At 60.7% G+C, this 56466-nt stretch carries 54 protein-coding genes and 1 pseudogene (1 of these 55 only partly in view); 23 read left to right on the top strand and 32 right to left on the bottom strand.

The features are described from left to right. Positions 1 to 396, top strand: partial view of a type I methionyl aminopeptidase gene (gene map, locus CAF63_RS10435; protein WP_085690303.1) — the final stretch only. 396 nt of this gene lie to the left of the window's left edge; 396 of the gene's 792 nt are visible here — the last part of the coding sequence; the start codon falls outside the window, past its left edge; the stop codon is at positions 394 to 396. Positions 397 to 537: 141 nt separating this feature from the next. On the opposite strand, the gene CAF63_RS10430 is transcribed toward map, so the two are convergent. From CAF63_RS10430 to ribBA, 5 genes are all read right to left on the bottom strand, one after another. Further along, complete coding sequence (locus CAF63_RS10430) at positions 538 to 1692, bottom strand: ABC transporter ATP-binding protein (RefSeq protein ID WP_085690304.1); 1155 nt, start codon at positions 1690 to 1692, stop codon at positions 538 to 540. Positions 1693 to 1709: 17 nt separating this feature from the next. Beyond that, the gene (locus tag CAF63_RS10425) at positions 1710 to 2519 is read right to left on the bottom strand and encodes an ABC transporter permease (RefSeq protein WP_085690305.1); all 810 of its coding nucleotides are present in this window, start codon (positions 2517 to 2519) and stop codon (positions 1710 to 1712) included. Between the two features lie 6 nt (positions 2520 to 2525). Then, a complete protein-coding gene (locus tag CAF63_RS10420; RefSeq protein WP_085690306.1) occupies positions 2526 to 3470 on the bottom strand; it encodes an ABC transporter permease in 945 nt (314 codons plus the stop codon). Next, positions 3467 to 4492 carry an ABC transporter substrate-binding protein gene (locus CAF63_RS10415; protein ID WP_085690307.1) on the bottom strand — a complete coding sequence of 342 codons (1026 nt, stop codon included), beginning with the start codon at positions 4490 to 4492 and terminating at the stop codon, positions 3467 to 3469. Before CAF63_RS10415 ends, CAF63_RS10420 begins: the two co-directional genes overlap by 4 nt. A gap of 166 nt (positions 4493 to 4658) precedes the next feature. Continuing rightward, on the bottom strand, positions 4659 to 5768 hold the full coding sequence (gene ribBA, locus CAF63_RS10410) for a bifunctional 3,4-dihydroxy-2-butanone-4-phosphate synthase/GTP cyclohydrolase II (protein WP_085690308.1): 1110 nt from the start codon (positions 5766 to 5768) through the stop codon (positions 4659 to 4661). A 65-nt stretch (positions 5769 to 5833) separates the two neighbouring features. Here ribBA and CAF63_RS10405 point away from each other — a divergent pair, with 65 nt between their 5' ends. Further along, positions 5834 to 6130, top strand: coding sequence for a DUF1330 domain-containing protein (locus CAF63_RS10405; protein ID WP_085690309.1), 297 nt, complete (start codon positions 5834 to 5836; stop codon positions 6128 to 6130). Positions 6131 to 6263: 133 nt separating this feature from the next. On the opposite strand, the gene CAF63_RS10400 is transcribed toward CAF63_RS10405, so the two are convergent. From CAF63_RS10400 to CAF63_RS10370, 7 genes are all read right to left on the bottom strand, one after another. Next, positions 6264 to 6827 (bottom strand): NUDIX hydrolase, encoded by a 564-nt coding sequence (locus tag CAF63_RS10400; protein ID WP_085690310.1) that lies wholly within the window; start codon positions 6825 to 6827, stop codon positions 6264 to 6266. A gap of 1 nt (position 6828) precedes the next feature. Then, positions 6829 to 7581, bottom strand: coding sequence for a GntR family transcriptional regulator (locus CAF63_RS10395; protein ID WP_085690311.1), 753 nt, complete (start codon positions 7579 to 7581; stop codon positions 6829 to 6831). Positions 7582 to 7639: 58 nt separating this feature from the next. Then, complete coding sequence (locus CAF63_RS10390) at positions 7640 to 8029, bottom strand: carboxymuconolactone decarboxylase family protein (protein WP_085690312.1); 390 nt, start codon at positions 8027 to 8029, stop codon at positions 7640 to 7642. A 136-nt stretch (positions 8030 to 8165) separates the two neighbouring features. Next, complete coding sequence (locus CAF63_RS10385; protein ID WP_085690313.1) at positions 8166 to 8651, bottom strand: flavin reductase family protein; 486 nt, start codon at positions 8649 to 8651, stop codon at positions 8166 to 8168. Between the two features lie 12 nt (positions 8652 to 8663). Continuing rightward, positions 8664 to 10145, bottom strand: coding sequence for an aldehyde dehydrogenase (locus CAF63_RS10380; protein ID WP_085603065.1), 1482 nt, complete (start codon positions 10143 to 10145; stop codon positions 8664 to 8666). Continuing rightward, positions 10142 to 10975 (bottom strand): alpha/beta fold hydrolase, encoded by an 834-nt coding sequence (locus CAF63_RS10375; protein ID WP_085690314.1) that lies wholly within the window; start codon positions 10973 to 10975, stop codon positions 10142 to 10144. The genes CAF63_RS10380 and CAF63_RS10375 overlap by 4 nt, the downstream gene beginning before the upstream one ends. Before the next feature lie 32 nt (positions 10976 to 11007). Beyond that, on the bottom strand, positions 11008 to 11598 hold the full coding sequence (locus CAF63_RS10370) for an amino acid synthesis family protein (RefSeq protein WP_007957412.1): 591 nt from the start codon (positions 11596 to 11598) through the stop codon (positions 11008 to 11010). A 324-nt stretch (positions 11599 to 11922) separates the two neighbouring features. Here CAF63_RS10370 and CAF63_RS10365 point away from each other — a divergent pair, with 324 nt between their 5' ends. Together CAF63_RS10365 and CAF63_RS10360 are read left to right on the top strand one after the other, a co-directional pair. Further along, complete coding sequence (locus tag CAF63_RS10365; RefSeq protein WP_085690315.1) at positions 11923 to 12951, top strand: YCF48-related protein; 1029 nt, start codon at positions 11923 to 11925, stop codon at positions 12949 to 12951. Positions 12952 to 12979: 28 nt separating this feature from the next. After that, positions 12980 to 15364: an RND family transporter gene (locus CAF63_RS10360; protein WP_085690316.1), complete on the top strand. Its 2385-nt coding sequence runs from the start codon at positions 12980 to 12982 to the stop codon at positions 15362 to 15364. Positions 15365 to 15543: 179 nt separating this feature from the next. Here the strand turns inward: CAF63_RS10360 and CAF63_RS10355 are convergent, their stop codons facing one another. Together CAF63_RS10355 and CAF63_RS10350 are read right to left on the bottom strand one after the other, a co-directional pair. Beyond that, on the bottom strand, positions 15544 to 16263 hold the full coding sequence (locus CAF63_RS10355; protein WP_007957415.1) for a FadR/GntR family transcriptional regulator: 720 nt from the start codon (positions 16261 to 16263) through the stop codon (positions 15544 to 15546). A 184-nt stretch (positions 16264 to 16447) separates the two neighbouring features. Next, complete coding sequence (locus CAF63_RS10350; RefSeq protein WP_085690317.1) at positions 16448 to 18184, bottom strand: IlvD/Edd family dehydratase; 1737 nt, start codon at positions 18182 to 18184, stop codon at positions 16448 to 16450. 193 nt (positions 18185 to 18377) lie between these two features. Between CAF63_RS10350 and CAF63_RS10345 the strand changes: the two genes are divergently transcribed. The 8 genes from CAF63_RS10345 to CAF63_RS10310 all read left to right on the top strand — a co-directional run bounded on the left by CAF63_RS10345 (position 18378) and on the right by CAF63_RS10310 (position 25146). After that, positions 18378 to 19700, top strand: coding sequence for an MFS transporter (locus tag CAF63_RS10345; protein WP_085690318.1), 1323 nt, complete (start codon positions 18378 to 18380; stop codon positions 19698 to 19700). A gap of 158 nt (positions 19701 to 19858) precedes the next feature. Beyond that, positions 19859 to 20851 carry an AraD1 family protein gene (gene araD1, locus CAF63_RS10340; protein ID WP_085690319.1) on the top strand — a complete coding sequence of 331 codons (993 nt, stop codon included), beginning with the start codon at positions 19859 to 19861 and terminating at the stop codon, positions 20849 to 20851. A gap of 9 nt (positions 20852 to 20860) precedes the next feature. After that, complete coding sequence (locus CAF63_RS10335; protein ID WP_085690320.1) at positions 20861 to 22441, top strand: aldehyde dehydrogenase (NADP(+)); 1581 nt, start codon at positions 20861 to 20863, stop codon at positions 22439 to 22441. A gap of 166 nt (positions 22442 to 22607) precedes the next feature. Next, positions 22608 to 22916, top strand: a complete 309-nt coding sequence (locus CAF63_RS10330) for a DUF5629 family protein (RefSeq protein ID WP_085605117.1) — start codon at positions 22608 to 22610, stop codon at positions 22914 to 22916. Continuing rightward, positions 22913 to 24088, top strand: coding sequence for a lactonase family protein (locus CAF63_RS10325; RefSeq protein WP_085690321.1), 1176 nt, complete (start codon positions 22913 to 22915; stop codon positions 24086 to 24088). Before CAF63_RS10330 ends, CAF63_RS10325 begins: the two co-directional genes overlap by 4 nt. A 156-nt stretch (positions 24089 to 24244) precedes the next feature. Beyond that, on the top strand, positions 24245 to 24424 hold the full coding sequence (locus tag CAF63_RS10320) for a hypothetical protein (protein ID WP_007941320.1): 180 nt from the start codon (positions 24245 to 24247) through the stop codon (positions 24422 to 24424). A 255-nt stretch (positions 24425 to 24679) separates the two neighbouring features. Next, positions 24680 to 24892 (top strand): hypothetical protein, encoded by a 213-nt coding sequence (locus CAF63_RS10315; protein ID WP_085690322.1) that lies wholly within the window; start codon positions 24680 to 24682, stop codon positions 24890 to 24892. After that, positions 24889 to 25146, top strand: a complete 258-nt coding sequence (locus tag CAF63_RS10310) for a hypothetical protein (protein WP_085690323.1) — start codon at positions 24889 to 24891, stop codon at positions 25144 to 25146. Before CAF63_RS10315 ends, CAF63_RS10310 begins: the two co-directional genes overlap by 4 nt. 5 nt (positions 25147 to 25151) lie before the next feature. On the opposite strand, the gene CAF63_RS10305 is transcribed toward CAF63_RS10310, so the two are convergent. Genes CAF63_RS10305 through CAF63_RS10295 form a run of 3 tightly spaced genes read right to left on the bottom strand, consistent with a single transcriptional unit; the run spans position 25152 to position 30615 of the window. Beyond that, the gene (locus tag CAF63_RS10305) at positions 25152 to 25736 is read right to left on the bottom strand and encodes a glutathione S-transferase (RefSeq protein WP_085690324.1); all 585 of its coding nucleotides are present in this window, start codon (positions 25734 to 25736) and stop codon (positions 25152 to 25154) included. Further along, the gene (locus CAF63_RS10300) at positions 25733 to 29374 is read right to left on the bottom strand and encodes an AAA family ATPase (protein ID WP_085690325.1); all 3642 of its coding nucleotides are present in this window, start codon (positions 29372 to 29374) and stop codon (positions 25733 to 25735) included. Before CAF63_RS10300 ends, CAF63_RS10305 begins: the two co-directional genes overlap by 4 nt. After that, positions 29371 to 30615: an exonuclease SbcCD subunit D C-terminal domain-containing protein gene (locus tag CAF63_RS10295; RefSeq protein WP_085690326.1), complete on the bottom strand. Its 1245-nt coding sequence runs from the start codon at positions 30613 to 30615 to the stop codon at positions 29371 to 29373. The genes CAF63_RS10300 and CAF63_RS10295 overlap by 4 nt, the downstream gene beginning before the upstream one ends. Before the next feature lie 264 nt (positions 30616 to 30879). On the opposite strand from CAF63_RS10295, the gene CAF63_RS10290 reads away from it, so the two are divergent. Further along, positions 30880 to 31383 (top strand): hypothetical protein, encoded by a 504-nt coding sequence (locus CAF63_RS10290; RefSeq protein WP_085690327.1) that lies wholly within the window; start codon positions 30880 to 30882, stop codon positions 31381 to 31383. A gap of 41 nt (positions 31384 to 31424) precedes the next feature. Next, a complete protein-coding gene (locus CAF63_RS10285) occupies positions 31425 to 31763 on the top strand; it encodes a hypothetical protein (RefSeq protein ID WP_256574503.1) in 339 nt (112 codons plus the stop codon). Between the two features lie 407 nt (positions 31764 to 32170). On the opposite strand, the pseudogene CAF63_RS29225 reads toward CAF63_RS10285, so the two are convergent. Continuing rightward, positions 32171 to 32293 (bottom strand): annotated as a pseudogene (locus tag CAF63_RS29225) (hypothetical protein); the annotation flags it as partial. 291 nt (positions 32294 to 32584) lie between these two features. Here CAF63_RS29225 and cdiI point away from each other — a divergent pair. From cdiI to CAF63_RS10260, 3 genes are all read left to right on the top strand, one after another. Then, entirely contained in the window at positions 32585 to 32947 is a 363-nt protein-coding gene (gene cdiI / locus CAF63_RS10270; protein WP_085690330.1) for a ribonuclease toxin immunity protein CdiI, read from the top strand. A 163-nt stretch (positions 32948 to 33110) separates the two neighbouring features. Further along, positions 33111 to 33521 carry a hypothetical protein gene (locus CAF63_RS10265; protein ID WP_085690331.1) on the top strand — a complete coding sequence of 137 codons (411 nt, stop codon included), beginning with the start codon at positions 33111 to 33113 and terminating at the stop codon, positions 33519 to 33521. A 472-nt stretch (positions 33522 to 33993) separates the two neighbouring features. Then, the gene (locus CAF63_RS10260; protein ID WP_218191762.1) at positions 33994 to 34305 is read left to right on the top strand and encodes a hypothetical protein; all 312 of its coding nucleotides are present in this window, start codon (positions 33994 to 33996) and stop codon (positions 34303 to 34305) included. 180 nt (positions 34306 to 34485) lie between these two features. Here CAF63_RS10260 and CAF63_RS10255 read toward each other — a convergent pair whose 3' ends face one another. The 7 genes from CAF63_RS10255 to CAF63_RS10225 form a co-directional block, all read right to left on the bottom strand. Next, entirely contained in the window at positions 34486 to 36126 is a 1641-nt protein-coding gene (locus CAF63_RS10255) for a BatD family protein (RefSeq protein ID WP_085690332.1), read from the bottom strand. Next, entirely contained in the window at positions 36123 to 37859 is a 1737-nt protein-coding gene (locus CAF63_RS10250) for a VWA domain-containing protein (protein WP_085690333.1), read from the bottom strand. The genes CAF63_RS10255 and CAF63_RS10250 overlap by 4 nt, the downstream gene beginning before the upstream one ends. After that, on the bottom strand, positions 37856 to 38935 hold the full coding sequence (locus CAF63_RS10245; protein ID WP_085690334.1) for a VWA domain-containing protein: 1080 nt from the start codon (positions 38933 to 38935) through the stop codon (positions 37856 to 37858). The genes CAF63_RS10250 and CAF63_RS10245 overlap by 4 nt, the downstream gene beginning before the upstream one ends. Beyond that, positions 38928 to 39425, bottom strand: coding sequence for a DUF4381 domain-containing protein (locus CAF63_RS10240; protein WP_085690335.1), 498 nt, complete (start codon positions 39423 to 39425; stop codon positions 38928 to 38930). Before CAF63_RS10240 ends, CAF63_RS10245 begins: the two co-directional genes overlap by 8 nt. Further along, positions 39422 to 40366, bottom strand: coding sequence for a DUF58 domain-containing protein (locus CAF63_RS10235; protein ID WP_085690336.1), 945 nt, complete (start codon positions 40364 to 40366; stop codon positions 39422 to 39424). The genes CAF63_RS10240 and CAF63_RS10235 overlap by 4 nt, the downstream gene beginning before the upstream one ends. Before the next feature lie 5 nt (positions 40367 to 40371). Beyond that, positions 40372 to 41331 (bottom strand): MoxR family ATPase, encoded by a 960-nt coding sequence (locus CAF63_RS10230; protein ID WP_085690337.1) that lies wholly within the window; start codon positions 41329 to 41331, stop codon positions 40372 to 40374. 280 nt (positions 41332 to 41611) lie between these two features. Next, on the bottom strand, positions 41612 to 41965 hold the full coding sequence (locus CAF63_RS10225) for a hypothetical protein (protein ID WP_085690338.1): 354 nt from the start codon (positions 41963 to 41965) through the stop codon (positions 41612 to 41614). Positions 41966 to 42482: 517 nt separating this feature from the next. Here CAF63_RS10225 and CAF63_RS10220 point away from each other — a divergent pair. Next, complete coding sequence (locus CAF63_RS10220) at positions 42483 to 47369, top strand: NAD-glutamate dehydrogenase (protein ID WP_085690339.1); 4887 nt, start codon at positions 42483 to 42485, stop codon at positions 47367 to 47369. Positions 47370 to 47533: 164 nt separating this feature from the next. On the opposite strand, the gene CAF63_RS10215 is transcribed toward CAF63_RS10220, so the two are convergent. The 4 genes from CAF63_RS10215 to CAF63_RS10200 all read right to left on the bottom strand — a co-directional run bounded on the left by CAF63_RS10215 (position 47534) and on the right by CAF63_RS10200 (position 50975). After that, the gene (locus tag CAF63_RS10215) at positions 47534 to 48247 is read right to left on the bottom strand and encodes an ATPase (protein WP_085690340.1); all 714 of its coding nucleotides are present in this window, start codon (positions 48245 to 48247) and stop codon (positions 47534 to 47536) included. Between the two features lie 241 nt (positions 48248 to 48488). After that, complete coding sequence (locus CAF63_RS10210) at positions 48489 to 48908, bottom strand: cupin domain-containing protein (RefSeq protein WP_085690355.1); 420 nt, start codon at positions 48906 to 48908, stop codon at positions 48489 to 48491. Between the two features lie 212 nt (positions 48909 to 49120). Further along, positions 49121 to 49414, bottom strand: coding sequence for a putative quinol monooxygenase (locus CAF63_RS10205; protein ID WP_085690341.1), 294 nt, complete (start codon positions 49412 to 49414; stop codon positions 49121 to 49123). 127 nt (positions 49415 to 49541) lie between these two features. Beyond that, the gene (locus CAF63_RS10200; RefSeq protein ID WP_085690342.1) at positions 49542 to 50975 is read right to left on the bottom strand and encodes a PLP-dependent aminotransferase family protein; all 1434 of its coding nucleotides are present in this window, start codon (positions 50973 to 50975) and stop codon (positions 49542 to 49544) included. A gap of 310 nt (positions 50976 to 51285) precedes the next feature. Between CAF63_RS10200 and CAF63_RS10190 the strand changes: the two genes are divergently transcribed. Then, the gene (locus tag CAF63_RS10190; protein ID WP_007959341.1) at positions 51286 to 51726 is read left to right on the top strand and encodes a carboxymuconolactone decarboxylase family protein; all 441 of its coding nucleotides are present in this window, start codon (positions 51286 to 51288) and stop codon (positions 51724 to 51726) included. Between the two features lie 305 nt (positions 51727 to 52031). On the opposite strand, the gene CAF63_RS10185 is transcribed toward CAF63_RS10190, so the two are convergent. Beyond that, a complete protein-coding gene (locus CAF63_RS10185; protein WP_085690344.1) occupies positions 52032 to 52346 on the bottom strand; it encodes a hypothetical protein in 315 nt (104 codons plus the stop codon). A gap of 195 nt (positions 52347 to 52541) precedes the next feature. Between CAF63_RS10185 and CAF63_RS10180 the strand changes: the two genes are divergently transcribed. Genes CAF63_RS10180 through CAF63_RS10170 form a run of 3 tightly spaced genes read left to right on the top strand, consistent with a single transcriptional unit; the run spans position 52542 to position 54736 of the window. Further along, positions 52542 to 53216 carry an STN domain-containing protein gene (locus tag CAF63_RS10180; RefSeq protein WP_085690345.1) on the top strand — a complete coding sequence of 225 codons (675 nt, stop codon included), beginning with the start codon at positions 52542 to 52544 and terminating at the stop codon, positions 53214 to 53216. Then, positions 53213 to 53764 carry an RNA polymerase sigma factor gene (locus CAF63_RS10175; protein WP_085690346.1) on the top strand — a complete coding sequence of 184 codons (552 nt, stop codon included), beginning with the start codon at positions 53213 to 53215 and terminating at the stop codon, positions 53762 to 53764. The genes CAF63_RS10180 and CAF63_RS10175 overlap by 4 nt, the downstream gene beginning before the upstream one ends. Before the next feature lie 33 nt (positions 53765 to 53797). After that, positions 53798 to 54736: a DUF4880 domain-containing protein gene (locus CAF63_RS10170; protein WP_085690356.1), complete on the top strand. Its 939-nt coding sequence runs from the start codon at positions 53798 to 53800 to the stop codon at positions 54734 to 54736. Positions 54737 to 54877: 141 nt separating this feature from the next. Here CAF63_RS10170 and CAF63_RS10165 read toward each other — a convergent pair whose 3' ends face one another. Together CAF63_RS10165 and gspH are read right to left on the bottom strand one after the other, a co-directional pair. Beyond that, positions 54878 to 55486 (bottom strand): prepilin-type N-terminal cleavage/methylation domain-containing protein, encoded by a 609-nt coding sequence (locus CAF63_RS10165; protein WP_085690347.1) that lies wholly within the window; start codon positions 55484 to 55486, stop codon positions 54878 to 54880. Next, positions 55483 to 55935, bottom strand: coding sequence for a type II secretion system minor pseudopilin GspH (gspH, locus tag CAF63_RS10160; RefSeq protein ID WP_085690348.1), 453 nt, complete (start codon positions 55933 to 55935; stop codon positions 55483 to 55485). The genes CAF63_RS10165 and gspH overlap by 4 nt, the downstream gene beginning before the upstream one ends. 132 nt (positions 55936 to 56067) lie before the next feature. Here gspH and CAF63_RS10155 point away from each other — a divergent pair. Further along, positions 56068 to 56466: hypothetical protein (locus tag CAF63_RS10155; protein ID WP_218191764.1), on the top strand; the 399-nt coding region annotated here is incomplete at its 3' end.

Here is a 56466-nt window from a genome sequence, read left to right as displayed (position 1 = left end):
GCCATGTGCGCGGGCATCCGCGTCGTGCGGCCGGGCGCTACGTTGGGTGACATCGGTCATGCGATCCAGACGCTGGCGGAGAAAGAAGGGTTCAGCGTGGTGCGTGAGTACTGTGGGCACGGGATCGGCAAGGTTTATCACGATGAGCCGCAGGTGCTGCATTACGGTTACCCGGAGCAGGGGCTGAAATTGAAGGCGGGAATGATTTTCACCATCGAGCCGATGCTCAATGCCGGCAAGCGGCATGTGAAGAGCCTGGCGGATGGCTGGACGGTCGTGACCAAGGATCAGTCATTGTCGGCGCAGTGGGAGCACATGATTGCGGTGACGGAAGACGGGTTTGAGGTGTTGACAGCCTGGCCGGATGAGATCGAAGGGTATCCGCCAATTAACTGACTGTTGCAAGACTTGTGGGAGCGAGCTTGCTCGCGAAGGCGTCAGCATATTCAGTATTGATGTTGAATGTGCCAACCTCTTCGCAGGCAAGTCGAATCGTCGCACCGCCGCTCCCACAGGGTTCCGTTGTTTTCTGAAGAACTAGTGTGATCCGGCAGCTTTGTTCAAGTCGCTTTCGGACCACTCGGTATAGACGCATGCATCCGCCGTAGCCCAGCGTACTTGCACGGGATCCCCAGCCTTCAACGGCATCCCGGCCGCCGATAGCGCCTTCACCGTCATGGAGGTGCCACCTGACGTGACGACACTGCACGTCTGACTCTCTCCCAGAAACAACACCTCAACCACCTTCGCCGAAACCTCATTCCAGCCCGCCGCCAACGGCTCGTCATTCGCTTGCTGCGCACTCAACGCCAACGCCTTTTCCGGGCGCACCATCAGCAAAACATCCTGCCCGGTCTGCAATCCAGCGGTGAGACGGATCGACAGCGGCTGCCCCTCAAAACTCGCCGCCGCATTACCCTGTGCCTTGAGCTTGAGAAAGTTCGAGTTACCCAGAAACGACGCCACAAACGCATTCGGCGGATTCTGATAAAGGTCATAGCCGCTGCCGAGCCCGACAATCTTGCCGTGACTGAAAATCGCGATGCGCTGGGACAGGCGCATGGCTTCTTCCTGGTCGTGGGTCACGTAGACGATGGTGATGCCGAGGCGCCGGTGCAGCTGGCGCAATTCGTCCTGAAGGTCTTCGCGCAGTTTCTTGTCCAGCGCACCGAGCGGTTCGTCCATCAGCAGAATGCGTGGTTCGTAAACCAGAGCGCGAGCGATGGCGACCCGTTGTTGCTGGCCGCCAGAGAGTTGCGAAGGGCGGCGATGGGCGAATTGCTCCAACTGCACCAGTTTCAACATCGCATCGACGCGCTTGTCCCGCTCGGCCGCAGCGAGTTTGCGGATCGCCAGCGGGAACGCGATGTTGTCGCGTACCGACAGGTGCGGGAACAGCGAATAACGCTGGAACACCATGCCGATGTCGCGCTTGTGCGGCGGCACGTTCACCAGCGACTGTCCGTTGACCAGGATCTCGCCGCTGCTCGGGGTTTCGAATCCGGCGAGCATCGACAGCGTGGTGCTTTTGCCCGAGCCGCTGGAACCGAGGAAGGTCAGGAATTCGCCGTCCTTGATGTCCAGCGAGATGTTGTCCACGGCCGCGAAATCGCCGTAGTGCTTGTTCAGGTTGCGCAGGCTGACCAGGGGGTTGTCGTTCTGCTGGGATGCGTCTTTGATCACGGCACTCATGTCGTACTCCTGGGCGCTCAGGCGCTGATTTCGTTGCGCCGGCGCAGGGCGGCGGCGATCACCATGACCAATACCGACAGGCCGATCAGCAGCGTCGAAGCGACGGCGATCACGGGCGTCAGATCCTGGCGCAGGGTGGTCCACATTTTCACGGGAAGGGTTTGCAGGGTCGGGCTGGCCATCATCACGCTGAGCACTACTTCGTCCCAGGAAACCAGGAAAGCGAAGAGGGCGCCGGCCACCATTCCCGGACGAATCGCCGGGAAGGTCACCTTGAACACCGCTTGCAGGCGTGAGGCCCCGCAGATCACCGCCGCGTCTTCAATCGACTGATCGAACAGCTTCAGCGAGTTGATGATCGAGATGATGGTGAACGGCAGCGCGACGATTACATGGCTGACGACGAAGGCGAACAACGTACCGGTGTAGCCGAGCTTGAGGAACAGCGCGTACACCGCCACCGCGATGATCACCAGCGGCACGATCATCGGCAGGGTGAACAGACCGTAGAGCATTTCCCGGCCTGGGAAACGTCCGCGCACCAGCGCAAAGGCCGTCGGCAAACCGAGGGCGACGGCGCAGATCGTGGTCAGCACCGCAACCTTGAGACTGGCCAACGCTGCGCTCATCCAGTCGGCATTGGAGAAGAACTGTACGTACCATTTCAGCGTCCAGCCCGGTGGCGGGAACACCAGCCACTGGGACGAACCGAACGACAGCAGGACGATGAACACGATCGGCAACAGCAGGAACAGGCCGATCAGCCCGGTGGTGAAATACAGGCCGAAGCGCATCCGGCGACTCATGGCATTGGGCGTCAGGAGCATCTCGGCTTACCTCGCGTGACTGGCGCCAACCGGGGATTCCGGTTGCAGCTTCAGGTAGACGTAGAACAGCACCAGCGTGATGACGATCAGCAACGCGGCGCCGGCGCTGGCCAGACCCCAGTTGAGGAACGATTGCACCTGCTGAATGATGAATTCCGGCAGCATCATGTTCTGCGCCCCGCCCAGCAGCGCCGGGGTGACGTAGTAACCGAGCGACATCACGAACACCATCAACCCGCCGGACGCCAGACCCGGCCGGCACAGCGGCAGGAACACCCGGAAGAAGTTGGTCCAGGGACTCGCGCCACAGATCGAACCGGCCTGCAGGATCATCGGGTCGATGGCCTGCATGGTCGCCTGCAACGGCAGCACGATGAACGGAATCATGATGTAGCTCATGCCGATCACCACGCCGGTCAGGTTGTGCACCATTTCCAGCGGCTGATCGATGATGCCCATGGCCATCAAGGCTTTATTGATGACACCCGAAGCCTGCAACAGCACCAGCCACGAATAGGTGCGGGCGAGGAGGCTGGTCCACATCGACAACAGCACGATGTTGAGAATCCAGCGGCCCCAGCCCCGTGGCACCAGGGTGATTGCCCAGGCCAGCGGGAAGCCCAGCAGCAGGCTGAATACTGTCACCAGTCCCGCCACCGAAAAGGTATTGAACAGCACCCGGGCGTACGCCGAGTTGGCGAACAGTTGTTCATAGTTGCCAAGGCCCGGCACCGGTTCCAGCACGCCGCGCAGCAACAAGCCAATCAGCGGGGCGAGAAAGAACAGACCGAGGAACAACAGCGCCGGCGCTAGGTTGCCGGCGCCGCGCCAGCGTTGCTTGAGAGACGGGGCTTGCGCCATGGCACTCGCCTTGCCGGATGCCGGGCCGGCAGCGCTTGCGGCGCTCCCGGTGGCAGTGGAGGGACGGGACGCGGTGGCCGCCATTTTCATTTGACCAGCCATTCGTTCCACCGTGTCGCGATGGCCGGACCGTTTTTGGCCCAGTACGCGAAATCAAGAGTGATCTGATCCTTAGCGTAGGCAGTCGGCAGGTTCGGGGCCAGCGTCGAGTCCAGACGCTGCACGCTGTCGACGTTGACCGGGGCGTAGGCGGTCAGGTTGGAGAAGTCCGCCTGGCCTTTGGCACTGCTGGCGCTGGCCAGGAACTTCATCGCCGCGTCCTTGTTTTTCGAACCCTTTGGCACGACCAGAATGTCGGCCATGACCAGGTTCTGTTTCCAGCTCACGCCGACCGGTGCGCCGTCTTCTTGCAGGGCATGAATCCGGCCATTCCAGAACTGACCCATGCTCGCTTCACCGGAGGCCAGCAGTTGTTGCGACTGCGCGCCGCCGCCCCACCAGACGATGTCTTTCTTGATGGTGTCGAGTTTCTTGAAGGCGCGATCCAGATCCAGCGGGTAGAGCTTGTCGGCCGCTACGCCATCGGCGAGCAGGGCCAGTTCAAGCACGCCGGGGCTCGGCCATTTGTACAGGGCGCGTTTGCCGGGGAAGGTCTTGGTGTCGAACAGCGCGCTCCAGTCCTGCGGCTTGTTGGCACCGAGCTTGCCCTCGTTATAGCCAAGGACGAAGGAGAAGAAGAACGAGCCGACGCCGTAGTCGCTGACGAAGCGCGGGTCGATCTTGTCGCGCTGGATCTGTTTGAAATCGAGGGGTTCGAGCAGGCCTTCTGAGGCGGCGCGCAGGGCGAAGTCGGCTTCGACGTCGACCACGTCCCATTGCACGTTGCCGCTTTCGACCATGGCCTTGAGTTTGCCGTAGTCGGTCGGGCCGTCCTGCACGACGGTGATGCCGCTGGCCTTGCTGAACGGATCAGCCCAGGCCTGTTTCTGCGCATCCTGGGTGCTACCGCCCCAGCTGACAAAGTTCACACTCTCGGCGGCCATCGCGGCCTGACCGGTCACGCTCAGCAGTCCCGCAAGAAAGATCGCGGTTGCAGCTTTGTTCAACACCATTTTTACGCCCTCATTGTTGTGTTTTTGAGCGGGCTTGCGTTGTTGCCCGCCTGTCGGGAGCAGTAGCAGGACGGTTTTTCAGTTCGTCCGGTCTATGGAATATCATATTATGGTATTCCAAACTTTGTGCAAGCACTTTGCCGTACCGGCTATCTGGCAAACAGGGTTATTCGGTGAACGGAATGCTCTCGACCACCTCAAGATCGTAGCCGGTCAAACCGGCATATTTCAGCGGCGGGCCCAGGTGGCGCAGCTTGCCGACGCCCAGGTTCTGCAGAATCTGCGCCCCGGTGCCCACCTCGGAATAGATTCGCGATTGCGAACGACTGAACTGCCGTGGCGGTTGAGTCAATTGCGGCACACGCTCCAGCAACGCTTGCGACGATTCATGATTGGCCAGCACCACGACCACGCCATGGCCCTCGGCCGCGACCCGTTGCAGCGCCGCCCACAACGTCCAGTTCGTCGGCCCGCTGTACTCGGCGCCGACCAGATCGCGCAGCGGATCGATCACATGCACACGCACCAGCGTCGGTTCCTCACGGCGCAATTCGCCCATGACCATCGCCATGTGCACGCCGCCCTCGATGCGATCTTCGAAAGTGATCAAACGGAAGGTGCCATGCACCGTCGGCAGTTCCCGCTCGCCGATGCGCTCGATGGTGTGTTCGGTGCTCAGGCGATAGTGGATCAGGTCGGCAATGGTGCCGATCTTGATCCCGTGCTTGCGCGCGAAGATTTCCAGATCCGGGCGGCGGGCCATGGTGCCGTCGTCGTTCATCACTTCGACAATCACCGAGGCGGGCGTGAAGCCGGCCAGACGCGCCAAGTCGCAACCTGCCTCGGTGTGACCGGCACGGGTCAGCACGCCACCTTCCTTCGCACGCAGCGGGAAGATATGGCCGGGCTGCACCAGGTCTTCTGCGCGAGCATTGGGCGCCACCGCAGCAGCCACCGTGCATGCGCGGTCGGCAGCAGAAATGCCGGTAGTAACGCCGACCGCCGCTTCGATGGAGACCGTGAACGCGGTGCTGAATACGCTGCCATTGCTCGGCACCATTTGCTCCAGTCCCAGGCGCTGGCAATGATCGTCAGTCAACGTCAGGCATATCAGCCCGCGTGCCTCACGAGCCATGAAACTGATCGCCTCGGGCGTGCAACGGTCGGCGGCCAGCAGCAGGTCGCCTTCGTTTTCCCGATCCTCGTCATCGACCAGCAACACCATTTTGCCGAGGCGATAATCTTCGATGATTTCTTCGATGCTGTTGAAGGCCATGCTGGACTCTCGATGTGGATGAAATTCGTGGTATACCATAATACAAAATCAACCAAGAGGTCACTATGAAGGCGTACTGGATTGCTCACGTGGACATCACCGATCCCGATCACTACAGCCAATACACCCAGCGCGCTCCGAAGGCGTTCGCCGAGTTCGGCGCAAAGTTTCTGGCCAGAGGCGGGCGCAGCGAAGCGATGGAAGGGCGGGCGACGCCACAGCGCAGCGTGGTGATCGAGTTCGACAGTTACGAGCAGGCGGTGGCTTGCTACCGCTCGGCGGCGTATCAGGAAGCGAAGAGCTATCGGGAGGAGTGGGCGAGGGCGGAGATCATTATTGTGGAAGGCATCGCCTACCTCTGATCGTTCCCACGCTCTGCGTGGGAATGCAGCCCGGGACGCTCCGCGTCCCTTTCAGAGCCGAACGCGGAGCGTCCGAAGAGGCATTCCCACGCGGAGCGTAGGAACGATCAGGAACAGAAGGACAGGTAATATTTCAACGCATGAAATGAATCTTGCCGCTGTCGTCATTGCCCATGTACATGCCATACACCCCGGCCTGGCGTTCCTCGATGTAGCGTTCGAGAATCTGCCGGATCGCCGGGTAGTAGATCTGGTCCCACGGAATGTCTTCGGGGGCGAAGAATTTGCAGTCCAGGGTTTCCGGGCCGTACTCGCCAGTGATCTCCAGTGCGAGGGCGCGGAAGATGATGTAGACCTCGCTGATCTTCGGCACGCTGAAGATCGAGTAAGGCGAGACGATTTCCGCGCGTACGCCGCTTTCTTCCCAGACTTCGCGCAGGGCGGCCTGTTCGGTGGTTTCGCCGCTTTCCATGAAACCGGCGGGCAGGGTCCAGGTGCCGGGGCGCGGTGGGATCGCCCGTTGGCACAAGAGGTATTTGCCGTCCTGCTCGATGATGCAGCCGGCAATGATTTTCGGGTTTACGTAGTGGATGTAGCCGCAGCCGCGGCACATCAGGCGCTCGTGCGTATCGCCCGGCGGCACTTGCTGACCGAGGTCGGCGCCACCGCATTTCGGGCAAAAGCTCGGGCTGAACATGTCAGTGACCTATGCGCGGTTCTTTCAGCGCGATGGGCAGGGTGATCGCCGGTGTGGCGCCGGTTTCTTCCTGTTTGCGCTTCAGATAATCGAGGGCCACTGCCGCCGCCGCACGAACGTGATCGACGCAGGCCTGATGCGCTGCGAGTGCGTCACCGCTCTTGATCGCCTCGACCATTTTTTCCATTTCGTGATTACTGGCGCCGCGACGGTTCTCCTGGGACACCGACGTCGCGCGCAGGTAGCTGATCCGCGCCTGCAATTGACGCAGCTGAGTGGCCGCGACATGGTTGCCCGAGCCTTCGAGCAGCACGTCGTAGAAACCCTGCACCGAGTCGATCACCTGTTGCAGCTCGCCGTCCTTGAGCGCCTTGCGGTTCTCGTCGAGGGCTTTTTCCAGGGCCTTGATGTCCTTGGCCTTGGCGCGCAGGGTGAACAGCTGGACGATCAGGCCTTCGAGTACGCAACGCAGCTCATAGATGTCGACCGCATCGGCGAGAGTGATGATCGCCACTCGCGGGCCCTTGGCGTCGGCGAACTCCACCAGGCCTTCGGATTCCAGGTGACGCAAGGCTTCACGCACCGACGTACGGCTCACGCCCAGGCGATCGCACAGATCGCGCTCCACCAGGCGATCGCCCGGCAGCAGCTGGAAGTTCATGATGGCGCTTCGCAGTTTATCCAGCACGATTTCGCGCAGGGTGACGGGGTTGCGATTGACCTTGAAGCTGTCGTCGAGTGGCAGGCGTTTCATGGGGTCCGCTCTTTAAGGTGGCTGTCCATGCCAGACGGGCATTCAAACAGCCGAGGGGTTAACTGGAGGCCTCGGCGTCGGCTTCGGCGAAGGCTTCACGGGCAAGCCGGAAACTGTCCACGGCTGCCGGGACGCCGCAATAAATACCGACCTGAAGCAGAATTTCGCGTATTTGCTCACGACTCAGGCCGTTACGCAAGGCGCCGCGCACATGCAGTTTCAGTTCGTGCGGGCGGTTGAGCGCCGAGATCATCGCCAGGTTGATCATGCTGCGCTCCTTGAGCGACAGGCCATCGCGTCCCCAGACGTGGCCCCAGCAGTATTCGGTGACCATTTCCTGCAGCGGGCGGGTGAAGTCGTCGGCGCTCTCGATCGAGCGTTGCACGTAGGCTTCGCCGAGCACCTGGGTGCGGATCTTCAGGCCCTTTTCATACCTCTCGTTACTCATAAATCCTCCAGTCACCACATTTCCCTCGTGGGAGCGGGCTTGCTCGCGAATGCGGTAGCTCACTCAGCATAGATGTCGACTGACACGACGCCTTCGCGAGCAAGCCCGCTCCCACAGTGGGATTTGTGTGAATCTTTCAGGCCAAGGTAGGCAACGCGCCGAGCTTGCCCTTGTGATAAATCATCGGCGTCACCGGTTGCTCCGGCAGGATCAGATTCTTCACCGCGCCGACGATAATCGCGTGGTCACCGCCGTCGTACTCGCGCCACAGTTCGCACTCGATGATCGCCGTGGCTTTGGCGAGGATCGGGTTACCCAGTTCGCTCAAATGCCACTCGATGCCGTTGGCCTTGTCCTTGCCTTTGCCGGCGAAGGCGTAGGCCTCGGCGGTCTGGTCGGCGGACAGCAAATGGATCGCGAAACGCTTGCTGTCGCGCAGCACCGGGTAGGTGTCGGAGGCGTAGTTGGGGCAAAACAGCACCAGCGCCGGATCAATCGACAGCGCACTGAAAGCGCTGGCGGTGATCCCGACGATGGCGCCATCCGGGTCGAGGGTGGTGACCACCGTGACCCCGGACGGGAACGAGCTCATGACGTCTTTGTAAATGCCGGGTTCGATCATGGCGCAGGACTCCTAACGCATCACAAACGGATCAGGCATCGGCGCCTGAGAGAGGTTGATCCACACCGTTTTCAGTTCGGTGTAGGCCAGCACCGAATCGATGCCGCTTTCGCGTCCATAGCCACTGTTCTTGAAGCCGCCAATCGGTGCCATCGCCGACACCGCGCGGTAGGTGTTGACCCAGATGATTCCCGAACGCACGTCCCGGGCCAGGCGATGGGCGCGGCCCAGATCGCGGGTCCAGATGCCGGCGGCGAGGCCGAACTGCGAGTCGTTGGCAATCGCCAGTGCTTCGGCTTCGTCCTTGAAACGGATGACCGATGCCACCGGACCGAAGACTTCTTCCTGCATGATCTTCATCGAATTGCGGTCGCATTCGAACAGCGTCGGTTCGTAGAACCAGCCATCACCCACGCCGCTCGGGCGCTTGCCGCCCAGACGCAGGCGCGCACCTTCGGCAATCGCATCAGCCACCAGACCTTCAACCACCGCCAATTGTTGCGCGGTGGCCATCGGGCCCATTTCGCTGCTGTCGTCCTGCGGGTTGCCGATGCGGATGCGCTGGGCGCGCTCCACCAGTCGGCTGACGAATTCGTCGTAGATTTCGTCCTGCACCAGCAGTCGTGAACCGGAGACGCAACTCTGCCCGGACGCCGCATAGATCCCGGCAATGGCGCCATTGATTGCGCTGTCGAGATCGGCGTCGGCGAAGATGATGTTCGGCGACTTGCCGCCCAGTTCCAGCGACAGCTTGGCGAAGTTCTCGGCGCTGCTGCGCACCACATGCCGGGCCGTGGCCGCGCCGCCGGTGAAGGCGATCTTGCGGATCAGCGGATGGCGGGTGAGGGCGGCGCCCGTGCTCGGGCCGTAACCAGTGACGACGTTGACCACGCCCGGCGGAATCCCGGCTTCAAGGGCCAGACGCGCCAGTTCGAGAATGGTCGCCGAGGCGTGCTCCGATGGCTTGATCACGATGGTGTTGCCCGCTGCCAATGCCGGCGCCAGTTTGATCGCGGTCAGGTAAAGCGGACTGTTCCACGGAATGATTGCGGCAACCACACCCATGGCTTCGTGCACGGTGTAGGCGAACAGATCGGGTTTATCCAGCGGCAGAGTGCCGCCTTCGAGCTTGTCGGCGAGGCCGGCGGTGTAATGGAAAAACTCCGGCAGATAACCGACCTGACCCCGTGTTTCGCGGATCAGTTTGCCGTTGTCGCGGCTTTCCAGCTGCGCCAGTTGTTCCTTGTTCTCGGCGATCAGGTCACCGAGACGACGCAACAGTTTGCCGCGCGCGGTGGCGGTCAAACCACGCCATGCCGGGCTGTCGAAAGCGGTCTGTGCCGCTTGCACGGCGCGTTCGACATCGGCTTCATCCGCGTCGGGCAGTTCGGCCCAAGGCTCGGCCAACGCCGGGTTGAGGCTTTCGAAAGTCTTGCCGGAGAGGGCGTCGACCCATTCTCCGCCGATGCACATCTGGAAGCGTGCGAGCGTCATGCAACGATCCCCTTTATATGGTTTTGTCGGGCGTGTGCGGTGTCGAGAAATTCCAGCAGCGTCTGGTTGACCAGCCGTGGCGACTCTACCGGCATCATATGCCGTTGCTCGGGCAGCACGGCAACCTTCGCACCGGGAATGCGCGCGGCCAGTTGCTCGGCCATTTCCGGGGTCGATCCGGGGTCCAGCTCGCCGGTGGCGATCAGCGTCGGCGCCTGGATGCTGCCCAGGTCGTCGGCGCGGTACATGTCCTGGGTGGCGAACAATTCGTAGGTGGTCAGGTAACCCTGCGGATCATTGCCGGCCAGGGTCTGGCGGATCGCAGCGATCTGCGCCGGGTTGGCCGCCTGATATTCGCGGCTGAACCAGCGCGACAGTGCCGCTTCGGCATTCGCGTCCGGCCCGTGTTCGGCGGCCTGCGCGGTACGGGCGATGACGCCGGCGCGCTGCTCTTCGCTGCGGTTGAACACGCTGTTGAGCACCACCAGGCTTTTCAGGCGTTCCGGGTAATGCAGGGCAAACGCCCGCGCCACCAGACCGCCCATGGAAAAGCCGATCACCGACGCCTCGGGCAATTGCAGGTGATCGAGCAGCTCCAGCAACTGATCGGCATAACCGAGCAACGAGGTGCCGCTGGCCGGTCGCGGGCTGGCGCCATGGCCGAGCATGTCGTAGGCGATCACCCGGTATTGCGTGGCCAGGCCGACGATCTGGCCGCCCCACATTTCTTTGTTCAGGCCCACACCGTGGATCAACACCACGGGTTGGCCTTGGCCGGTCGCCAGATAACTGGTGCCGGCCGGGGTGAGTTCAGCGGTGAGCCGAATCATGGAGCGCTCCTGCAATGCCTTTTTTATTGTGATTACTGGGCTTTTTCGGCGGCCAGTTCTTCCAGATCGATGTAACGGTTGCCGATGCGCGGGTGCAGGCGACCACCGTCGGCGCAACCGAGCACCACGACAATTTCGTCGGCGCGCGGGGCGTCTTCGATCTGCATTTCCAGAGTGATGTAGTGCGAGCGCAGGCCTTCGTCGTCCTTGTGCATCATCGGGATCTGGATCGAAGTGCCCGGGCCGCCACGCTTGTTGGTGAAGCTCAGATAACTCTTGGCCTTGACCGCTTCGCGGTAGTGGTTGCCGAAGCGCAGGGTGTGGATCACCGCCGACGCGTGCTCGATTTCACCATCGGCGCCGACCACGGCCGCTTTGCCGTAAGCCTCGATCTTCTCGGCACCGCCGATGATGCCCACCAGACGCTCGACCATCATCGCGCCGAGGTCGGAGCAATTGGCGCGGATCTGCGGCTTGAGGTCTTCGACAAAGCCATTGCCGACCCACGGGTTCTTCATCACGACAGCCAGGCCGACCATGGTCACCGGGGTGTCGGATGCCTTGCCGCCTTCAATGAAGGTCTCTTCGACATAGCTGACGATCTTGCGAATTTCGAAACTCATGAGCTGCTCCGTAGGGGATAAAGAGTGTCTGTGCGTCTGATGGTATACCATAATACCGATCGTGCAAGTCCCCCTCGCAAGATTCCCTGCCATCAGTCGGACGAATGCCCGCGCATTCAGCCGCCGCTGTAGTCCCTTTCGGTTAACAAAAGATAACGTTGCGCCGATTGTCAGACGTTTCGAATGCCCGATAGGATGAGCCAGCTTCCGAAGGGGCTCTGGATGGCGGGTTTCAGGACTATGCTGTGACCAGGCAGTCACCGTGAGCACCCTTGCGGCGCCCTTTAAGATCCATGACCAACAATAATAAACAGGGGAAGGTCTATGAGTCGTTGCCGCCCGCCGGCGTTACGCAACACCGCGTTGCTGGCCACAGCACTCTCTCTGCTGGGCTTTGCCACCTTGTCGGCGCCTGTCCTGGCGGCCGAAGCGCCCGCCGACGTGGTCTATTCCACCGAATCGGCCAAGGCCTCGAAAAGCCTGATGCTCGATGTCGTTCACGCCGGAACCCGGCTGGTGGCGGTCGGGGATCGCGGGCACATTCTCTATTCCGACGATCAGGGCAAGACCTGGACCCAGGCGAAAGTGCCGAGCCGCCAGTTGCTGACCGCCGTGTATTTTGTCGATGACAAGCATGGCTGGGCCGTCGGCCACGACGCACAGATCCTCGCCAGCGAAGATGGCGGCCTGACCTGGACCAAACAGTTCGAAGACCTCAAGCGCGAATCGCCGCTGCTCGACGTCTGGTTCAAGGACGTCAACAGCGGTCTGGCCGTGGGTGCCTACGGCGCGCTGCTGGAAACCACCGACGGTGGCAAACACTGGGAAGACGTCAGCGATCGCCTCGACAACGAAGATCAGTTCCACCTCAACGCCATCGCTTCGGTAAAAGACGCCGGCCTGTTCATCGTCGGTGAGTCGGGCAGCATGTTCCGCTCCGCCGACTGTGGTCAGACCTGGGAAAAACTCGAAGGCCCGTACGAAGGTTCGCTGTTCGGCGTGATCGGCACGGCGCAACCGCAAACCCTGCTGGCCTATGGTCTGCGCGGCAACCTGTACCGCTCCACCGATTTCGGCAGTACCTGGGAGCAGGTCGAACTGAAAGCTGCGCGCGGTTCGCTGGAGTTCGGCCTGTCCGGCGCCACACTGCTCGACGACGGCTCCATCGTCATCGTCGGCAACGGCGGCTCGGTGGTCAGCAGCAGTGACAACGGCGAAACCTTCAGCGTGTTCAACCGTCCGGATCGCATCTCGCTGTCGTCGGTCACCGCCGCCGGCAACGGCAATCTGATCCTGAGCGGGCAGGGTGGCGTTCGGGTGACAACCGCGAACGGCGCCGAGCTGGGCAAATGAGCCGAATCAATAATAAGAAGGCGGGGCTATGACTTCCTTGAGCACTCATCATCAGGACAAGGCGACGTTTCTCGAGCGCCTGATCTTCAACAACCGCCCGGCAGTGATCGTGATCTGCCTGCTGGTCAGCATTTTCCTGTTCTGGCAGGCCACGCTGATCCGTCCGTCCACCAGTTTCGAAAAGATGATCCCGCTCAAGCATCCGTTCATTGAAAAGATGATGGAGCACCGCAACGATCTGGCGAACCTGGGCAACACCGTGCGCATTTCGGTGGAAGCGAAGGACGGCGACATCTTCTCCAAGGAGTACATGGAGACCCTGCGTCAGATCAACGACGAGGTGTTCTACATCTCCGGCGTCGACCGTTCCGGCCTCAAGTCGCTGTGGAGCCCGAGCGTGCGCTGGACCGAAGTGACCGAGGAAGGTTTTGCCGGCGGCGAAGTGATACCGCAAAGCTACAATGGCTCCCAGGACAGCCTCGATCTGCTGCGCAACAACGTACTCAAGTCCGGCCAGGTCGGGCGTCTGGTGGCCAACGACTTCAAGTCGAGCATCGTCGACATCCCGCTGCTGGAGTCCTACCCGGACCCGCAGGACCAGGGCAAGCTGCTGGCGCTGGACTATCGCCAGTTCTCCCATGAGCTCGAAGACAAGATCCGCAACAAGTTCGAAGCGCAGAACCCCAACGTCAAGATCCACATCGTCGGTTTCGCCAAGAAGGTCGGCGACCTGATCGATGGCCTGGTGATGGTGGTGATGTTCTTCGGCATCGCCTTCGTCATCACCCTGATTCTGCTGCTGTGGTTTACCAACTGCCTGCGCAGTACCGTGGCGGTGTTGAGCACCACGCTGGTTGCGGTGGTCTGGCAACTCGGGCTGATGCACTTCTTCGGGTTCGGCCTGGATCCGTACTCGATGCTGGTGCCGTTCCTGATTTTCGCCATCGGGATCTCCCACGGCGTGCAGAAAATCAACGGTATCGCCCTGCAATCGAGCGAGGCGGACAACGCCCTGACCGCCGCCCGGCGCACGTTCCGGCAATTGTTCCTGCCAGGCATGATCGCGATTCTGGCGGACGCGGTGGGCTTCATCACACTGCTGATCATCGACATCGGTGTGATTCGCGAGCTGGCCATCGGCGCCTCCATCGGTGTGGCGGTGATCGTGTTCACCAACCTGATCCTGCTGCCGGTGGCGATCTCCTATGTCGGCATCAGCAAACGTGCGATCGCCAAGAGCAAGAAGGACGCAAACCGCGAACACCCGTTCTGGCGTCTGCTGTCGAATTTCGCCAGCCCGAAAGTCGCACCGGTTTCCATTGCCCTGGCCCTGATCGCCTTCGGTGGTGGCCTCTGGTACAGCCAGAACCTGAAGATCGGCGACCTCGACCAGGGCGCGCCGGAACTGCGTCCGGACTCGCGCTACAACAAGGACAACAACTTCATCATCAACAACTATTCCACCAGCTCCGACGTGCTGGTTGTGATGGTCAAGACCAAGTCCGAAGGTTGCTCGCGCTATGAGGCCATGGCGCCAATCGACGAGCTGATGTGGAAGATGCAGAACACCGAGGGCGTGCAATCGGCGATCTCGCTGGTGACGGTGTCCAAGCAGATGATCAAGGGCATGAACGAGGGCAACCTGAAATGGGAAACCCTGTCACGCAACCCGGATGTGCTGAACAACTCCATCGCCCGGGCTGATGGCCTGTACAACAACAGTTGCTCGCTGGCCCCGGTGCTGGTGTTCCTCAATGATCACAAGGCTGAAACCCTGGATCGCGCTGTAAAAGCCGTGCAGGAATTCGCCAAGGACAACAACAAGGAGGGTCTGGAATTCATCCTCGCGGCCGGTAACGCCGGGATCGAAGCGGCGACTAACGAAGTCATCAAGCAGGCTGAACTGACTATCCTGATCCTGGTGTACATCTGCGTGGCGGTCATGTGCATGATCACCTTCCGTTCATGGGCGGCGACCTTGTGCATCGTGCTGCCGCTGGTGCTGACCTCGGTGCTGGGCAACGCGCTGATGGCGTTCATGGGCATCGGCGTGAAGGTGGCGACGCTGCCGGTGGTGGCGCTGGGCGTGGGGATCGGCGTGGACTACGGCATCTACATCTACAGCCGTCTGGAAAGTTTCCTGCGTGCCGGCCTGCCGTTGCAGGAAGCCTATTACCAGACCCTGAAATCCACCGGTAAAGCGGTGCTGTTCACCGGTCTCTGCCTGGCCATCGGCGTGTGCACCTGGATCTTCTCGGCGATCAAGTTCCAGGCCGACATGGGCCTGATGCTGACCTTCATGCTGCTGTGGAACATGTTCGGTGCGCTGTGGCTGCTGCCGGCACTGGCGAAGTTCCTGATCAAGCCGGAGAAACTGGCGGGGCAGAAGGGGAATTCACTGTTTGCCCACTGATCGGCGAGCATGAAACGAAAAAGCCGCAACCCGAGGGTTGCGGCTTTTTTATGTCGCGAAGTTCACGATTAACCCTGTGGGAGCTGGCTTGCCAGCGATAGCGGATCAGCAGCCCACACCAATGTTGAATGTTCAGCCTTCATCGCTGGCAAGCCAGCTCGCACAGGGTTTTGTTGTGTTCAGGAGAGTTCGGTGCCGAGCACAACACTCAAGGCACTCCGTGCATCGTCCAGTTGCACCAGCGTCGCATGCCGCGCCCCTAACGCATCCCGATTCTCGATCGCCGTCAAAATCGCCTTGTGGCGAGGCAATGCCAGCTCATGCAGATTCGGCCGCTGGTTCGAATGCTTCAGCGCCTCGGCAATCGCCACCGACAACATATTGCACAGATTCGCCAGCAAATCGTTGTGAGTCGCATCGGCAATCCGGCTGTGAAAGTCCAGATCCGGTTGCAGCAAGGCCTCCGGTGTCGGCGCGGCTTCCATGCGCTGGTACGCTTCGGCAATCGACGCAATGTCGGCATCGGTCGCGTGCTGGGCGGCGAGGGCGGCGGCGGCCGGTTCAATGATGCTGCGCACGCTGGTCAGGACGTTGAAGAACTCGTTCTGCGGGCTGCTTTGCATCAGCCAGTGCAGCACGTCCGGGTCGAGCATGTGCCATTCGCGGCGCGGCTTGACCACGGTACCGACGCGCGGTTTCGAATACACCAGGCCCTTGGCGACCAGCACTCGGGTGGCTTCGCGCAACACCGGCCGGCTGACCGCGTACTCCTCGCAGAGCAAGGCTTCGGCGGGCAGCTTGTCGCAGGGCAGAAAGCGTCCGGAAACAATCTGCATGCCCAGCTCCTGGACGATGCGCGAGTGCATGCTTTTACGGTCGGAAGGTTTGCGGTAATCCATGGGGAGCGGCGCGATCCTGAGCGATGGAGATGCCGCGCATCATAGCAGGCACCACACAGTCTTGAGGCAGATACAGAGCAAATGTGGGAGCGGGCTTGCTCGCGAAAGCGGTGTGTCAGACAAACACAGGTTGCTGACAATCCGCTTTCGCGAGCAAGCCCGCTCCCACAAGGTAATGGCGGTGTCAGTGGGAATGGCGCGGCACTTCAGCCCCTCGGCAACCGACGAGGAAGTCGAAATCGCAACCTTGATCCGCCTGCAGAACATGGTCGATATACAACTGACGATACCCACCCACCAACAATTGCTGCGGCGGTTGCAGATCCGCCATGCGCGCCGCCAGTTCAGCGTCCGGAATGTCCAGGTGCAAACGCCCGCTGGCGCAGTCCAGCTCGATCCAGTCGCCTTCCTTCACTGCCGCCAAGGGCCCGCCGGCCGCCGCTTCCGGGGCGACGTGCAAGACAACAGTGCCGTAAGCGGTGCCGCTCATCCGCGCGTCGGAGATGCGCACCATGTCGGTCACGCCCTGCGCCAGCAACTTGGCCGGCAGCCCCATGTTGCCGACTTCGGCCATGCCCGGATAACCCTTCGGCCCGCAATTCTTCATCACCAGAATCGAGTTGGCATCGACCTCCAGTTCCGGGTCGTTGATCCGCGCCTTGTACATGTCGAAGTTCTCGAACACGACCGCGCGGCCACGGTGCTGCATCAGTTCCGGCGTGGCGGCTGATGGTTTGAGCACCGCGCCCAGTGGCGCCAGGTTACCGCGCAACACGCAGATGCCGCCGTCGGCGCGGATCGGATTGTCGAGGGTGCGGATCACTTCGTCTTCACCGTAGATTGGTGCGTCCTTGGTGTTCTCGCCGATGGATTTGCCGTTGACGGTCAATGCGTTCGGATTCGGAATCAGATTGGCCTCGCCGAGGCGCCGCAGCACGGCCGGCAAGCCGCCCGCGTAGTAGAACTCTTCCATCAGGAAACGCCCGGACGGTTGCAGGTCGACGATGGTCGGCATGCCGCGACCGATGCGGGTCCAGTCGTCCAGATCCAGCTCGACGCCGATGCGCCCTGCGATGGCTTTGAGGTGGATCACGGCGTTGGTCGAACCGCCAATCGCCGCGTTGACCCGGATCGCGTTTTCGAAGGCTTCCTTGGTCAGGATCTTCGACAGTTTCAGATCCTCTCGAACCATCTCGACCGCGCGCATTCCGGACATATGCGCCAGCACATAACGCCGCGCATCCACCGCCGGAATCGCCGCGTTGTGCGGAAGCGAAGTGCCGAGTGCTTCGGCCATGCAGGCCATGGTCGAAGCGGTGCCCATGGTGTTGCAGGTGCCGGCCGAGCGGGACATGCCGCCCTCGGCCGCCAGGAAGTCGTCAATCGTGATGGTCCCGGCCTTGACCTGTTCGCTGAGCTGCCAGACCACAGTGCCGGAACCAATGTCCTTGCCCTTGTGCTTGCCGTTGAGCATCGGCCCGCCGGTGACGACGATCGCCGGCACGTCGCAACTGGCCGCGCCCATCAGCAGGGCCGGAGTGGTCTTGTCGCAACCGGTCAGCAGCACCACGCCGTCAATCGGGTTGCCGCGAATCGCTTCCTCGACGTCCATGCTCGCCAGGTTGCGGGTGAGCATGGCGGTCGGGCGCAGGTTCGATTCGCCGTTGGAGAACACCGGGAATTCCACCGGGAAACCACCGGCCTCGATCACCCCGCGTTTGACGTGCTCCGCGATCTGGCGGAAGTGCGCGTTGCACGGGGTCAGTTCCGACCAGGTGTTGCAGATGCCGATGATCGGCTTGCCGTGGAACTGATGGTCGGCGATGCCCTGATTCTTCATCCAGCTGCGGTACATGAAGCCGTTCTTGTCGGCCGTGCCAAACCATTGGGCGGAGCGCAGGGTGGGTTTCTTATCAGACATGATCGATTCTCTTATTGTAAGACTATTGTTTGCGAGCTTTGGCTAAACATAAGCTCAAAATCGACGGTTTGGAAGTGTTGTTGCGTAATTAGTATTACTATATAGTCGTTTTCGACGGAGGGATGGCCCTGGCGGTTTTCCGTGAGAGGCGTCCCCCGAGGTTCCATAAAAACAACAATCGGAGACCGATCTCATGAGCCAGGAACTGCGGCTTGTCCGGCGCATCACACTGAAACTGATTCCCTTCCTGATCCTGCTGTACCTGATCGCCTATGTGGATCGCTCCGCCGTCGGCTTCGCCAAGCTGCACATGGGCGCCGACATCGGCATCGGCGATGCCGCCTACGGCCTCGGTGCCGGGCTGTTCTTCATCGGCTACTTCCTGTTAGAGATTCCCAGCAACCTGATGCTCGAACGCTTTGGTGCGCGGCGCTGGTTCGCGCGGATCATGATTACCTGGGGCGCAATCACCATCGGCATGGCATTCGTCCAGGGCCCGCACAGTTTCTACGTCATGCGCTTTCTGCTCGGCGCGGCGGAGGCGGGGTTCTTTCCCGGCGTTCTGTACTACATCACCCAATGGTTCCCGGTGCGCCATCGCGGCAAGATCCTTGGGCTGTTCATCCTTTCCCAACCCATCGCGATGATGATCACCGGCCCCGTGTCCGGCGGTTTATTGGGCATGGACGGCATCCTCGGCCTGCACGGCTGGCAATGGCTGTTCATCGTCATCGGCACCCCGGCGATCCTGCTGACCTGGCCGGTATTGCGCTGGCTGCCGGACGGCCCGCAGCAAGTGAAATGGATGGACCAGGCTGAAAAGGACTGGCTGACCGGCGAGCTGAAAAAGGACCTGCAGGAATACGGCCAGACCCGTCACGGCAATCCGCTGCATGCGCTAAAAGACAAACGCGTGTTGCTGCTGGCGCTGTTCTATCTGCCGGTGACCCTGAGTATTTATGGTCTGGGCCTGTGGCTGCCGACCCTGATCAAACAGTTTGGCGGCAGCGATCTGGTGACCGGTTTCGTGTCATCGGTGCCGTACATTTTCGGGATCATCGGCCTGCTGATCATTCCGCGCAGTTCCGACCGTTTGAATGATCGTTACGGCCATCTGGCGGTGCTCTATGTGCTGGGCGCGATTGGCCTGTTCCTCAGCGCCTGGCTGTCGTTGCCGGTGGCGCAACTGGCGGCGTTGTGTCTGGTGGCGTTCGCGCTGTTTTCCTGCACGGCGGTGTTCTGGACTTTGCCGGGTCGCTTCTTCGCCGGTGCCAGTGCGGCGGCCGGGATTGCGCTGATCAACTCGGTGGGCAACCTCGGCGGCTACATCGGCCCGTTCGTGATCGGCGCGTTGAAGGAATACACCGGCAACCTCGCTTCGGGCCTGTACTTCCTGTCCGGCGTGATGGTGTTCGGGCTGATTCTGACGGGCGTTGTCTATCGCTTGCTGGAGCGCAAGCATGTGCTGCCGGTCGAGCAATTTGCAGCGAGTGCGCGAGGCGCCACCCATACCTGAATCTGCAGAACCGTACACAACCCATGTGGGAGCGGGCTTGCTCGCGAATGCGCTGGGTCAGCCACCCTCACAGTTGAATGACACACCGCTTTCGCGAGCAAGCCCGCTCCCACAATGGGACGGTGCCGAACTCAGGATTTGTATAGAGGAGAGGATTTATGCATCTGGTTCAATTCGAATTGAGTAGCGGCGAGCGCCGTGTCGGGGTGGTCGAGGACGGTCTGGTGCGTGAAGTGCAGGATGCGCGCACGGTTCGCGATCTGGCCCTGGCCGCGATCGAGGCCGGCAGCACCCTTGTGCAGCAAGTGCAAACCCTCGGCCTGGGCATCAGTCACGATTACGCGCAGTTACTAAAAGATCTGCGCATCCTGCCACCGCTGGACCACCCGGACCCGGCGCACCTGCTGGTCAGCGGCACCGGTCTCACGCACCTCGGCAGCGCGTCGGCCCGGGACAAAATGCACCAGCAGGCCGGCGACGAAGCGGCGATGACCGACACCATGCGCATCTTCAAATGGGGCGTGGAGGGCGGAAAACCGGCGGCGGGGCAGGCCGGCGTACAGCCGGAATGGTTCTACAAGGGCGACGGCAGCATCGTCGTGCGTCCCGGTCAGCCGTTCCCGCTGCCGCCGTTTGCCGAAGACGCCGGCGAGGAGCCGGAGATGGCCGGCCTCTACATCATCGGCCACGACGGCAAGCCGTATCGCCTCGGTTTTGCGGTGGGCAACGAGTTCTCCGATCACGTCATGGAACGCAAAAATTACCTGTACCTGGCCCACTCGAAACTGCGCAGTTGCAGCTACGGCCCGGAACTTCGCGTCGGTGAGCTACCTCAACATCTGGCAGGCACCAGCCGCATCCTGCGCGATGGCGAAGTCCTGTGGCAAAACGAGTTCCTCAGCGGCGAGGCCAACATGTGCCACAGCCTGGCGAACCTGGAATATCACCACTTCAAGTACAGCCAGTTCCTGCGTCCCGGTGACGTGCACATTCACTTCTTCGGCACGGCGACCCTGTCGTTCGCCGATGGCATTCGCACTCAGCCGGGCGACGTGTTCGAGATCAGCCAGGCCGAATTCGGCGCACCGCTGGTCAACGGCATCGCCCCGGTCGCAGCCGCATTCGAACCGGACAGCATCGGCACCCTTTAAGGAGATCCCATGACTCAGATTCTCGGTCACAACTACATCGGCGGCCGTCGCAGCGCGGAAGGCAACGTCAAGCTGCAAAGCGTCGACGCCACCACGGGCGAGGCATTGCCCCACGATTTCATTCAGGCCACGGAAGCGGAAGTGGACGCCGCCGCCAAGGCCGCTGCGGCGGCGTATCCGGCGTATCGCAGCCTCAGCGCCGAACGCCGCGCGCAGTTTCTCGATGCGATTGCCGATGAGCTGGACGCGCTGGGCGATGACTTCGTGGCCGTGGTCTGCAGCGAAACCGCATTGCCGGCAGGGCGGATACAGGGTGAAAGAGGGCGCACCAGCGGTCAGATGCGCTTGTTCGCCAAAGTCCTGCGGCGCGGTGACTTCTACGGTGCACGGATCGACCTGCCGTTGCCGGATCGTCAACCGCTGCCGCGTCCGGATCTGCGCCAGTACCGCATCGGCCTGGGGCCGGTGGCAGTGTTCGGCGCGAGCAACTTTCCGCTGGCATTCTCCACCGCTGGCGGCGATACCGCTTCCGCGCTGGCGGCCGGCTGCCCGGTGGTGTTCAAGGCCCACAGCGGCCACATGGCCACCGCTGAGCTGGTCGCCGATGCGCTGATCCGTGCAGCAGAAAAAACCGCGATGCCGGCCGGTGTGTTCAACATGATCTACGGCGGCGGTGTCGGCGAATGGCTGGTCAAACATCCGGCCATTCAGGCCGTGGGGTTCACTGGTTCGCTGCGGGGCGGACGGGCGCTGTGTGACATGGCCGCGGCGCGCCCTCAACCGATCCCGGTGTTCGCCGAGATGTCGAGCATCAATCCGGTGATCGTGTTGCCACAGGCCTTGGCCGAGCGTTCGGAAACCGTCGCCCGCGATCTGACTGCTTCGGTGGTGCAGGGCTGCGGTCAGTTCTGTACCAACCCGGGTCTGGTGATCGGCATTCGCTCGCCACAATTCACTGCATTCGTTGAGCAAGTCGCGGCGCTGATCGGTGATCAACCGGCGCAAACCATGCTCAATGCCGGCACCCTTGGCAGCTACGGCAAGGGTCTGGAAAAACTGTTGGCGCACGCGGGGGTCGAGCATCTGGCGGGCAATCCACAGCAGGGTAATCAGGCGCAGCCGCAGTTGTTCAAGGCTGATGTCAGTCTGCTGATCGAGGGTGATGAAGTGTTGCAGGAAGAAGTGTTCGGCCCGACCACGGTGATCGTTGAGGTGGCGGACAAGGCGCAGCTGAGTGCGGCGTTGCAGGGCCTGCATGGGCAACTGACGGCGACGATTATCGGCGAGCAGGCGGATTTCGAGCGCTTCCCGGAACTGACGCCGTTGCTGGAACAGAAGGTCGGGCGGATCCTGCTCAATGGTTATCCGACCGGTGTCGAGGTGTGTGATTCGATGGTTCACGGCGGGCCGTATCCGGCGACATCCGATGCTCGCGGCACCTCGGTGGGTACGCTGGCAATCGATCGTTTCCTGCGCCCGGTGTGCTTCCAGAACTACCCCGACAGCCTGTTGCCGGAACCGCTGAAAAACGCCAACCCGCTGCGCATTCAGCGGCTGGTTGATGGCAAGCCATCGCGCGAAGCCCTCTAAGCCTCAGCGAGATCCCTGTGGGAGCGAGCTTGCTCGCGAAGGCGGTCGTCCAGTCACTTGTTGATTGCCTGACACTCCGTATTCGCGAGCAAGCTCGCTCCCACAGGAGCTCAGCGACAGCTTTGAGCTATCATTGGTCCTTTCCCCCCTGAAAGACATGATTGCCATGACTGCCGTAACCGACACCCTTCTCAACGCCCTCGAACACTGCGGTATGGTCGAAATCGACGGCCTGCACGCTTTCGAATTCGCCCTCGACGAAGACGACAACCTGCACATCGAATGCATCGATGGCCGGGCAGCCAAGCATTGGGAGTTCACCCCGGCCCAAGTTGCAGCGGCGACGTTTGATGAAGATCTGCAGAGCTGGTTGATCGTCGGTTTTTCCAGCGACACCAAAACCGTTGGCGAACACCGTCTGGTCTGCCTCGGCGATGTACTGAGCAGCGCCGATGACGAGGATGAAACCGAATGAACATGCGTAAATTCTGGCCATTGCTGATGGCCGGCAGCGTCGGCGCGATGGGTCTTTCCAGTGCCTCGGCCGAGAGCTTCCAGTTTTTGGTGGGCTCCTACACTGCCGGCCCCAGCGAAGGCATCTACCGGATGAGCTTCGACAGCGCCACCGGCCAGATCGACGCCAAACCGCTGCAAGTGATCAAGAGCGAAAACCCGTCGTGGCTGACCCTGTCCAAGGATCAGAACCGGTTGTTCGTGGTCAACGAAAACGGTCCGGGCCAGAAAGATCCGGTCGGTCGCGTCAGCAGTTATTCGATCGATCCGAAGACCCACGCCCTGACCCTGATCAATCAGGTCCAGAGCCTGGGCAATGAGCCAACCCATTCGAGCCTCAGCGGCGACGCCAGCCATCTGTTTGTCAGTAACTACTCGGTGGTTGAAGATCCGGGCGGCACCCTCGCGGTATTGCCGGTGGGCAGCGATGGCCAGCTCAAACCTGTGGTGCAGATGAGCGCGCACCCGGCGAGCCGGGTCAATCCGGAGCGTCAGGCCTCGAACCACGTGCACTCGACGGTCTCTTCGCCGGACGGTCGTTATGTGTTCTCCAATGATCTCGGTGCGGACAAGGTCTTCATCTACCAATTCGACCCGAAAGCCAATCCGGACCTGCCGCTGACCCCGGCGAAAACCGCGTCAGTGCAACTGCCAGCCGGCAGCGGCCCGCGTCATCTACTTTTCAGCGCTGACGGCAAACATGCCTGGCTGACCATGGAAATGAGCGCCCAGGTTGCCGTGTTCGACTACAAGGACGGCGTGTTGACCCAGACGCAAATGGTCGATCTGGCTGCCGGCCAGCCGACGTCGGACAAGGCTGCCGCCGCGCTGCACGCATCCGCCGATGGCAAATTCCTCTACGTCAGCAACCGTGGCACCGCCAATCAGCTGCTGGTGTTCGCTATCGATCCGGCCAGCGGCCAGCTCAAGGAGCTGCAACGACGTTCGGTGGAAGGCGATCACCCGCGTGAGTTCAGCCTCGATCCAAGCGGCAAATTCCTGCTGATCGCCAACCAGAAGAGCAACCAGATTGTCGTGGTCGAACGCGATGGCAAGACCGGTCTGCTGGGTAAAACCGTGCAAAAACTGCCGATGGACGCCCCGAGCGATCTCAAGTTTCTCGTGCGTCAATAAGCCGCAGGCCCCGGTCTGCGGGGCCTGAAGCTTTGTATTAATCCTGCTGATAACAGGTAATGTTGCAAAGCATTTCTAGCGATCGACCCTCGAGCGTTAAGTTTGCTTCACGGCCCAACCGGGCAAGCAAGCCAACTGAACACGAGGGTTACCGCCATGAACTTCAATCTTTTCTCCGTAATTGCCGCTTCCGCCATCTCCGCCACCGTAGCCCTGCCAGCCAGTGCCAACGTTGAAATCAGCGACAAAAAATCCCACACCCAGAGCTACACCCAGAAATACCTGCAACAAAGCGCCAACTTCTACGCCGCGCTGGATCACAAAGCCCAACACTGAAATTTCCGTCACGCCCTGGAACTGCCCAAGGCTGCGATCCTTTGATCTTGTTTCTAAAAAAGCAAAATCAAAAGATCGCAGCCTTGGGCAGTTTTTTGTCTGCGGTTCGACTGGCGATAGCTATTTTCAAACGGCGAGATAGACCGGCTAAATAATCAACGAAGCTGATGGTTACTATGGCAAACGCTGAGTGGTTACCCCGGCTTTTTTGATCGATTCTGTGGACCTCGAAACATTGTCCACGGAGCACACATCATGGCCAGTTCAATCATCACTTCCGCCAAACGCGGCGCCTACGTGGCCATCGGTCTGTACTTGGTCATGGTGCTGTTTGTCAGTCTGGCGTCGCAGTCGCAACACAGTTTTGAAGCACCGATCGACGTTGCACATCCCGGCATCCAGTTCGAACTCCGCTCGCAAAACGCAGCGGTGGATTCGACTGAACTCGCGGGAGTCGGCGGAGCATGAAAGGCTACAGATTATGGGTCATTGCCGGACTGGCGTTCATGACCAACGGCGCTTCCCTGTTGGGATTCGGCCAGGGCTCGGTCGGTGGACTGGCCCGGGCCATAGAGGCCAACCACAACATCGCTCACAACATCGAACGGGCCAATGCGCTGGGGCTGTTGGCCGGCAATCCGCCGGTGAAAACCACTAGTGGTTTTCTCGGCCCGTTTGAAGTGGATTGCTCGGCCATCGGCATGTGTGAAGTGCTGGCGTAACGCGCCTACTTTTTCATGATGCCGGTGAACAGCTCCGACTCCAGAAACCGCTGCAACCAGGCCTGCAACCGCACGTAAGGCGTCTGCGCAAACCAGTCACGATCAACGTGAGCGAACTGGCGAACGAACGGCAACAACGCGATATCGGCCAGGCAAGGATGATCGGCCAGCAAGTAGACACGGCCTTCGAGCAACTCATTCAGCTGCTGCAAGAACAACGCACCTTCCGCGCGATAAACCTCCATCGGTTGTTCAGGATAACGCTCGGCGTACTTGTAGCGATTCAAGTGAACCTTGAACACTTGGTCGTTGGCTTCGATCAACTCGGCGATCCTGGAATCGTCCCCCAGTAACCATCCCTCCGGATCATTTTGATCCAGCGCCCAACGCATAATTTCCAGGCTTTCATCGATCACCTGACCGCCCGCATCCAGCACAGGCACCGTGCCCTTGGGCGAGATCGCCAGCATCTCCGCAGGTTTGGCCTTGAGGCTGACTTCGACGATCTGAACGGGCACGCCCGAATAACGCAGGGCCATCCGCGCCCGCATCGCATACGGGCAGCGGCGGAAGGAATACAGCGTGTTCATTTCACCTCCAGTGTGCTCAAACCATTGCCCTGGCGCTGTACCTGAATCTGCACCGGGATCCGCTCGTGCATTTCCTGCACGTGGGAAATCACCGCGACCTTGCGGCCCTGCGCCTGCAAGCCGTCGAGGGCGTCCATGGCCAGTTGCAGGGATTCCGGATCGAGGCTGCCGAAGCCTTCGTCGATGAACAGCGATTCGATCTTCAATGTGCTCGACGCCATCGAGGCCAGGCCCAGGGCGAGGGCCAGTGACACGAGGAAGGTTTCGCCGCCGGACAGCGAATGCACCGAGCGCAGTTCGTCGCCCATTTCGGTGTCCATCACCAGCAGGCCTAGCATGCTGCCGCCGCGTTTGAGGCGATAGCGCTTGACCAGTTGCCGCAGCTGCACGTTGGCGTGATGCACCAGCAGGTCGAGGTTGTAGGCCTGGGCGATCTTGCGGAAGGTGTCGCCGGTGGCCGAGCCGATCAGCGCATTGAGCCGCGCCCAGCGCTGATACTCGTCATAGGCGTCGGCGATCTGCTGCGCGAGCGCCTGATTGGCGTTCTGGCGCCGCTGGTCTTCGGCTTGCTCGGCGCGCAGTTCGGCGCATTGCTGTTCGCTGGCCGTGCACTGGTTTTGCAGGTCGGCGAGGGCGCTGGCGAGTTGTTCGGCATCCAGATTGCCATTGTGTTGGGCCTGATGATCGAGCAAGCGCTGATCGCGTTCCTGCAGCAACACCTTGGCCTGTTCAATGGCTTTTTCATTGCGCTGCAAGCGCTGGCGCAGTTCATCGACTTGCGCGTCATCGACCCGCAGCAGGTCTTCAAGGCCGCCGTCATCCAGCTCCGGATGGCGCGCGCGCCAGTCGGCAATCTTGCCGGCCAGATCGCGGTCTTCGGTTTCCAGCGTTTGCAGACGCTCCTGCTGCGCTTTCAGTTCGGCGGCGATTTGCACGAGCTGCGTACGCGCGTCCTGCAGCGCCTGAGTCGTCGTGGATTCGGCGTTGCGCGCCTGTTCCACCGCCTGTTCCAGTTGCTGCTGCCAATGCTCGGCGCAGGTGTGATCGCCCAGTAAGTGCGCCAGTTTTTCCTGGCTGGCCTGTTGTTGCCCGGTCAGCGCGTTGAGTTGCTGCTCCGCGTTTTGCAGCTGCTGAACACGGCCCTGTTGGCGATCCTGTTCTTTTTCAAGCGTCTGCTGGCGTTGTTGTTGCTCCGCCAATTCTTCCTTCTGCTGATCGACTTGCGCCAGGCGTTCGGCGATCTGTCGGTCAAGCTGCATGAAGGTCGCCGCCGGTTCGGCGCGCAAGGCGTCGAGGGTGTCGCTCGGCAGCAGTGGGGCGAAGGCCGCCAGCTCTTCGTCCAGGCGCTGGCGGTCAGCGCTCAGCTCGCGTTGCTGATTGCTCAGGTGCTGCGACGCTTGCTGGTGTGCGGTTTCGGCCTGACGCAATTGCTGGGTCAGCCGAGCCGCGTCCTGTTGCAACGTGAGCAGGGCGGTCTGGCGCTGTTCGTCCTGGGTGATGCTCTGGTTCAGTTGTTCATTCTGGCGGGTCAGCCACGCAGCGCGTTTGTCACTGTCCTGACTCAGCAACGATGCCGCCAGCGGATGCGCCTCGATGCTTGGCGTCAGCGTTTGCTGTTGTGCCGCCAGTTGTTCCTGCTGTTGCAGCAACTCTTTCTGTTGGGCAATCACGCCACCGACACTGGCACGTAGCTCGGTGAGTTTTTCCTTGAGTTGATCGACCGCCTGCTGCGCGCTGGTCTGCTCGTTTTCATCGTGACGTCCGAGGCTTTGCAGCAGGGCTTCCGGCTGGTGATATGGATGCTCGTTGCTGCCGCAAACCGGGCACGGCTGGTCGTCCTGCAACTGCGCACGCAGCTCTTCGACACTGGCACTGCGGGCCAGACGCTGACGCTCGAGCAGTTCACGGGTGACGTTGAGGGTCTGTTCGGCGACAGTCAGCTCGGACTTGGTTTTCACCCCGTCCTGGGTCAGGCGCTCGCGCTCCTGTTGCGCATCGAGCTGACGCTGCTGCAGCTCGGCACTGCGCTTGTCCAGCTCCTGCTGACTGGCCCACAGGCGCGTCAGGTCTTCGATGGCGCGCAGTTGCTTGCGGTTGTCCTGCAACAGAGTGCCGAGGATGCCGATCTGCTCGGCGACGGCGTCCGGCTCGGCGCCGGCTTCCTTGAACAGCACTTCGAGCTGCTGCTTCTGCGTGGCGAGCGCTTCGGTGGCGCGGGTGGCGTTTTCTTCGAGAGAGGCCAGTTCGCCTTGGCCCTTGTTCAATCGATTGCCGATCAGCATCAGTTGCTGCAAACGGTCGCGGTAGGCATTCCACGCTTCGCTCAACGGTGCCAGATGAGCGCTTTGCTCAAGATCGGCGGCGATACGTTGCAAGCGGTCGGCGACCTGTTTTTGCTGATCGAGCAGGGTCTGGATTGCGCTCTGGCCCTGGGTGCAGGCTTGCTCAGCGGCTTGCTTCGCTTCGGTGCCGGACGCGACTTCCTTGGCGAGGCGGGCGAGGGTGCTTTGCTCCTCGAAGGCTTGACGCAACAGTGGCGCGCTTTCGCTTTGCTGCGTTTGCGCCTGGGTCAGGGCGATCTGCGCTGCGGCGAGATCCTGTTCCAGTCGCGTCTGACGCTCAATCAGTTCGCCTTGTTGCCGGGTGTGCGCATTGATCTGTGCGGCCAGCGGCGTCAGCAGTGTATCGAGTTCGGTTTTGCGGGCGAACTGGTGCCGTTGCGGGGCGAGTTGTTCGAGGCGGGTGAGTTTCAGGCGCTCACCGGCCAGCGACTCCCGTTCGTGCTCGGCGCTGCGCAGTTGTTCGGCGGCGGCTTGTTGTGAGTCTTGCAGCCGCAGCAGTTCCTTGAGCCAGTCGTGCTGCTGCTCGATCTGCTTGAGCTGCGCCTGTTGCAACTTCAGTTGTTGCTGGGCGGCGTTGAAGCGTTCGTCCAGTTCCGCGCGGGCCTCGGGGGCCAGCGGGGTCACGCCGGTGGCCTGATCCTGCAACAGCTTGTGGGCTTCACGGGCCTCTTTGGTCTTGTCGAACGCGCGCCGGCCGAGGCGCGTATAGAGCGCCGTGTCGGTGAGTTTTTCCAGCAGTTCGCTGCGGTCGTTGTCGTCGGCCTTGAGGAAGGCGCTGAACTCGCTCTGGGCCAGCAGCACGGCGCGGGTGAACTGTTCGAAGTTCAGGCCCAGCGCGGCTTCGAGCTGAGTCTTGTACTCGCCTTTCTGGCTGGCGAGCAGTTGATCCTGATCGATGTCGCGCAGGCTCTGACGGCTGGCCTGCAACTTGCCGCCGGCCTTTTCCCGGGCGCGATTGGCTTCCCAGCGCGCGCGATAGCGGCGGCCGTCGACGCCGACAAAATCCACTTCGGCAAAGCCTTCACCGGTGCCGCGACGCAGCAGGGTGCGCGGGTCGCCGGTGGCGATTTCGCCGTCGGCGTCCGGCACCTTGGCGTCACGCCCGGTGTTGTTCAGACGCGGCACGGCGCCGAACAGCGCCAGGCACAGGGCATCGAGCAAAGTACTTTTGCCGGCGCCGGTCGGGCCGGTGATCGCGAAAAGACCGGCGCTGGCCAGCGGTTCGGCGGTGAAATCGATCTCGAACGGGCCGGCCAGCGACGCGAGGTTCTTCAAACGAATGGCGAGAATCTTCATGGCTGCTCGCCCTCCATTTGTACGTCTTGCAGCAGCTCGGCGAAATCCTTGAGGGTTTGCTCATCGACCTCGCTGCCGTAGTTGTCGAGCCAGGCGCGGCTGAACAATTCCTGCGGCGTGAGCTGGTCCAGTTCGATCAGCGCGCTGCCGTCCTCGGCGCCGTCAGCGCCCCGGTTGCCGGCGTATTCGGCGGCAATTCGCACCAGTCGCACAGCCTTGCCTTGCAGGGCGCTTTCGACCTGATGACGCAGATCCGGTTGCGGTTCGTCGAGACGTACTCGCACTTCCAGCCAGGGCTGGCGCTGGGTTTCGGCCAGCAGATCGATGTTCGGCAAATCCGCCAGTTGCAACAGGATTTCGGCCAGCGGCGCAGGGCCGAGGCGCTGTAGATTCACGGAACGGGGGATCAGCAATGGCTCGACGCTGACCAGGGTTTCGCCGTCCAGAACGACATCGAGCACCTGGTGCTGATAACTGATTTCCGAAAACGACAACGGGATCGGCGAGCCGCTGTAGCGAATCCGCTCCTCGCCGTTGACCTTCTGCGGCTTGTGCAAATGGCCTAGCGCGACATAGCTGATGCTCGGCCCGAACAGGCTGGCGGGCAGGGCTTCGGCGTTGCCGATGATCAGGCTGCGCTCGGAGTCTTCCGAGACCGAGCCGCCGGCCATGTGCGCGTGGCTGATGGCGACCAGCGCCTGGCCCGGCTGGCGCTTGGCATTGGCCGCTTCGATCAGCCATTCGTGCACCTGGCCAATGCCACGCAGATAGTTGTCGCCCAGATGCGCGCCGGTCACTTCGGCAGGCCGCAGGAACGGCAGCGCCAGGCACCACGCGGCGATCTCGCCGGACGCATTCGGCAGCGGCAACAAAAGACGCTCTGCATCCAGTTGCCCGTCATCCAGCCACAACACCCGGCCCAGCGCGTGGGTTCGCAAACGCCGCATCAACGGCGCGGGCAGCTCGATCCGCGAACCGGAATCGTGGTTGCCGGCGATCATGACGATGGTCAGCGACGGTTGCTGCTCGTGGGCGCTGACGATGAAGTCGTAGAGGCGTTCCTGGGCTTTGACCGGCGGATTGACCGTGTCGAAGATGTCGCCGGCGATCAGCAGCACGTCCGGCTGCGCCAGCTTCAATTGACGCAGCAGCCACTCGAGAAAACAGGCGTGCTCGAAATCGCGCTCCTGGCCGTGCAGGTTCTGCCCAAGGTGCCAGTCGGAGGTGTGAAACAGACGCAAGGCTGACTCCGCAATATAAAGAGGTGATGGCCACCGGAATGAGAGGGCGCCGAAAGAGGGGAGAGTTTACAGATTATTGCGACTGACAGGCTTGTCCGGGAGGCGGCGGCCGCGATCTCGGTAAGCCGATTAATTGACGACCCGGCACCGGTTACCTACCATCGCGCCACTATATTGATATCGTTTTTGGGGTCTGGCGACTCGTCGTGCTTCAACCTGCACGTCACGATAGCTCACAGAGACATTGAGTCTGGAGCAAGCGCAATGAAACGGGTCAATTCGATACCTTCCGTTACTGACACCCAAGCGTATGATTCCTGGAAAAAACAGTGGTCGAGCCAGGAAGGCCTGGACGTTTATTCATACATCTTCGACCAATGCCAGCCCGAACATATTTTGTTGTTTTCAAAAATGTTCTTCCCGGATTTTGTGGTGAATGAGGGGGGCGTATTTTTAGCGCGGAATTTCTCGGCTGAAGTGTTTGATAGCTGTCTTGGCCTTGCCTCTGGTGATCTTTCAAAGACTGAGAAGTTATTGAATGTTGTGAGGGTCTATGATGTTTTTGGCCAGGTTGTCGATAATGTTCCGGATGACGTGTTTGTTCAGTTGTGCAATGTGATTGGTTTTGCGTGGCACATGGTGCTGAAAGAGAAGTTTTCCGAGAGGGTGTTCTGTGTAGAGGTGTCAAACTCGGAGCAGAACTATGGTCCCGATGTTACTTTCTACCAGGTTGGATTAAATAAATTTGTCCCCTTTAAAGGCCGATAATGATCCGGATTCAGGTGGTGGGTTGATCTGGATCGAAAGTTTTGTTGGCCCCGTTTTTAGTCTCGCTTTCACTTTTTTTGCAGGAGGAATTTTTGACATATCAGTATGCATTCCTGGAAGAACGCCTGATGGCCGTACTCGAAGAGCTGGAAGCCCAGCCAGAATTGGCAGTCAGCTTTCCTCCCGAAATTCTGGGTTACGCGCAGACGATGGCCAATATTCGCGAATGGCTGGATCTGGCAGGGGAGTATGGCCTGGCCTACGAAGTGTTGGTGTCTCTGCTTGAGCGCTTTGACTTCAAACTGTCCGGCAAGGCTGCAATAAAGTTGTTAGAGGTGGGGATTTATTTTGGTTTCAAATTCGAAGGTGAGGCAGGCTAATGGGCGTCCCCTTTCTATATGCCAGGAACCAACACAGTGCTTTCTGCCTATCCAGTTCCATGGAGAGGTGTAAATGATTTGCCCAAGATGTGAGCAGGACGACGTTATCAAAGCGATGATAAAAGCGAATAAGTCGATTATTTTTATTTGCCCTGAGTGCGAAGCGACGTGGTTCTCGATCGACGAAATAAAGTTCCCCGGATTTGTTGATTACATGACTTATATGAAGAGTATTGGTCTGTCCCATCTATGGGATGAGTTGGAAATTATTTCGGAGAAAATATAGGTGCCCGAGTAGTAAAGGCAGAGCAAAGGGGTACCAATTTTTGGAGCAGTCCCCTTTTTAATGGTCCCCATTTTTAATGCGAGTCTGACGGGCGTCGACTGATCGACGCCCGGGGACGATCCTACTTCGGATAAAGCGGCGGCAACCCACTATCGCCCACCGGATCCTGCACCCGTTCCGCTGTCGGAATCGTCCGGATCGCCCGCCACAGATCCTCACCCTGCCAATGCTGCCCGGTCTCGCTGTTGTTAAACAAATCTGTCACCTTTTTTCCTAAAAAAATGCGGCAGGTAAAATTGTTGGCGGATTTAAAGATCATGTTTTCACGAAGACGGTCTATGATCCGAAAGTTTTTCCTGATCGGAAAATTCTTGATCTAGGGCAGCAGGCCGCAGCAGCTGGTTTCAAGGGCGCGCAATCCAGAGGACTGAGCCAATACTCCTCTTTTGCCGGCGGCATCTCGTTCAGGGTGTATTTAAATAAGGTCACAGGTACGGTGAATAATGTCCACCCGAATTAGAAATGTGAGGGGCATATGAGAGAGTTGTTCGGTCAGCCATATAGCCAGTCAGACCCTAATTGGATTGTTAAAGGGTATTTTGACAGGATGTATAATGACGGCCGTTTTATCGAGGCGGTTGGCTATATTGTGAAAAGATGGGGGTTCAGTGTGGATGGGGCATACTGTAACTTTCCTGATGAAAGCAGCCCGCTCGACGAAGAACACTTCGAAGGGGTGGAATTTTCCTATGGCTATCCCCCGAGTGATGAGGATACCATAGTCGTCAGCGAATCGGTTTGTACTGAGTATCTTCGGCTAGCTTGTAAGAAGTACCTTCAGCGTCATCTTGAAGATAAGGCGAAAATAGAAGAGCTCTTACGGGTTGTCTCTTTTTGATATAAGAAAAAAGGGACAGTGAAAAAAGTGAAAAAAAGGGGGCAGATTTATTTGATTAAATAAATCTGTCCACTTTTGTACAGGTTTTATTATCAAGGGGTATACGACACCTAGAACCACCGCTTATCCTGTTTTCACACCGTAACCACAAAAAGGTTAGAAAATGAAACTAAAGTTTTTCTACAGATACGGCGGACCTCATCTTGTTTTAGGGCATGTGTATTACGCGTCGGCGGAAACCCTGCCGGGGCAAGCAGGAGCAGAGAGATATGACCGGTACGTCTGCGGAGTACTAACTGCGATAGCTCAAATCCCCGCATGTTGTGATCGAATTATTGAGTCCATCGGAGCTATCGAAAGAGGTTTGGAAACGTCCATCACTGAAGGCGGGAATGATGTGCTGCTGAATATGGACGCCTCAGGTGTACAAGTGGATATTTTGGTCAACGATGACTGGATAGGACAGCCGGCAAGTAATTTTTCATTAGTTGAGTGGCGCATAGTAATTGAAAGCTGGAAGCGACTTCTTCAGCGTCCTAAGGATTCTAACGAGGTAGATCTAGTAACTTTGTAGTAATGGGGGGCAAGGAAGGCTGTCTCGTGGATATAATAAATAAAGCGATAAGGAGTAAAGGGGGGCGGATTTATTGGGTTAAATAAATCTGTCCCGGATGGCACTTACTTAACAGCTAACCGATTCAGCTGAAAGCAAAAAATGAAGAAGGGCTGGCCTTGGTCTACGGTGATAGTTGCGAACACACACCAGAAAACCAAGGACACAGCCCACATTGAAAAAAGGGGACGAAAAAGGGGACAGATTTATTTGATTAAATAAATCTGTCCCCTTTTGAATCAATTCAGCAGCACCTGGCGTTGCCGAAAGTCCCAACTCAGGTCGCGGACGTGACTGTCCCTCCTGGGACTAACATGCAAGTTGGCCGCGTAGCAGCACAGCCTGAGTTTGGAGCGAGCAGCAAAGGTGGTGTTCAGTACCAGTTGTTGGGCCAGATACCAAACGAAAGCTTTGGAATACCGAGGGCGTTGTAATGACTAAAGTCGTTGATCTGAATATGGTTTCAAAAACGATCGAAATTTCAGAGTCGTTAAGTCTTGTACTGATTGATCGACTTGGTCAGGAGGCCTCGCACGGCTCTATTGAGTGTGCGAGGAATATTTATCTGTTAGATGAAACAGGACAGGTTGTGTGGCAGGTGGTTTCGGATTTTGATGCCGATGGCGGAGCCTTCACGAATATCATCCTCAATGACGGCCGGATTCAAGCCTATAGATGGGACGGTGGAATGTACGATATTGATGTAGATACGGGAAAGGCAGTTCCGGGTTTGCTGGTCAGATGAACTAGTCAAGCCACGGAAAGGGAAAGCAAAAAAAGGGGACAGATTTATTTGATTAAATAGATCTGTCCCCTTTTGGGATTAAGGTGAGCAAGTGCGGACGAAGTTCAACTATTGATGGCCAAACCCATGAGAGGTGATCGTCAGTTGTCGTGAGTAATCAGACGCTGACGATCACCTGAACTACTTCGGATAAAGCGGCGGCAACCCACTATCCCCAACCGGATCCTGCACCCGCTCCGCCGTCGGAATCGTCCGAATCGCCCGCCACAAATCCTCACCCTGCCAATGCTGCCCGGTCTCGCTGTAAAGCGCGCCGTTCAAACCATCGAGCGCATCCGACAACGGCACAAACCGCGCCGCCATATCAGCCAGCGTTTCCGGTTGCTGACGGGCCCAGGCGTCGAGGGCCTGGCGGGTGGCGTGGGGGTCGTTGGCCTGGCTGGCGCGTTTGATGTCGTCGAGCAGGGTGCGCGGGCTCGGGCCGGTTTGTGCGGCGCGCAGGATTGCCGGTTGCCAGCGGGCACGCCACCAGAGGCCGAAGCCGAGCAGGGTGGTGCAGGCGAAAACGAAGGTGCTGAGTTTCCACCACCACAAGGCTTCGCTGTCGGTCGCGCTGAGCGGTAGTGCGTTGCCCGCCGGGGTGTCGACTTGCAGGCTCGGGTTGTTCGCCACTTGCAGGGTGCGCGCCGGCAGGCTGGTGTGTTCCAGGTGATCTTCGAAGGTGTTCCACCAGACCACGTCCACCGTTGGCAACTCGATCGAGCCGCTGCGGCTCGGCACCAGCGCTTCGCGTTCTTCACGACTGCCGATCAGGCCGCGATCGCTGCTCTGGTTGTTCAGCACCGGTTGGTCCGGGTAGCGGCGCAGGCCGTTGGCTTCGGTGGCGGGCAGGGCCGGCAGTTGCGAACTGGCCAGGCCTTCGACCTTGAGGGTCAGGCTGCGGGTCAGGGAGTCGCCGACCTGAGTGTGATCCGGCTCCGGGTTCCAGCTTTCGCTCAAGCTCAGGCTGCGGGCCGGCAGCCACGGCGCATCGCTGGGGTAGGTCATCGGTTTGGGTTTGACCGTCAGCGAAGTCGCGGCGGAGCTGATGTGCATCAGTTTGCCCGGCTTCGGCCCCTGCGCTGTGGCGTCCTGCGAGGGCTGGGTATCGACCAGAGTGGCGCTGAAGGTCTGCGGAGCGATGCTCAGCAACCCGCTGTGCTGCGGATAGATCGCGTAGCGCATCTCGATCACGCCATGGCGCACACCATTGATGTCTTTTTCGTAGGTGCGCATGTCGCCCAGTTGCTCGATGCGCGCATCGGCGATCTGCAACGGCGTCAGGCTGCTGTCGTCGTACAGCGACACCGAATGGTAGATGCGCAACGTCAGGATGGCCTGGGCCTGCACGTAGACGCTGGTCTGGTCGAGGCTGGCTTCGATGAACACCGGTTCGCGGGCGCTGCTCTCTTCGCGAGTGTCGCTCTCGATCACTTGCACGGTGATCGGCTTGCTCTCGACTTCGCCCAGTTTCAACGGCGGTATTTCAACGCTGCCGTTCTGCTTGGGCAGCAACGTGATGATCCAGCGAGTGGTGGCGCGGTTGTCATCGTTGAGGGTGTTCAACTGGTTGACCTGACGCGTGCCGCGCACTTCGAACAGCGGCTCCAGCGGGCTCAGGTCCGGTTTGCCGAACTGCGTGACATCGTTGGATTCGAGGGTGAGTTCGACCGTCTCGCCGGAGTTCAGGCGACTGCGATCCACACTGGCCGTCAGCTCGGCCGCCTGGGCGGTGGCCGTGCAGATCAGCAGGGGCAGCAAGAGAGCGGTGAAACGGGTCATCGAATGTTTTCCTGATCCTGATGTTGTTGCTGTTCGTACCAGAATTTGCGTCGCAGCAGTTCGCCCGGATCGTCCGGGATTTTGCCCAGCCATTGTTCCAGCGCCTGGCGCTGCTCGCCTTCGAGGTTGCTTTCGTCCGGGTGCAACTGGGGCTCGGTATTCTGTTCCTTGTCTGCTTCGCTGTCCGGCAGCTCATTCGCACCCGCTAACGGCGGGGTGGTCGGCGGTGGCTCGCTGGCCGACTCGCCTGCTTGCGTTTCGCTGTGGGTTTCGCTTTTGACAGCGGGCGGCGGCGCCGTCGGGGGCGGTGGTTCGTCGCCTGGTATGTTCTGCTGCGCCGGTTTGTTGTCCGGTTCGACCGGTGGCGGGGCGTTTTTCTGTTTCAGCAGATTTTCCACCAGCGCCTTGTTGGTCTGCGCCGGGCGCAAATCCGGTTGTTGTTCGAGTGCCTGCTCATAAGCATCGATCGCCGCTTCCAGCTCACCGCTTTTCGCCAAGGCGTTGCCACGATTGTAGTGGGCGCGAGCATCGCTGCCTTCGGCAAAACGCTGGGCGGCGCCACTGTAGTCGCCAGCCTCGTACAACGCCACTCCTTGCCACTGGTGATCGTCAAAATGTTGCGCGGCTTCAGCCGGGCGTTTCTGTTTGAGCAGATGCAGGCCCTGTTGATCCGGACGCAACCACAAGTCCTCAAAATCAAAAGCGTAGCCGGGTTGCGGCAGGCACAGCAGCAAGGGCAGGCAGAACAACCAGCCGCGGCGCCCGGCGCACGCGGCAAGCAACAACAATGGCAACAGCAGCCAGTAACCCTGATCGGCCCAGGTATCCAGACGCACGGTCTGGCCGTCGTCGCGCAGGCTGCGCGGACCGTTGAGCAGGCCGAGGGCGCCGAGATCGCTTTCGTCCAGCCGGGCAGGGTGATATTCGCCGCCGACACTGTTGAGGAAGGCTGCGAGGCCCGGACTATCGAGTTGCGGCACGCGAATCGCGCCTTGTTCGTCCTTGAGGAAACTGCCGTCTTCCTGGGCAATCGGCGCACCTTCGGCGGTGCCCACGCCAAGCATCAACAGTTGTGCCGATTGACCGCCGAGTGCGCGGCGCATGCCTTGGCGCTCCTCTTCGTTCAGCGAAGAGCCAATCATCAGAATCCGCCCCTGACCCAACGCGCCCTGCTTGAGCAGCGCCAGCGCCTTGCTCACTGCCAGATCGGCGCGATGGCCGCTTTCCGGCATCAGCGAAGGCTTGAGCGCGTCGAGCAAATTGCGACTGGTCGCCAGGTCATCCGACAACGGCACCAGCGTATGGGCGCTGCCGGCGTAAACGACGATAGCGGTCTGCGCATCGCTGCGCACCTGCAACAGATCGAACAGCTTGCGCCGGGCCTGTTCCAGTCGCGTTGGCGGCGAATCGGTGGCGAGCATCTCCGGGGTCAGCTCCAGCACCACCACTAATGGATCGGCAGGTTTCTGGCTGGTCTGTTCGACCCGCTCCCAGCTCGGCCCGAGCAGCGCCAGAATCGTCAGCAGCCAGGCCACGCTCAGGGCGACCCACGGCAACTTGCTGTCGCGACCGCTGCCGCCACTGAGCAACGTGGCATGGAAGGCCGGCGGCAAAATCATCTGCCAGCGTCCGGCACGTTTCTGCCGGTGCCAGAGCTGCCAGATCAGCCAGCCGAGCACCGGCAGCAGCAACAGCCACCAGGGGCGGAACCAGTGCGGCCACAGGGCGATCATCGGCGCCTCCGCAAACGCAGGCGTTTGAGGCGGTCGCGCCAGTCAGGCAAGGGGCTTTGCAGATACAGCTCCTTGGTAAACAGCCGTTGCAGCGGGTTGTCCGGCCACAACACGCGGGCCACCAGCAGAATGCTCAACAGCAGCGCGAACGTCAGCGGCCATTGATACAACGCCTGCGCCGGGCGGGCCTGAGTCGGTTGCTGAGTCACCGGTTCGAGCTGGTCGAGGGTGTCCTTGATCGCTTGCAGTTCCTTGCCATCGCGGGCACGGAAATAGCGGCCGCCAGTGACATCGGCGATAGCCTTGAGCGCCGGCTCGTCGAGATCAAGGGTCGGATTGGTGCCGAGCAGTGCCGTCGCGCCGCTTTCTTCGGGATCGGCGCCGATACCGATCGGATAGATTTTCACGCCCTCGCTGGCAGCCAGTCGAGCGGCCGTCAACGGGTCGATCTCGCCGCCATTGTTAGCGCCATCGGTAACCAGAATCAGCACCCGGCTCTGGGCCGGACGCATGCGCAGGCGCTTCAGAGCCAGGCCGATAGCGTCGCCGATGGCGGTGTTCTTGCCGGCGATGCCGATCCGCGCCTCATCAAGCCAGACCCGAACGGTGCGTCGGTCAAACGTCAGCGGCGCTTGCAGGTAAGCCTGGCTGCCAAACAGGATCAGGCCAACGCGGTCGCCATCGCGACTTTCGAGAAAATCACCGAGCAAATGCTGAACCAGCGACAGGCGACTGACGTCTTCGTCGTTCCATTGCATGTCCGGGAAATCCATCGAGCCGGACACGTCCACAGCCACCAGCAGATCACGACCGCTGGAGGCAATCGGCAGTGGTTCGCCAAGCCATTGCGGGCGCGCAGCCGCGATCAGCAGAAACAGCCACAACAACAGGAACGGCGCCTGCTGTCGCCAGGCCGGAAGATTGGCGCGAGCGCGACGCCGGGCCAGGCCTTCCAGATCCGCCAGAAAACTCACCTTCAGCGCCGGTTCGCCGCTGTCAGCCACCGGCAGCACAAGGCGCATCAGCCACGGCAGCGGCAACAGCACAAAGATCCACGGCCAGGCGAACTCAAACATGTTTGCGGATCCAGGTGTCGACTGCCTGGGTCAGGCCGGCGATGGCTTTGTCGTCGAGTTTGCACTCGGGTTTGTAGGCGCCTTCGACGAGCACCATCCAGCGGGTCAGGCCGGCGGCGGGGCAACGGTTGTCGAGAAACGCCAGCCATTTGCGGCCGTTGAGGGTGTGGCTCTGGCTGTAGGGATAGTGGTTGCGGCACAGGCGCTTGAGCAGGCCGTTGAGCTGCTGCAGCCAGGCCCCGGCCGGAGCGCCGTCGTAGGGTTTGGGCATCTGTGCCAGTTCGGTGAGGGCGGCAATGCGTACCGGGTCGAGCGGCAGTTCGGCGCGTACGATCGGTTTCTTTTTGATCGGAATGAAACGCCTCAGGCGCCAGACTGCAAAACCAATCACTGGCAGCAGTAAAAGCAGCAGCCACCAACCCGGCGCCGGCGGCCAGAAGGCAATCGGTGGCGGGGAGATCAGCGGTTGCAGTTGTTCGAGGCCGTTCATCGACCTTTCCCCGGACGTTGCGGGTTAAGGAATTCACGCATCTGTTCGACCATTTCACTCTGGGTGCTCAATGGCATCAGCAGCACGCGCAGCTTTTGCGCGAGCAACTCCCAGCGGGCGATCCGCGCTTCGGCCTGGGCGCGGTAGGTCTGGCGCAGGTCGAAATTGAGGGTGTCGAGTTCCAGCTGCGCGCCGCGCTCGGCGAACCTGAGCAGTCCGGCAGCGGGCAGGGCGTGATCCAGCGGATCGGACAGCGGCAGCATCAGCAGGTCGCAATGGCGCGACAGCAGGCTCAATTGCTGCTCGGCGCTGTCGGACAGTGCGCGCTCATCGCAAATCACGATCACCAGGCTGCCCGGTCGCAGCACCTCGCGGGCCCGGCGCAGCGCCACGCCAAACGCATCGCGATCCGGCTCCCGTTCGCTGTGCAGCGACTGGTTGACCTTCACCAGCCGGTTGAGCAGTTGCAACAGGCTCTGCTTGCTACGGCGCGGTTTGATTTCGTAGTGCTCGTTGTCGCCGAACACCAGTCCGCCAACCCGGTCGTTGTGACCGAGCGCCGCCCAGCCGATCAGCGCAGCCACCTGCGCCGCCAGCACCGATTTGAACATCAGCCCGGAGCCGAAAAACAGCCGCGTGCTTTGCTCGACCATGATGAAAATCGGCCGTTCGCGTTCCTCATGAAACAGTTTGGTGTGCGGTTCCTGCGTCCGTGCGGTCACGCGCCAGTCGATGGTGCGCACATCGTCGCCGGCCTGATAGACCCGCACCTGATCGAAGTCGACGCCACGGCCCCGGAATTTGGAGTGGTGCAGGCCGATCAACGGGCTGCGCTGGCTCGGCGTGGAAAACAGCTGCACTTCGCGCACGCGGTGCCGCATCTCGATCAATTCGGCGAGGGAGATGCGGATACCGGGTTCGGACGGCAGGGAGGCGTTCATGGGGGTCAAGCGACGGCTACGACGTCGAGAATCCGTTGCACCACCCGATCCTGATCGATACCAGCGGCTTCGGCTTCAAACGACAGAATGATGCGGTGACGCAGCACGTCGAAAAGCACCGCCTGGATGTCTTCCGGGCTGACGAAGTCGCGACCGGCCAGCCAGGCGTGGGCGCGGGCGCAGCGGTCGAGGGCGATGGAGCCACGCGGGCTGGCGCCGTAGGCGATCCACTCGGCCATTTCCGGGTCGAACTTGGCCGGGTTGCGCGTGGCCATGACGAGTTGCACGAGGTATTCCTCCACGGCGTCCGCCATGTACAAGCCGAGGATTTCCTTGCGCGCGGCGAAGATTGCCTGCTGGCTGACCCGACGTTCGGGCTTGGTCTCGCCGTTCAGGGCTTCGCCCCGAGCCTGTTGCAGGATCCGGCGTTCGACGGCAGCGTCCGGGAAACCGATTTTCACGTGCATCAGGAACCGGTCGAGTTGCGCTTCCGGCAGCGGATAGGTGCCTTCCTGCTCGATCGGGTTCTGCGTGGCCATCACCAGAAACAGCGGCGACAGCTCATACGTGCTGCGCCCGACACTGACCTGGCGCTCGGCCATGGCTTCGAGCAAGGCTGATTGCACCTTGGCCGGGGCACGGTTGATTTCGTCCGCCAGCACCAGGTTGTGGAAGATCGGGCCTTGCTGGAACACGAAACTGCCGGTTTCCGGGCGATAGATCTCGGTGCCGGTGATGTCGGCCGGCAGCAGGTCCGGGGTGAACTGAATGCGATGGAACTGGGCTTCGATGCCTTCGGCGAGTTCTTTGATCGCTTTGGTCTTGGCCAGGCCCGGAGCGCCCTCGACCAGCAGGTGGCCGTCGGCGAGCAGGGCGATGAGCAAACGCTCGATGAGTTTTTCCTGGCCGAGAATCTGCGTTGAAAGAAAGGTTCGCAGCGCCAGCAGCGCTTCACGATGTTCCATCGATGACTGTTCCTGGAAAGGGTGGCCACAGGCGTTCGGATAACGCCGGGGCTGGGGGCGTTACTTTAATCCATCGCAGGGGGTGGCGACTAACGGCATTTTGCGCAAAGTGCGGGAAATGACCGGGGGATTTGTTGGAATTTTGTAGGGCGGGGGAAGTGCGGTGTTGTCGAGGGCCCTTTCGCGGGCAAGCCCGCTCCCACATTGACCGCGTTCTGTCAGTAAGACACGGTCCATTGTGGGAGCGAGCTTGCTCGCGAAGGGGCCAGTGCCGACACCATCAAATCTGGCTGATAAAGGTGCCAGTACCATCAAGAATGTTCTTCAGGGTTTCCTCAACCTCAGCCAGATCCACCATGTCCGGATTGAAGGTGATTTCCAGCACATCATCGCCATTCAGCGCATCGGCATCCGCCGCCGCGATTTCGATCTTCAGCAATGTTTTGCTCAGGGTGACCTTGACGCCATCAAGGGTCGACGGCTCGCCATCCAGCGTGATCTCCAGCTCGTCTTCGTCCGGATAGCGGCTCATCAGAAACATTTCGCCCTTGTCGCTGTGGCAGCAGAGCATGGCCATGTTGTCTTCTTCGTCGTCGCACGGGTTGACGATCAAAAGGGCGGTGGTCATTTGCATGGGGAATTCCTGCCTCGGCGGGCTTGTTGGTCGCAATTGGGCGCGATTCTGCCAGCCCCCGGGAATTTCTGCATGTGAGAGTGTCAGAGGATGTGTCGTGAACGCGACACAGGTCAATGGTCATTCCTGGCACACATGTACCGTAAAAACGGGGATCCGGACCGGCATTCTGCCCCATGAATGCTAGTGTTTATCGATGCGCAAGCCTTCGTTTACGTGCCAATGACCGAATATGTCGCAGCACCGCAAGCAGACACATTGTCGCAGCCATTAAGCTGCGCAACGGATGGGCACCCGTAAAGGCATTGCTGCAGGCCCCGAAGCGGCCTCCCGGCAGTCGTTTTTGCAGATGCCCATTCATGGAAGGTGAATGTGACCCGAGTGTCTCGTCCAGCTTCACCCACCTGTCACCCTGTTTCCTCTGCCCGAGATTCAGGAACAGGGCGACGGAACGCCCCGAAAGGGGTTTTGCACGCGACGCTTTCCATCAATAACAAGCCCAAGCGGAGTACCACAGATGGCGTTCTTCACCGCAGCCAGCAAAGCCGACTTCCAGCACCAACTGCAAGCGGCACTGGCGCAGCACATCAGTGAACAGGCACTGCCACAAGTGGCGCTGTTCGCTGAACAATTCTTCGGCATCATTTCCCTGGACGAGCTGACTCAACGTCGCCTCTCCGACCTCGCTGGCTGTACTCTTTCTGCGTGGCGCCTGCTTGAGCGCTTCGATCACGCGCAACCACAAGTGCGCGTCTACAACCCCGATTACGAACGTCACGGCTGGCAGTCGACCCACACCGCGGTCGAAGTGCTGCACCATGACTTGCCGTTCCTGGTGGACTCGGTGCGTACCGAGCTGAACCGTCGCGGCTACAGCATCCACACCCTGCAGACCACCGTGCTGAGCGTGCGTCGCAACGACAAGGGCGAATTGCTGGAAATCCTGCCAAAAGGCACCACCGGCGAAGGCGTGCTGCACGAGTCGCTGATGTACCTGGAAATCGACCGCTGCGCCAATGCGGCCGAATTGAATGTGCTGAGCAAGGAACTGGAACAGGTTCTGGGCGAAGTCCGCGTCGCCGTAGCCGATTTCGAGCCGATGAAAGACAAGGTGCAGGAAATCCTCACCAAGCTCGATAACAGCGCATTCGCCGTCGATGCCGACGAAAAGAACGAAATCAAGAGCTTCCTGGAATGGCTGGTGGGCAACCACTTCACCTTCCTCGGCTACGAAGAGTTCACCGTTGTCGATCAGGCCGATGGCGGCCACATCGAGTACGACCAGAACTCGTTCCTCGGCCTGACCAAATTGCTGCGTACCGGTCTGACCAACGAAGACCGCCACATCGAAGATTACGCAGTGAACTACCTGCGTGAACCGACCCTGCTGTCCTTCGCCAAGGCTGCGCACCCGAGCCGCGTACACCGCCCGGCTTATCCGGATTACGTGTCGATCCGCGAAATCGATGCCGACGGCAAAGTCATCAAGGAACACCGCTTCATGGGCCTGTACACCTCGTCGGTGTATGGCGAAAGCGTACGTGTCATCCCGTTCATCCGCCGCAAGGTCGAGGAAATCGAGCGTCGCTCGGGCTTCCAGTCCAAGGCTCACCTGGGCAAGGAACTGGCACAGGTTCTGGAAGTACTGCCGCGTGACGACCTGTTCCAGACCCCGGTCGACGAACTGTTCAGCACCGTGATGTCGATCGTGCAGATCCAGGAACGCAACAAGATCCGCGTGTTCCTGCGCAAAGACCCGTACGGCCGTTTCTGCTACTGCCTGGCCTACGTGCCGCGCGACATCTATTCCACCGAAGTCCGCCAGAAGATCCAGCAAGTGCTGATGGAGCGCCTGAAAGCCTCCGACTGCGAATTCTGGACGTTCTTCTCCGAGTCCGTGCTGGCCCGCGTGCAACTGATCCTGCGCGTCGACCCGAAAAACCGCATCGACATCGACCCGCTGCAACTGGAAAACGAAGTCATCCAGGCCTGCCGCAGCTGGCAGGACGACTACGCCGCACTGACCGTCGAAACCTTCGGGGAAGCCAACGGCACCAACGTGCTGGCGGATTTCCCGAAAGGCTTCCCGGCCGGCTACCGCGAACGTTTCGCTGCGCATTCGGCTGTGGTCGACATGCAGCACTTGCTCAATCTGAGCGAGAAGAAGCCGCTGGCCATGAGCTTCTACCAGCCGCTGGCCTCCGGCCCACGCGAGCTGCACTGCAAGCTGTATCACGCCGATACTCCGCTGGCACTGTCCGACGTATTGCCAATCCTGGAAAACCTCGGCCTGCGCGTGCTCGGTGAATTCCCGTACCGTCTGCGTCACACCAACGGCCGCGAGTTCTGGATCCACGACTTCGCGTTCACCGCCGCCGAAGGACTGGACCTGGACATCCAGCAACTCAACGACACCCTGCAGGATGCGTTCGTCCACATCGTCCGTGGCGATGCCGAGAACGATGCGTTCAACCGTCTGGTGCTGACCGCCGGCCTGCCATGGCGCGACGTTGCGCTGCTGCGTGCCTACGCCCGCTACCTGAAGCAGATCCGACTGGGCTTCGACCTCGGCTACATCGCCAGCACCCTGAACAACCACACCGACATCGCTCGCGAACTGACCCGGTTGTTCAAGACCCGCTTCTACCTGGCCCGCAAGCTCGGCAGCGACGATCTGGACGACAAGCAACAGCGTCTGGAGCAGGCGATCCTGACCGCACTGGACGACGTTCAAGTCCTCAACGAAGACCGCATCCTGCGTCGTTACCTGGACCTGATCAAAGCGACCCTGCGGACCAACTTCTACCAGACCGACGCCAACGGCCAGAACAAGTCGTACTTCAGCTTCAAGTTCAACCCGCACTTGATCCCTGAGCTGCCGAAACCGGTGCCGAAGTTCGAAATCTTCGTTTACTCGCCACGCGTCGAAGGCGTGCACCTGCGCTTCGGCAACGTCGCTCGCGGCGGTCTGCGCTGGTCCGACCGTGAAGAAGACTTCCGTACCGAAGTCCTCGGTCTGGTGAAAGCCCAGCAAGTGAAGAACTCGGTCATCGTGCCGGTGGGTGCGAAGGGCGGCTTCCTGCCGCGTCGCCTGCCACTGGGCGGCAGCCGTGACGAGATCGCGGCCGAGGGCGTTGCCTGCTACCGCATCTTCATCTCGGGCCTGCTTGACATCACCGACAACCTGAAGGACGGCAAACTGGTACCGCCGGCCAACGTCGTGCGTCATGACGACGATGACCCGTACCTGGTGGTCGCGGCGGACAAGGGCACTGCAACCTTCTCCGACATCGCCAACGGCATTGCCATCGACTACGGCTTCTGGCTGGGTGACGCGTTCGCGTCCGGTGGTTCGGCCGGTTACGACCACAAGAAAATGGGCATCACCGCCAAAGGCGCGTGGGTTGGCGTTCAGCGTCACTTCCGCGAACGCGGCATCAATGTCCAGGAAGACAGCATCACCGTGGTCGGCGTGGGTGACATGGCCGGTGACGTATTCGGTAACGGCCTGTTGATGTCCGACAAGTTGCAACTGGTTGCTGCGTTCAACCACATGCACATCTTCATCGATCCGAACCCGAACGCGGCCACCAGCTTCGTCGAGCGCAAGCGCATGTTCGACCTGCCGCGTTCGGCCTGGTCCGACTACGACACGAGCATCATGTCTGAAGGCGGCGGCATCTTCTCGCGCAGCGCGAAGAGCATCGCCATCTCGCCACAGATGAAAGAGCGTTTCGACATTCAGGCCGACAAGCTGACCCCGACCGAACTGCTGAACGCCTTGCTCAAGGCGCCGGTGGATCTGCTGTGGAACGGCGGTATCGGTACTTACGTGAAAGCCAGCACCGAAAGCCACGCCGATGTCGGCGACAAGGCCAACGATGCGCTGCGCGTGAACGGCAACGAACTGCGCTGCAAAGTGGTGGGCGAGGGCGGTAACCTCGGCATGACCCAATTGGGTCGTGTGGAATTCGGTCTCAATGGCGGCGGTTCGAACACCGACTTCATCGACAACGCCGGTGGCGTGGACTGCTCCGACCACGAAGTGAACATCAAGATCCTGCTGAACGAAGTGGTTCAGGCTGGCGACATGACCGGCAAGCAACGCGATCAGTTGCTGGCGAGCATGACCGACGAAGTCGGTGGTCTGGTGCTGGGCAACAACTACAAGCAGACTCAGGCCCTGTCCCTGGCGGCCCGTCGCGCTTATGCACGCATCGCCGAATACAAGCGTCTGATGAGCGACCTGGAAGGCCGTGGCAAGCTGGATCGCGCCATCGAGTACCTGCCGACCGAAGAGCAACTGGCCGAACGCGTTGCCGAAGGCCATGGCCTGACCCGTCCGGAGCTGTCGGTGCTGATCTCGTACAGCAAGATCGACCTCAAGCAGCAGCTGCTGGACTCGCTGGTGCCGGACGACGACTACCTGACCCGCGACATGGAAACCGCGTTCCCGCCGACCCTGGTCAGCAAGTTCGCCGAAGCCATGCGCCGTCACCGTCTGAAGCGCGAAATCGTCAGCACCCAGATCGCCAACGATCTGGTCAACCACATGGGCATCACCTTCGTTCAGCGACTCAAAGAGTCCACCGGCATGACCCCGGCGAACGTGGCAGGTGCGTATGTGATCGTGCGCGACATCTTCCACCTCCCGCACTGGTTCCGTCAGATCGAAGCCCTGGATTATCAGGTTTCCGCCGACGTGCAACTGGAGCTGATGGACGAGCTGATGCGTCTGGGCCGTCGCGCCACGCGCTGGTTCCTGCGTGCCCGCCGCAACGAGCAGAACGCTGCCCGTGACGTCGCGCATTTCGGTCCGCACCTGAAGGAGCTGGGTCTGAAGCTGGACGAACTGCTGAGCGGCGAAATCCGTGAAAACTGGCAGGAGCGTTATCAGGCTTACGTGGCTGCCGGTGTGCCGGAACTGCTGGCGCGTATGGTGGCGGGTACGACCCACCTCTACACGCTGCTGCCGATCATCGAAGCGGCCGACGTCACCGGTCAGGACCCAGCCGAAGTGGCCAAGGCGTACTTCGCCGTGGGCAGCGCGCTGGACATCACCTGGTACATCTCGCAGATCAGCGCCTTGCCGGTTGAAAACAACTGGCAGGCCCTGGCCCGTGAAGCGTTCCGCGACGACGTCGACTGGCAGCAACGCGCGATCACCATCGCCGTTCTGCAAGCGGGCGGCGGCAACCTGGACGTCGAAGAGCGTCTGGCACTGTGGATGGCGCAACACGACGCGATGATCCAGCGCTGGCGCGCCATGCTGGTGGAAATCCGTGCCGCCAGCGGCACCGACTACGCCATGTACGCGGTGGCCAACCGTGAGCTGAACGACGTGGCGCTGAGCGGTCAGGCGGTTGTGCCTGCTGCGGCGACTGCGGAGCTTGAGCTTGCTTGAGTAGCCGTTGAATGAAAAAGCCCCTGCATTGTGAGATGCGGGGGCTTTTTTATGGCTGATGGATTTGTGTTGTTTGATCCGGCCCTTTCGCGAGCGAGCCCGCTCCCACATTTGGAACGCATTTCCCTGTGGGAGCGGGCTTGCTCGCGAAGAGGCCTTTTGTATCAATACAACTTAGGTGCTTGTTTGTTATCAAGCATCGACACTTTATCTGCCGGTCTGGTCAGTAAATTACTGAGCGACTGGTCAAACTTCTGCAACGCCCGCACCTGAACTTCCTGTTGCTGATTAATATCCGCAACAATCTCCTCCGAACGCTTGAAGTCCGCCCACACCGGCGTCAACTCTTTCGCCTCGGACCCCTTGGCCGTCCCGATGTAGTTGAACTTCGCATCATAAAAATCTGCACTCACATCCGCCTTGATGTCCGAACTGCGTGAAGTAATCAACTGGCTGTGAGTGTCGACGATCGCCACCACATCCGGATTGGCCGCGCGCAGGCTCTGCATGTCCGGGTACACCGTGACCGAGCCGAACTGGCGTTGCAGCGAGGCTTTCACCCAATCCACCGCCATGTCCGGTTTTGAGGTGGCGACGTAGGCGTCATGGATCGGCTGCACCAATAAACTCTGACCAAAACCGGTGCCGGCGTTGGCCTGATACTCGCGCAGGTATTCGCGGTTGGTCTGGGTGCTCGGGCTGTAGACCACGCCCAGCGAGACACCGGGGCCGCTTTTGACCTGAGTGGCGCTGCTGCGGCCGACGGGTTGGGTGAACAATGTGTCGAGGGAAGAAACCGCTTTGGGGGCGGTAGGAACTGAACAGGCGGACAACGCTAAAACCGATATCGCCAAAGTACTGGCAAAGGCAAGTTTCATGGTGAGTCTCCCGTGAAGCAACTTCAGTTGGAAAGTCAGGGGTGTCGGGGTTGATTAAATAGAACCGGCGACAGTTGCCTCAGACTACTCCCGCCAAACTGAAAACAACCTGACAATTTGCTGAATGACTGTCATGCAATAGTTTTATTGGTTGTAAGCGTTCTTGATTAATTGCCGCGAGAAATAAAAAAGGCGTAAATCAAAAATTTGCGCCTTTTATTTATGGCTGGTTAAGCAACCATCAGTTTTTCAATGGGATCAACACTTGCTCGTCCGGCGACAGCACCATGAACACCAGCAACTTGGCCGGTTTGCTCTTGCTGGCGTTTTTCGAGATCAAATGCTCGGAGCCGGCCGGCTCGTACCAGTACTGGCCCTTCTTGTAGGTGACCGGTTGCTCACCCTTGACCTGGGAAACGATCTCGCCTTCGAGCACGTAGGCCATGGCGGTGCCGTCGTGTTTGTGGGCAATCGAGGACTGGCCGGGTTTGTAGTCGACTTCAATCATCATGGCTTTTTTGCCGGGGACGTTTTTCAGCATCTGGTCCTGCAGCACCGAGATTTTCTCGGACGGGGAGTCGGTGCCGTGGGCCAGTGCAGAAGCGCTGATGGTGAGGGCCAGAGCGGCGAGCGGGGCGGCAAGCAAGTGCAGGGCTTTCATGGTGATCACCTGATAAGTGGGGGAGTCGGTCATCACAGTAGTCCGCGGGCCGGGGTATTCAAACGGCCAATATTCGGGAAGTTCGGGTGGCCAATCCTTGAAATTTCAGCGCCTGTGAATACGCCTTCGCGAGCAAGCCCGCTCCCACATTCAACCGCATTCAAATGTGGGAGCGAGCTTGCTCGCGAAGGCGCTCCGACGAAGATGTCGGATCAGACGATAGGAAAGCTGTTGAAATCCACGCTATTGGCCAGACGACTGTCGATCAGGTCGATGAAGCCCTGAGCTTCCGGGCGATTGAAATGTGCCTGCATCGCCGCTTCCGATTGCCAGCGGGCGCTGACCGTCCAGCGCTGACTGTCCTCGGGGCAGCGGTCGACCATGTAGGAATCGCAGCCCGGCGTTTCGCGCAGGGTTTCGACGATCTTCTGCAACTGCTTGCCCAGCTCCTCCGATCGGCCGGCGGCAGCCTGCACCTGTACGGTGTTGATCACTTCGTTGGACATTGCTCACACTCCTGAATCAGGCCGGACGAATCCTGCTCATTGAGGGATAACGCCTGTGCAGAATAGGCCTGCACCCCCGGATCACCAATAACCAATCGGCGGGTAATCCGTTAGACCAATCAATCTATCAGGCGACCTGTTGCAGAATGTCGCGCAGGCGATCCAGCGCGATATCGATGTCCAGCGTCTCGATGGCGCCGAAACCGAAGTACATCCCGCTTCTGGCCGGCTGCTGGTAATAGAAGCTATCGATGGCGTACAGCCCGACTTCGACCTTTTTCGCCAGTTCGATCACCAGCGGCAAGTCGATGGGCACCTTGCAGAACACCGTCATGTGAAACCCCGCGCTGGGCGGCACGGCCTCCAGCCACGGCGACAGGTCGGTGGCCATGCGCGCCAGAATCCGCTCACGGCGCTGGGCATAAATGGTGTGGCAGCGGCGAATGTGCTTGAGCAGACAACCCTCGGCAATGAACTTGGCCAGCGCCCATTGCGGCAGGGTGGAGGCGTGCAGATCGGTGAGTTGTTTGGCGCGGATCACCGCTTCGAGGATCGCCGGCGGCAGGATCGCGTAGCCGAGACGCAGCTCTGGCAACAGAGTTTTCGAGAAGGTGCCGACGTAGGCGACGATGCCGCGCTGATCGAGCTTGTGCAGCGAATCGGTCGGGCGGCCCTCGTAGCGGAACTCGCTGTCATAGTCGTCCTCGATGATGATCGCGCCCAGCTCATGGGCCCGTTCGAGCAGGGCTTCGCGCCGCGCCTGGCTCATCGGCATGCCCAGCGGAAACTGGTGCGACGGCGTCACGTAAATCAGCCGCGTGCCCTCGGGAATCTGCTCGACCTGAATGCCCTCGGCATCCACCGGCACGCCGACCACCGTCGCCCCGTGAGTGCCAAACAGCAGCCGCGCCGGCGGGTAACCGGGATCTTCCATCGCCACCAGACTGCCGGGGCGAATCAGTACCCGCGTGATCAAATCCAGCGCCTGTTGCGCGCCGTTACAAACAACAATGTCCTCGTCCTGGCAGTTCACACCACGGGAAAACGCGATGTGCCGGGCAATCGCATTGCGCAGCGCCGGCAGGCCCTCCGGCACGCTGTAGAACCCTTTGGAATTGGCCATCTGCCGCAGCGCGTGAGAGACGCAGCGGCGCCAGTCATCCTGGGGAAACTGGCCCTTGCTGGTTGCGCCGCCGATGAAGTCGTAGCGCAGCGAACCCTCGAGCGCTGGATGACGCAGAAACACCGGCAGATTGCGCCAGCTCTCGATCACTTCGGAACTGGCCAGTTCGGAATGGCTTTGCTTGCGCTGTACCGGCGTCGAGCGGGCGTTGACGTAAGTGCCTTTGCCGATGACGCCGGTGAGGAAGTTTTCGTAGGTGAGCTGCGCGTAAGTGTCGGAAATGGTCTTGCGCGAAATCCCCAGTTGCTCGGCGAGCAAGCGGCTGGGCGGCAACTGGGTGCCGGCGGCCAGACGCCCGGATTCAATGGCGCCGCGCAGTTGCTGGTACAACTGACCGGCCAGATCCTTGCGGCCATTGATCACGACATGCAGTTCCATACCGAGGGGGCTCTCCGGGCGATTGAGTGTGCCGGCCAGATTACTCCCGAATGCGGCATCGACAGAAGTTGCGTAGTGCAAATCCTTCAAATTGGCGCAAAACCCTGTGGGAGCGAGCTTGCTCGCGAAGGCGTCAGTTCAGCCACTGTCAAAGGTGAATGACACACCGCTTTCGCGAGCAAGCTCGCTCCCACAGGTTTCGTGTTTTGCCTGGATCAGTGGTCTGCCGTTTTTCCGTGGAATTGGGGCTGTAACCTTGCCGAACCAACGCTTACCGTGAAATCACTCTTCTGCTGCCCGAGGCCCGCCCATGTCCCCGCGTCTGGATTACTACAGCGCTTCACCCAAAGCCATGAAAGCGATGATTGCCCTGGAAGCGCTGACCAGCAGCCTGAGCATCGAGCCGCCGCTGCTGCACCTGATCAAGATCCGCGCCTCGCAACTCAACGGCTGCGCGTTCTGCACTGACATGCATTCGGTGGAAGCGCGGCGGGCAGGGGAGACGGATCGACGCTTGTACGCCATCGCGGTCTGGCGCGACAGCGGCTTTTTCAACCTGCGCGAGCGTGCCGCGCTGGCCTGGACCGAGGCCGTGACACTGCTGGCGGACAGCCGGGTGCCTGACGATGTTTACCAGCAGGCGCGGGAACAGTTCAACGAGACCGAACTGGTGGACCTGACCATGGCCGTCAGCACCATCAACAGCTGGAATCGCCTGGCGGTGAGCTTCCGGCAGATTCCCAGTGACTGATCACTAGCGGTCGATCACGCCCATGTGCCCACGCGTTGAACGCACCACGCCCCACACGGTGATCGTTCCCATGCTCCGCGTGGGAATGCCTCTAGGGACGCTCCGCGTCCAGTGACGCGGAGCGTCACGGGCTGCATTCCCACGCGGGAGCGTGGGAACGATCAGGTAAAAGCTGGTTCGGTGGTTGTGGTTTTGATCGTTCCCGCGCTCCGCGTGGGAATGCCTCTGGGGACGCTCCGCGTCCAGTGACGCGGAGCGTTACGGCTGCATTCCCACGCGGGAGCGTGGGAACGATCAGGTGAAAGTCAGTTCGGTGGCCGCTGCGGTTTCACCGACGTGCCAAACGTAATGCCCATCCGCGTACTGGTGGCTGCCGGCGTCGCCAGCCCCACCTGATTCGGCGGCCGCTTGTTGACCGGCACATTCATCGCTTCCTGATTCTTCTGCGCAGCCGCCGCGCCGTCGGGGTTGTTGCCCATCTGTTGGCTCAGGCAATCGTAATTCGGCGCCTTGTAGCCACCCACCGTCACCTCGATGCAGCCTAGCGGCTCCTCCGCGTGTGCACCGCCAAACGCCATCAGCAACAACCCGCCGAAGACGACTTTCCAGACTGATTTCATGCCTGCCTCCTGGCCGGCCCGAAGGGGCCGCTCTAGCTCAAGAGTCTAGTGCAACGGCGGCGCCGATCCCGTGATGGTTTTTTTGCAGTGGCCGTCACACCAGATTCATAAACAGCCCTCAGGATGACGGTTTTCAGGGGTACATCAGCCGTGCAGCGAGGCCGTGCCAGGGACGAATTTGCGCGCTCAGCGCTCATGCGCCAGCTCTGTCTGGGGCTGCTGCTTGGCTTGTTTCTGAGCCGTGCCGGCGCCGACCCGATGCCGGCGACGATGCGCATGACGCTGCACATCCCGGCCCAGGAACTGGCCCGCGCCCTCGATCAGTTCAGCCGCGCCACCGGCATGGCGGTGCTGGTCGACAGCCAGTTGAGTCGCGGTCGACGCTCGTTGGCGGTGGATGGCGAATTCACCGCCGCCGAAGCGTTGCGCCGGATGCTCGGCGGCAGCGGCTTGATGGCCAAGTACAGCCGCGACGACGCGTTCACCTTGCAGGTTGCGCAAGTCGAGGAAGTGCCAATGCCGGCGGAGAAACCCACCCCCGCCAGCGCAGCGGTCAACCGCAGTTACGCCACGGCGGTGCAGGCCACGATTGAACGCAACCTGTGCCGCTCGCCGTTGACCCGACCCGGCAGTTTTCGCGCGGTGTTGCAGTTGTGGATCGGTCGCGACGGCGTGGTGCAGCACAACCGGTTGGTCACCTCGACCGGCGATGTTCGGCGCGATGCAGCGCTGGTAGACAGTTTTCACACGCTCAGAATCGACCGGCCGACACCCGGCGCATTGCGCCAGCCAGTCACCTTGCTGTTGTTACCCGAATCGTCAGGAAAGCGCATGGAATGCACACAATGGGAAGGAGTTTCCGGGGGATGAAAGACGCCGGACAAAGTTCGATGGTCCAGCTGTTCCTGACGTCCTACGAGGACTTTCGGGTGCGCCTGCGACGCCGTCTCGGCTCGGAGGACCTGGCCAACGACGTGCTGCAAGAAACCTGGCTGCGGCTCGACCGCATGGAAGCGCCGCCGAACCTCTTGCGGCCCAACGCCTACCTCTATCGCATGGCCCTCAACATCGCCGCCGACCGCCGCCAGGCCGATGCGCGGCTGCTCACCGGCAGCGAAGTCGAAGAACTGCTGCAAGTCAGCGACGAAGCGCTCGACCCGATGCGCGTGGTCGGCGGCCAAAAGGAAATCCAGTCCCTGCTCAGCGCCCTCTACGAGCTGCCGGCCCGGCGCCGCCGGATCTTCATCGCCGCACGCCTGGAAGAGGCGCCGCACCTGGAAATCTCCCAGCGTTTCGGCATCTCCACGCGCATGGTCGAGAAGGAAATCAAGGCCGCCCTCGGACACTGCGCGGCCAAACTGGAAAGAAAAGTGTTTCAGCGGTTCGGTCGCGGGGCCGGAAAACCGTCTAGTGAATGAAGCTCCCGATCAACCCGTCGAGTACCTGTGCGTTTGAACATCTTCCGTCTGACACCTGCCGAGCCCACGCCTGCCGAGCGTCTGCAAAGCGAAGCCCGCGACTGGCTGATCCTGCTGACCTCCGGCCGCGCCACGGTCGCCGACGCCCGAGCGCTGCGCCAGTGGTGCGCGCAAAGCCCCGAACACGCGCGCGCCTTCGAAGAGTGCAAGGCGTTGTGGCACTTGCTGCAACCGGCGGCAGAAGAATTGCGGGCACCACGCCGGTTTGGACGCCGGGCCTTTCTCGGCGGCGCCATTGCCGCGTCGGCCGCGTTCCTGCTGGTGCGCGGCACGATCCCGGGCGGGTTCTCCGGGCTCGGCGCCGATTACATCACTGAAGTCGGCCAGCAACGTCGGGTCGAACCGGCCGATGGCTTGAGCCTGGAATTGAACACCCAGACCCGCATCAACCAGCGTTCGGTGGATGAGGGCGTACAAGGCTTTGAACTGGTCAGCGGTGAAGTCGAAGTGCAGACCGCACGGCTGCCGATGGCGATGCAGGCCGGTGGCGGCTGGTTGCGGGCGAGCAGGGCGCGGTTCAACCTGCGTAACCTCGATCAACAGGTGTGCGTGACGTGCCTTGATGGCGCGGTGGAAGTGGAAGTCGAAGGTCGCAACCTGCGCCTTGAACCGGGCCAGCAACTGACCTACGACGCGCAACGGGTCGGCAGCGTACAAAGCGTCGACACCGCCGCGGTAAGCAACTGGCGTCAACAGGTGCTGGTGTTCAACGGCGCGACCCTGAGCCAGATGATCGACGAGATCAACCGCTACCGCCCCGGCATGTTGCTGTTGCTCAACCGCGAGCTCGGTCAACGCCGCGTACAAGCACGTTTCTCCCTCGACCAACTGGCCGGCGTAGGTGCATTGATCCGCGATGCCTACGGCGTCAAATGCACCGAGTTGCCGGGTGGCGTAGTCGTCCTCAGCTAACTCAACTCAACCCCCACTAACACCTTAGAACCCTGTGGGAGCGGGCTTGCCCGCGAAAGCGGTGGATCAGCCAATGATATGTTGAATGTTCTGCCCCCTTCGCGAGCAAGCCCGCTCCCACAGGGACCTCAGTGCTTCGGTTTACTCCAACGGCCCCATCACCTGCCTGTACTTCTCCACCCCCTGCGCCGTCTCCCGAGTCAACCGCACCTCCAACCCCAACGGATCCTCCCGCCGATTCCCGCTCAACTGCCGCCACCCCTTATCCACCTCCCAAACCCGCACCTGCAAATCACTCACCTCACTCAAAACCGCCACCCCAGCCGTAGGCGCCGGCAACGGATACCGACTGCGCGCCGGCGCCACCGCGCGATACAACGTGTCCCCCTTGAGCCACCACCGAACCCGCTGCAAAGCCCCCGGCTGATCCGCCGCGCTCCGAATAATGTCCAGCCGAAACCCCTTGCTGTCACTGCTGCGCACCGTAAGCGCAGGCGGGGCCGTCGCCGGTTCATCCTCAGTGCCGACCTTCTTCGGCTCCGTCAGCTCAACCCCGGCGCGCATCTCCACATCCCGCTGCATCTGATTCAACGCCCGCAACAGGCTGTCGCTCTGCTCACCACTGGCCTGCAAATGGCTGTCGGCGCGCGTGACACTGTCCAGCCCCTTCCAGGCAATCAGACTGACCACCGCCATCAACAGAATCGCGACCATCACCTCGATCAGCGTAAAACCGTGTTGTCTGTTCATTGCACGCTGATCCGGCCCGAAGCATCGCGCAGCACACTCAACCGATTGAGCCCGTCCGACAGCGTCAACTGCAGCGGCGGATTGATCCACTCCGCGTTGAGCACTACCTTCTGCTTCGGCTCCACCCGCACCGCAAGCTTCGGACTCTGCCAGAGACGCGGCCGCAACTGCGGGTCCCGATCGAAATGATCAAAACCCTTGCCACTGTCACTGCGCCGACTGAACCGAAATCCCTTGCCATCGCTCAACCACGCAATCGGCCGGCCATCGGCGCGGGCCTCGGCCTGGGCAATCTGCAGCAACTGCGCCACGCGCTCGGCGTCCTTGCGCAGCAACTGCGACGGATCGGGCTTGATACTCAGACTGATCGCCGCACTGGCGATACCGATGATCACCAGCACCACCATCAACTCGATCAGCGTAAAACCCTGCTGCCTGCACCGGTTCATCGAATGCGCACTCCCTTGCGTCCAGCCCGTCCCAAAAAACCATCCTGCACGGCCAACATGTAAGGCGTGTGAAATAAAACCGTGAGAATTGCCGCGTAGTCTGGTCACCGGGACTAAAAGGAGATTCAGCCCATGAGATACACCGCACGCTTTTCACCCCCCCAAATCATCCAGGCCGCCGCACTGCTGGCCGCCCTGGTCGGCATCGCCACCTGGTCATCCCTGCTCCTGACCACCGCCGAATCCCACACCCCGACCGCCACCCCGCAACTGCTTGCGGCGCGCAGCGATAACCCGGCGTTGCAATGGTTTTCCAATCGCACGGCGCCGGTGGAGATCAAAGTCAGCGGCGTGATGGCGGGGAGTCGAGGGGCGGTGGCGATACTCAGCCTCAACGACGGGCCGCCGAGGAGTTTTTTGCAGGGGGAGCGGGTGAGTCCTGGGGTGAAGTTGGTGGCGGTGGTCAGTCTGATTGCCTGGAAGGGGCTGGACAGTGTCACGCGCGCCGACAGCCATTTGCAGGCCAGTGGT

Origin of the sequence: Pseudomonas sp. B20(2017) (genome assembly GCF_002113125.1) — a bacterium.
Taxonomy (GTDB): Bacteria; Pseudomonadota; Gammaproteobacteria; order Pseudomonadales; family Pseudomonadaceae; genus Aquipseudomonas.
Note: the sequence above shows the minus strand (reverse complement) of the source record. Positions and strands in the feature narration are given on the sequence as shown.

Coding starts and splice junctions, on each gene's coding strand:
- CAF63_RS10370 (WP_007957412.1), bottom strand. CDS start 11,598: ATGAGTTTCGAAATTCGCAAGATCGTCAGCTATGTCGAAGAGACCTTC.
- CAF63_RS10240 (WP_085690335.1), bottom strand. CDS start 39,425: ATGAACGGCCTCGAACAACTGCAACCGCTGATCTCCCCGCCACCGATT.
- CAF63_RS10260 (WP_218191762.1), top strand. CDS start 33,994: ATGACTAAAGTCGTTGATCTGAATATGGTTTCAAAAACGATCGAAATT.
- CAF63_RS10325 (WP_085690321.1), top strand. CDS start 22,913: ATGAACATGCGTAAATTCTGGCCATTGCTGATGGCCGGCAGCGTCGGC.
- CAF63_RS10335 (WP_085690320.1), top strand. CDS start 20,861: ATGACTCAGATTCTCGGTCACAACTACATCGGCGGCCGTCGCAGCGCG.
- CAF63_RS10395 (WP_085690311.1), bottom strand. CDS start 7,581: ATGAAACGCCTGCCACTCGACGACAGCTTCAAGGTCAATCGCAACCCC.
- CAF63_RS10305 (WP_085690324.1), bottom strand. CDS start 25,736: ATGAACACGCTGTATTCCTTCCGCCGCTGCCCGTATGCGATGCGGGCG.
- araD1 (WP_085690319.1), top strand. CDS start 19,859: ATGCATCTGGTTCAATTCGAATTGAGTAGCGGCGAGCGCCGTGTCGGG.
- CAF63_RS10420 (WP_085690306.1), bottom strand. CDS start 3,470: ATGAAAATGGCGGCCACCGCGTCCCGTCCCTCCACTGCCACCGGGAGC.
- CAF63_RS10430 (WP_085690304.1), bottom strand. CDS start 1,692: ATGAGTGCCGTGATCAAAGACGCATCCCAGCAGAACGACAACCCCCTG.
- CAF63_RS10300 (WP_085690325.1), bottom strand. CDS start 29,374: ATGAAGATTCTCGCCATTCGTTTGAAGAACCTCGCGTCGCTGGCCGGC.
- CAF63_RS10250 (WP_085690333.1), bottom strand. CDS start 37,859: ATGATCGCCCTGTGGCCGCACTGGTTCCGCCCCTGGTGGCTGTTGCTG.
- CAF63_RS10400 (WP_085690310.1), bottom strand. CDS start 6,827: ATGTTCAGCCCGAGCTTTTGCCCGAAATGCGGTGGCGCCGACCTCGGT.
- CAF63_RS10375 (WP_085690314.1), bottom strand. CDS start 10,975: ATGATTCGGCTCACCGCTGAACTCACCCCGGCCGGCACCAGTTATCTG.
- cdiI (WP_085690330.1), top strand. CDS start 32,585: ATGAGAGAGTTGTTCGGTCAGCCATATAGCCAGTCAGACCCTAATTGG.
- ribBA (WP_085690308.1), bottom strand. CDS start 5,768: ATGGCCTTCAACAGCATCGAAGAAATCATCGAAGATTATCGCCTCGGC.
- CAF63_RS10265 (WP_085690331.1), top strand. CDS start 33,111: ATGAAACTAAAGTTTTTCTACAGATACGGCGGACCTCATCTTGTTTTA.
- CAF63_RS10390 (WP_085690312.1), bottom strand. CDS start 8,029: ATGAGTAACGAGAGGTATGAAAAGGGCCTGAAGATCCGCACCCAGGTG.
- CAF63_RS10255 (WP_085690332.1), bottom strand. CDS start 36,126: ATGACCCGTTTCACCGCTCTCTTGCTGCCCCTGCTGATCTGCACGGCC.
- CAF63_RS10330 (WP_085605117.1), top strand. CDS start 22,608: ATGACTGCCGTAACCGACACCCTTCTCAACGCCCTCGAACACTGCGGT.
- CAF63_RS10320 (WP_007941320.1), top strand. CDS start 24,245: ATGAACTTCAATCTTTTCTCCGTAATTGCCGCTTCCGCCATCTCCGCC.
- CAF63_RS10225 (WP_085690338.1), bottom strand. CDS start 41,965: ATGCAAATGACCACCGCCCTTTTGATCGTCAACCCGTGCGACGACGAA.
- CAF63_RS10290 (WP_085690327.1), top strand. CDS start 30,880: ATGAAACGGGTCAATTCGATACCTTCCGTTACTGACACCCAAGCGTAT.
- CAF63_RS10215 (WP_085690340.1), bottom strand. CDS start 48,247: ATGAAACTTGCCTTTGCCAGTACTTTGGCGATATCGGTTTTAGCGTTG.
- CAF63_RS10200 (WP_085690342.1), bottom strand. CDS start 50,975: ATGGAACTGCATGTCGTGATCAATGGCCGCAAGGATCTGGCCGGTCAG.
- CAF63_RS10180 (WP_085690345.1), top strand. CDS start 52,542: ATGCGCCAGCTCTGTCTGGGGCTGCTGCTTGGCTTGTTTCTGAGCCGT.
- CAF63_RS10360 (WP_085690316.1), top strand. CDS start 12,980: ATGACTTCCTTGAGCACTCATCATCAGGACAAGGCGACGTTTCTCGAG.
- CAF63_RS10315 (WP_085690322.1), top strand. CDS start 24,680: ATGGCCAGTTCAATCATCACTTCCGCCAAACGCGGCGCCTACGTGGCC.
- CAF63_RS10210 (WP_085690355.1), bottom strand. CDS start 48,908: ATGAAAGCCCTGCACTTGCTTGCCGCCCCGCTCGCCGCTCTGGCCCTC.
- gspH (WP_085690348.1), bottom strand. CDS start 55,935: ATGAACCGGTGCAGGCAGCAGGGTTTTACGCTGATCGAGTTGATGGTG.
- CAF63_RS10235 (WP_085690336.1), bottom strand. CDS start 40,366: ATGAACGCCTCCCTGCCGTCCGAACCCGGTATCCGCATCTCCCTCGCC.
- CAF63_RS10230 (WP_085690337.1), bottom strand. CDS start 41,331: ATGGAACATCGTGAAGCGCTGCTGGCGCTGCGAACCTTTCTTTCAACG.
- CAF63_RS10425 (WP_085690305.1), bottom strand. CDS start 2,519: ATGCTCCTGACGCCCAATGCCATGAGTCGCCGGATGCGCTTCGGCCTG.
- CAF63_RS10345 (WP_085690318.1), top strand. CDS start 18,378: ATGAGCCAGGAACTGCGGCTTGTCCGGCGCATCACACTGAAACTGATT.
- CAF63_RS10190 (WP_007959341.1), top strand. CDS start 51,286: ATGTCCCCGCGTCTGGATTACTACAGCGCTTCACCCAAAGCCATGAAA.
- CAF63_RS10385 (WP_085690313.1), bottom strand. CDS start 8,651: ATGATCGAACCCGGCATTTACAAAGACGTCATGAGCTCGTTCCCGTCC.
- CAF63_RS10245 (WP_085690334.1), bottom strand. CDS start 38,935: ATGTTTGAGTTCGCCTGGCCGTGGATCTTTGTGCTGTTGCCGCTGCCG.
- CAF63_RS10220 (WP_085690339.1), top strand. CDS start 42,483: ATGGCGTTCTTCACCGCAGCCAGCAAAGCCGACTTCCAGCACCAACTG.
- CAF63_RS10365 (WP_085690315.1), top strand. CDS start 11,923: ATGAGTCGTTGCCGCCCGCCGGCGTTACGCAACACCGCGTTGCTGGCC.
- CAF63_RS10405 (WP_085690309.1), top strand. CDS start 5,834: ATGAAGGCGTACTGGATTGCTCACGTGGACATCACCGATCCCGATCAC.
- CAF63_RS10175 (WP_085690346.1), top strand. CDS start 53,213: ATGAAAGACGCCGGACAAAGTTCGATGGTCCAGCTGTTCCTGACGTCC.
- CAF63_RS10185 (WP_085690344.1), bottom strand. CDS start 52,346: ATGAAATCAGTCTGGAAAGTCGTCTTCGGCGGGTTGTTGCTGATGGCG.
- CAF63_RS10355 (WP_007957415.1), bottom strand. CDS start 16,263: ATGGATTACCGCAAACCTTCCGACCGTAAAAGCATGCACTCGCGCATC.
- CAF63_RS10350 (WP_085690317.1), bottom strand. CDS start 18,184: ATGTCTGATAAGAAACCCACCCTGCGCTCCGCCCAATGGTTTGGCACG.
- CAF63_RS10165 (WP_085690347.1), bottom strand. CDS start 55,486: ATGAACAGACAACACGGTTTTACGCTGATCGAGGTGATGGTCGCGATT.
- CAF63_RS10380 (WP_085603065.1), bottom strand. CDS start 10,145: ATGACGCTCGCACGCTTCCAGATGTGCATCGGCGGAGAATGGGTCGAC.
- CAF63_RS10415 (WP_085690307.1), bottom strand. CDS start 4,492: ATGGTGTTGAACAAAGCTGCAACCGCGATCTTTCTTGCGGGACTGCTG.
- CAF63_RS10205 (WP_085690341.1), bottom strand. CDS start 49,414: ATGTCCAACGAAGTGATCAACACCGTACAGGTGCAGGCTGCCGCCGGC.
- CAF63_RS10310 (WP_085690323.1), top strand. CDS start 24,889: ATGAAAGGCTACAGATTATGGGTCATTGCCGGACTGGCGTTCATGACC.